Source organism: Nostoc sp. NZL (assembly GCF_015714705.1).
Lineage (GTDB): Bacteria > Cyanobacteriota > Cyanobacteriia > Cyanobacteriales > Nostocaceae > Nostoc > Nostoc foliaceum_A.
The window spans coordinates 1-57,033 of sequence record NZ_WBKL01000036.1 but is presented as its reverse complement, the minus strand read 5'-3'; the positions used below and the strand labels follow the sequence as shown (position 1 = coordinate 57,033).

The window sequence follows — 57,033 nt, the reverse complement described above, 5'->3', positions numbered from 1 at the left end:
AGGTGCGCCAGAACTCGTAATAGAGATAGCAGCTAGCAGCGTTGCTATTGATTTACATGACAAGAAAAAAGTCTATGGTCGTAATGGGGTAAAAGAATACATTATTTGGCAAGTATTTGAAAATAAATTAAATTGGTTTAGCCTGCAACAAGGAGAATATGTGTCCTTAGAAGTGGACGCAGATGGAATTATCAAAAGTCAAGTATTTCCTGGTTTGTGGTTATCAATGTCGGATTTACTTGCTGGCAATATGCAGCAAGTATTAGCTGTGTTGCAGTTGGGATTAAATTCGCCAGAACATCAAATATTCGTACAGCAGTTGTCTGATTAATTCGTAATTCGTAATTCGTAATTCGTAATTCGTAATTTACTAAGAGAAGATAGGTAGCTACTCTTAAATAAGGAATAATTTTTTATTATCTCCTTGAATGAATTTGGTTACTCTAGACTATTAATTACGAATTATTCGGTTACAGCAATTTTTTAGCATCAGTCTATTTTTTGGGGAATGAGACTGGCACTTTTGGTTGCACTATCCCAAACAATCCAGCTAATAGAATTATCTAAATCATCGGGGCTATTGGAAACTTTGAAATATAGCTTTTCTAAGCCTTTAGTTTCAATTGCAAAGTCGGCATTTTGAGCATAAACAACTATAAAACCTTTGTCTCGCAAACAATACATCGCCCAGGCTTTCAATGATTGCTTGTATGGTTCGTGTGGAATTGGCGGTTTTGTGATTGTGTCTTCAATTACTTTAAATATTTGCGTGATTTTTGTGGACATAGTAGATACTTTTGTTATTACCCCTAAGTTAACTGGCTTCTGGATCGCAACGAATTTCAATCATAAAGCCATCTGGATCGTAAAAATACACTCCTCTACCAGTAGGACGAGTGACTGGGCCATGTGCGATCGCTATTTTATTTTCTCTGATTACTGTCACCGCTTGCTCAAATAACTGCGGATCTATATCAAAAGCCAGATGGTATGCTCTGGTGAAAGTCTTCTCTGGATTGGGATCTGGTGGTGATAATTCTGGTTCCCCAAATAAATCCAGAATTGTACCATCCGGGGTGATGAAGTTTGCTACTTTTCCAGAAGCAACAAGTTCCACAAGGGTTGCGGGTACTTCGTCGCCTGTCAGTTCATGCAAACCCAGGATTGTGCCATAAAAGTAACGGGAAGCTTGCATATCCTGGACGTTGAGGGCAATGTGATGAACTTTACGCAGATTTCCTGGCGCAAGGACACTGTTCACAGATTGGGTGCTAGATAGCATAGTAGAACAAAATCTCTTTACTAGGATAGAAGTTGAACTTTTTCTTAAAGTTTACTATTCCTAAATAAAAATCTATCATGCCATTTGATTATTCTTTAGACTTTAAAAATATTGATTTTCGCCAACATCCTGAACTCTATCGTGTTGGCAAGGGTGAGCAGGGTGTACTTTTGGTTGAACCATACAAGTCAGAAATTCTTCCCTACTGGCGGTTCAAAACTCCTGATATTGCTAGAGAGTCAAGTGAAAAAATCTACGAGATGTTTCTTATTTATCTAGAACAAGATGATTTTGTCGGAGCGGATATGGCACGAAAGTTTATCCAAATGGGTTATACTCGCTCTCGTCGTTATGCTAATCATAAAAGCGGCAGAAAATACAAACAGGATTCGCAAAAAGAGATTTTACCCTATGAAGTAGACCCTGTTAAAGCTGAATCAGCAGCAATATTTAAAATCAAATGGATGCAAGCAAAAACAAACGAGAAATATCAAGAGCTTTTAGCCAGACATAAGCAGAGATATGAAATAGACTAGCTGTCTGTCAAGTTTAAAGTTATTTTTGCGATCATCTCCGTTGTGACTTGATTTTTTTTATTATGCTGAAAAGCGGGCAATTCTACAGGGCATTGTAATTCTAAATTACCTTGTCCCGCTACCCCCTCGCAAATTAATCATGATGCTGATTCCTCTGCTAACAATTTTGATGCTGCATCACCATCAACAGGTTGATCGAAACCACTAGGTTTAGAAAAACCATCTGCTACATCTTTGATAAAACCAGCTACAGGTACAGCTATTAGCAAACCCAAGACTCCACCAACATTGGTTCCTACAAGTAAAGCAACTAACACCCATATTGGTCTAAGTCCAGTAAATTTGCCTAAAAGTCGTGGTGCGATCGCCTGATCAATTAACTGGTCAATGACAACAGCTACCGCAAAAACCTTCACTGCTAGCCAAAAGTCATGTGTGGCTATTATTAAAGTTATTACAACAAGACTGACAACATCGCCAAAGGGAATTAAGCTCAAAAGCCCAACTCCCAAACCGAAGAGTAAAGCAAACTGGACTTGAAAAGCTAAAAACAATAATGTTAGTGAAACTCCCATCAGCAAAGCCAAACTTCCCTGACCAATCAAGTAATTTTGGAAGTTTTGCTGAATTGACTGGCTTACCCGTTGAGGTAAACTCCCAGGTAACTTTTTAAATATTGCCTCCCAAATTCTTGGCCCATCTAACAACAGATAAAAAGTTAGAACCACTATGATTAATGCCTCAGAAATACTATCAATCGTATCTCTGATAATGCTTAAAAGTTTATCTGAAACAAACTCTATCTCATTGGGTAATTGGTCAGTAATTTGTGTTAATAAATGACTCAAATTTACATTTATTTTGTGCCTTAAAAACCAATCGTTTAAAATTTTAAGTTTTTCTTCGCTAGAATCAATCCATTGGGGAAGAACTTTAGCCATTTCATTAAACTGCTCTAAAACAATAGGAACTAAAGTAATACCCAGAGCAATAATAATTACCAATGCTAATATAAATACTAATGATACTGCATAGCTGCGTTTAACTCCCCGTTGTTGGAGAATCGAAACAGGATAGTTTAAAACGAATGCAAGCAAAATAGCCAAGACAAGTATTGTTCCGACAGGTTGAAAAGTTTTAAAAAGTAAAAATGCTAGCCAACCATTGAGAAATACTAGAGGAAATAGCAGCGTAAAAATTAACCATTTAAGTAGTTGATTGAGTGAAAAATTCATAATTAATTTAAAAATCAAAATTATTCTAGTGACTAGATTGAACCTGGGGACTAAAGATGAATAAGAGGACGTAGATGATGAAAATCTTTCCCCATTCCCAATTTTCGTTTATTTGAGTACTAACTTTCATTAAAAGCTAAAAATTGCTCCTCATTTATTCGTCCAGCTTGATATAGAGTATTCGTAATTTCCGAAAGAGTTAAAACCGCATGACCGCGATAACCATTTTGCTGTAATTTATCTTTTACTCCTTGTTCATGGTCGATAAATACTACAATATCATTAACATTTAATCCTGCGGATTCTAACTTTTTTGCCCCTTCCATGACACTTTTACCGCTGATGAGAATATCGTCAACCACCACAATCGTTTCGCCGGGATGAAAGTTACCCTCAATTACTCTCCGAGTTCCGTGTGCCTTCACCTCTTTACGAGGGAAAATCATCGGACAATTAAGGCGCAAAGCTAAACCGGTAGCAGTAGGCAAAGAACCGTAGGGAATACCTGCTAACCTATCAAAATGGAGATTCTTCAAAATATCCTCATAGGCTGTGAGAACTTGATTAAAAACCTGAGGATTGGAAATAATTTTGCGTAAGTCAATGTAATAAGGAAATATAGCTCCTGATGCTTGGACAAAGCTGCCAAACATAATGCAATCAATATCATAAAGTTGTAAAATCAAATCCTGTTGTGGGTGCTGATTTAGCAAACAAACATCAGGAAACCACACAGAACATGTAGAATTTTCGTGAATAATTTCAGTTTTTATTTGATTAATTTCTGCGCGTAAAGACTGGACTTCTTCAGATAGCTGTGTGTTTCCCAACATATCTTGAGGAACAGGAATCAGCAAACCATCACCGTTAGCATTCAAACCTGCTTCTAAAATTGGTTTCAGGTTTCCACTCTTCGCCCAGATGCTACGCGCCATAATAATTCGTTCAGGCGCGATCGCTCGAATAAGTGCTAAAACTTCAGGATTTGTAGTTCCCACTTCCAAACCCAATTGTTCTGGAGTTCCCCAAGTTTTGGATTCTTTTACTACCTGTAAATAAAGGGGCGATTCGTTTGTAGGATATTGCTGTAAAGTTTCTGCACCTAGATTAGAAGTACAGCATAAAATAAACACCGCTTTATCAGGATAGACCAAAAAAGGTGCTACATGATCTTGTCCTGTATAGGGACTGAGAGTGATTGCATCCACCTGCCATTCTGTAAACACAGTTCGAGCAAAAATGGTACTAGTATTTAAGTCACTGTGTTTAGCATCTAAAATAACTGGGATGTGGGATGGGATTGCTGCTAAAGTTTTGTACAGCAGTTCTAAACCGGGAATACCTAATGCTTGGTAAAAGCCAAGTGTCGGTTTATATGCACAAACGAAATCAGAAGTTTCAGTAATAATGAATTGTAACCATTTCTCCAAACCAGTGATGAGTTCTTCAGATTCATAACGCACAGGCATCATCTCTGGATTTGGATCAAGTCCTACAAACAGTAAGCTTTGATTTTGCAAGATATTACGATTCAATTTATCAAAAAAGTTCATATTTTTGTGAAAAAAAGATTATTTATCAAAACATTGATTCTGTTAATTCAGTACCACCAGCTTTCCGCCCTAACCGAGAGTGAATCACTGCAAATAAGATAACCATCGGCACTGAGGCAAAGTGAACGATTCGCAATGCTTGCCAACTGCCAAACAGATCCACAATCCAGGGAAATTGGGCAGGTTTATACATTCCTATTCCTGTAAATAACGCCAGCAGCAAAATAGGAATAATTGCTGTATAGGCAATCCGATGCCAAGCATAAATTAGACGCTTGGAATTTTGACTTTTTTGTAATGCTTTCAAGTCATTGGCACCAACAAACCGATGTCGCCAACGCCGGGTAATTAAAACGTAAATTCCATACCACAGGAGATTCAGGGAAAATAGCCACATTGCTGCAAAATGCCAGTGTCTACCTCCAGCAAGCCAACCTCCTAAGGTAAATATCGGAGGAATGTGCAAACCTGCACGCCCACCAAAAACAGGGTTGGCGTTGTAAATTTGTAGTCCACTGGTGAGCATGATAAATAAACTAATGATGTTACAGGAGTGGAAAATTTTGGCTCCTATTGCTTGAGTGGGTAGCTTTCGAGTTTGGGAGGGGGTCAAATTCATAGATTTGGACTGATAAAATTTGCTGTTTATCTGTCTTGGGTGAATGGCCTAGCAAGTTTGGAGATGGGCATTAATCACCTTTATTTTCCCATCCTATGACTCAGTATTCTGACATTGATAATCTACCATCTGCTGTTTTAAATGCCAGTGTAGGTATGGTTAGAGGTGTTCTAAGCTAAATTGTCAAAATTGGGCAGTGTCTTACAGCGGTCTGCTCGTAATAAAATGATAAATTGCATTCCATCATTCTCTCGCTCAAAGGACTGCTGATACTCGAATTCCAATTTCTGCCATACCCGTATCGCACGCTTATTGAATGCTGCGATCGTCACCCGAAAAGCTTTTGGGTTAAATAAACTGTCTGCAAATTCCAATACGGCATTGGCATACTCAGTACCCTTTCCTCGTCCGGCCAAGTCAGGGCGAATTCCCATGCCAACATCTAGCGCCTGATTGCGGTAATCACCACCAGTGACCTGTCCATCTTGTCCAAAAGAACAGTAAGCTACCAACTCGCTATTTTTATCCACAATGCTATAGAAGTTATTCTGGGAGTGCAGAATATGTTGTAGTGAATTAGCTTCTTGCTCTGAGTAGTTGTATAGATCATAAGGTGGTTCATATCGCCAACTTAGGATAGCGCGTGCATTACTCTCATTGATTAGGTAAAACGTGAACATTACTTACTGTGCGTTTGTACTACCCTAATCCTAACTTTCAGATGCGCTCAGTATAACGCCGCCTTGTTAATGCATCGACTTATAAAAAATCATACTTTATACCCACGGCTAATTACTTAAAAGCTGGCGTGTTTTCTCATAGCGGTATAGTGCCTTGCTGTTGTATTCATCTCAATGACCAACTCTGTGCCTTGACCTAATTGAGAATTACACTTTAGTTTCCCTTGATGTTTTTCAACTATAATTTCCCGACTAATTGATAGTCCCAGTCCTTTCCCTTTACCTACTGGTTTGGTGGTAAAAAATGGTTCAAATATCTGTCTTTGGATATGGGGAAGTATGCCTTTCCCATTGTCAGAAATACGAATTATAACTTTGTATTTTTTTCCTGTCCGTTTGTCATTTATCCAAGGTTCATTACTATTGACTAATGACAAATGACTCCTAATAATTTCTGTCTGAATAAAAATTCTGGGAGTAAAAGAATAATCATGTTTCATCCTTTCTTCTAAAGCATCAATAGCATTAGTCAAGATGTTCATGAATACCTGATTTAGATCACCAGGGTAACACTCGATTAAGGGCAATTCCCCAAAGTCTTTAATTACTTCAATACCTGCTCTATCTGATTGTTCTTTCAAACGATGCTGCAAAATCCTCAGAACACTATCAAGCCCTTTATGCAGGTCAACTTTTTTCATTTGACCTTCGTCAGAGGTTGAAAAATTCCGCAAGGCGAAAACAATTTCTTTGACGCGCTCAGATCCGGCTCGCATTGACCACAGCAATTTTAAAAAGTCTGTCTTCACGAAACCAAGGTCGAGGCGTTGCAGATGTAAGGCAATGACTGGGGCCGGTTTGGGATAGTAATGTTGGTAAAGTTCAATGATTCTGATTAAGTCTTCAGCATATTGACTCGCAGGATGGAGATTGCCGTAAATGAAGCTAACGGGGTTGTTAATTTCGTTAGCCATATCTGCCACCAGCTGACCGAGGTTAGCCATTTTCTGGTTCTGCAATAACTGTCTTTGGGTATATTTAAGTTCTTCGAGGGTAATTTCTAGCTGCTGTGATTTTTCCTTAACTTGGTCTTCGGTAGATTGGCGTTGGGTAATTTCTGTTTGGAGTTGTTCAAATAGTTGGTATTGTTGAATAGCCATCGCTTTATCCTGACTAATATCTTTGTGCGTCCCCGCCATCCGCACTGGTTTACCGAATTCATCCCACTGAAATACTTTGCCACAAGCCAGAATCCACTTCCACTCACCGGATTTAGTCAGCATTCGCAATTCGACTTCAAACACAGGTGTGCATCCTTGGAGATAATCGTGCAATATCTGGCGAATTCTCGGTAAATCCTCTGGATGTACAAGTCGCTCAAAGGATGTATAATCATTATCAATTTCGTCTTCTTCGTATCCCAGGATACTCTTCCACCGGGAATCATAATAAGTTTTATCAGTTACCAGATTCCAATCCCACAACCCCAAGCCACTGGCTAATAATGCCATTTGTAAGGCGGCTTGTGAGCATTGGCAAGGATCTAAATCTTCTTGAGATAAGTCTTTTTGTCCTTTTTGCAGTGACTGTGATTCTGGGAAACTCTGAGAATCTTGTACTGAAAGTAGAGCTTCCGATTTATGAGTAGCGGGTTCTTCGATATGCATAGCTGCTGGTACGATGAGGAAGATGTCCTGTAGCTCTCTCTACGCTGTCTTAGCACCCTGACGATCCAGTTATGGACAGTACGGTTTTGTTAACAAATCGTCTACTTGGTTGATTAGGCTGTAACTTGGGTCAGACATATATCAGCCCATATCATTAATTTGGATGGAATTGAGAAAAAGGTAAACGGACGAATGTAACCTCTGTTGCGATCGCCGTGGCCATTTTTTAGAAAAAAATCGCTACATTGTGTGCATCTATATTCTAAGATATGTCTAAAAAAAGTAGTTCAAATCACATATAATCACCTAAAAAGTCAAAAAATTTTGTAAAAAAAATTCTATGATTAAGTCATGTCAAAGATTTTAGGATACAAATAAATTGTCAAGCCTTGTTTGTAGCTTTTTGGGAAAGGGCTGGCTGCTATCCATATAAGGCAGGCTACATTGAGTTCCAAAGAATAATGGTGTGAGAAAATTTCATGCTTTAGAGCCGATGAGTAATGACTATAGATGAAGTAGTATTGCTACTAAAAGCCAGTCAAGCAACCAGTTTAACGACACTCCAAGAGATCATATTACGTTCTTCGTGGGAAGGGAAAACCTACACGAATATAGCCTGTGAAGCTCACTACGACGAGGAACGTGTCAGAAAAATTGCTGGTCATTTATGGCAATTGCTGAGTGATTTTTGCAAAGAACCTATAAATAAATTAAACTTCCGCCAGACTGTAGAAAATCATCGTCTTAGTAAAGCACATCAGCAGTTAGTTAAGGAATTCAACAAAGCAGCCACGGCTATATCCTTAGAATTTCCTAGTGGCCCAGTATCCCTTAATTCCAGATTTTACATCCCTCGTCCGCCAATTGAGGAACTCGCCTACGCAAAAATGGCTGAACCTGGGAGTCTCATCTGCATCAAAGCACCCAAGAAGATGGGGAAAAACTCTCTGATTTTGCGGTTGCTTACACGCGCTAACAATCAAGGTTTTAGTACTGTAACGTTGGATTTTCAGCAAGTAGATAAAGCAGTATTTGCCAGTTTTGATAATTTTTTGCGCTGGTTCTGTATCAACGTCAGTCGAGAATTGCAGCTAGAACCAAAACTCAATGATTATTGGGATGAAGATATGGGTAGTAAGGTGAGTTGTTCTATCTATTTCCAACAGTATTTACTGTCTGCGCTGGAAACTCCCCTTGTTTTGGTAATGGATGGAGTGGATTGGCTGTATGAGTATCAGGAAATTGCTGGAGAATTGTTACTATTGGTGCGATCGTGGCATGAACGAGCCAAAGGGGTAGAAATTTGGCAAAAACTGCGCCTAGTTCTAGTTTCTTCAATGGAAATTCTTGTTCCTATAAAACTGACTCAATCACCATTTAATATTGGTTTGCCGATTAAGTTATCTCCCTTTACAAAAGAACAGGTACAGGATTTAGCAGTACGTCACGGCTTGGATTGGACAGATAGTAAAAACGTCGAGAGTTTGATGGCAATGGTAGGAGGATATCCTTATTTGGTGCGATTAGCTTTATATCATCTTGTGGGTAAAGGTGGATTAGAAGGGGATTTAGAACAGCTATTACAACAAGCACCCACAGAAGCAGGAATTTATCACGAGTATTTAAGGCAGTTTGTGTTAGTGCTAAGAGATGAGCGAGAATTACAAGATGCTTTTTATGAGGTAATTAATGCTACAAATTATGTGCAATTAGAGCCAGCATTGGCATGTAAATTGCAGAGTATGGGGCTAATTAATTTAGAATGCGATCGCAGTACTCCTGCGTGTGAATTATATAGTTTATATTTTCGAGAATATCTGACAAAAAGTGAGAGTTTAAATAATCGTGTTGAACAGTTGTTTTAACGTAAAATTAAACTGGTATCACAATGCGAGATTTCATGGTCATAAAGTTTATTCTGAGCGACTATGTTGACCGAGCGATGTCTGAAGACAAGCCGCTCTGCGTCTACGCCCAGGCAATTTATGACAAGTTAGAAGATGGTACATTTGTAGGTAGAATTCCTGTTTGCAAAGGAGTGATAGCTTTTGCATCGACTTTGCGCGAGTGTGAGGATGAATTACACTCAACACTGGAAGACTGGATTTTGCTTGGGTTAAAGCTGGGACATTCTCTACCAGTAATTGATAATATTGACCTCAACAAGGAGCCGACTCTTGAGCCTATGGATACCCTGTAAGCGCTTACAAACTGCCCAAAATTTCATTACTTCGATGGTTCTAAGTGGTAGTTAAAAATTAGGTGATAAACCTGCTTGTTTACATATTTCATTAGCAGTAATACGATCAATGGTACGATGCCGTTTTACAGGAATAGTTTTTATATCGTTAGTATAAATTGAGTGATTTCCTCCTTCTCTTAATAAATAAAAGCCATTTTGTTCTAAGTATTTAATTAGCTCTTTTCGTTTGACTGACACACTCAAACCTCTATAGGAATTTGTTCAAACAAAGAACCACCTGTGGGAATATCTTTATTTTGTTGGCGATAAGCAAGAATCATTTCTTTAGTTGCATCTTGTAACATAGCCCTGCATTCTTCTAGGGTTTCTCCTTCTGTAATGACTTCTTGCCATTCAATGAGTTGTCCCATATATCCGCTATTAGTTTTTGTATATTTTGCAGTGTATGTAATTAACATTTCTTTGTTCGTGAGGATAATTATATGATTGATCGTAGCTGATTTTTTGTTGCGGGAGCTGCATCTCTCCATCATTCACGCCTACGCCAGCTTTCGGCTCAATGATATACCAAAATGAATGCGTAAACTACTTTAATGAGTAAGCAAACTGGGTTTTAAGAAAGTAAAAGCTGCTTTTGCTTGCGTAAAACACTAAAATGAGAAAGTAAAAGCTGCTTCTGTTTGTGGAAAACACTAAAATGCGAAATTAAAAGCTGCTTTTGAAGAAGTAAAAGCAGCTTTCGCTTGTGGAAAACACCAAAATGCGAGATTAAAAGCTGCTTTTGAGAAAGTAAAAGCTGCTTTTGCATAAGTAATCAGGCATTTTTACTTAATTCAATATGAATTTCAGTCTAGGCGATCGCACTTTTCATTTTTATTACAGTATGCTTTGCATAAAACTAGCTTATTCTTGATTTGGGGGGAGGCGATCGCGAAGATATACTAAATCTTCACGACAAGTAACAGTACGGGGATGATTAACTCCTAGGCATCGCTCATAAATATCCAAAGCTTGCTTTAACAGGTCTTCAGCTTTGCTGTATTTACCTTGGGAGTTGTAAAATGCCGCCAGATTGTTAAGAATGAGTGCAACATTGGGATGTTCCTCACCCAGTCGGCATTGATGTATTTTTAAAGCTTTTTTATACCAGGATTCGGCTTCGCTGTATTTGTTCTGGGATTCGTAGAGTCCGGCCAAGTTATTGATGGTAGTAGCAACAGTATGATGTTCATCACCCAGCAGGCGTTGTTGTAGTCCCAAAGCTTTCTCATACAGAGGTTCAGCGTCACTGTATTTTCTTTGGGATTTGTAGCATAACGCCAAGTTATTGAGACTTTGAGCAACATCAAGATTTTCTTCTCCCAGCAGGCTTTGCCTTAGTGCTAAAGCTTGCTGGTATAAAGGTTCGGCTTTGTTATGTCGACCTTTAAAATAGTAAAATAACGCCAAGTTATTGAGACTTTGAGCAACATCAAGATTTTCTTCTCCCAGCAGACGTCGCCTTATTGCTAAAGCTTGGAGATATAAAGATTCCACTTCATTGCATCGACCTTGAAAAGAGTAAAATAGTCCTAGGTCGTTAAGACTTTGGGCAACAGTATGATGTTCATCACCCAGCAGATGTCGCCTTATTGCTAAAGCTTGGAGATATAAAGATTCCACTTCATTGCATCGACCTTGAGAAAAGTAGAGTCCCCCCAAGTTGTGGAGGCTGGTGGCAACATGAAGATGCTCTTCGCCTAGGCGCTTTTTAGTAACTTCTAGACACTGCTCACACCAAGTGACAGCCTGTTCATATAATCCTTGACCACTGTAAAACCAAGCGTTACCGATGAAAGGCAGAGTTAAATCATCATCGCTGATATATTCAATGAGATTGTTCGCTACTTCAGTCAAATGAGGTATTGCTGGGGTAATATCAGTAATTTGCTCAAGAGTGGGGTATTGAGGAATCTTTTTGGCGATCGCTACCATTAACCGACAAAGCGATCGCTTTAATTCCTCTGCTTGCTCTAAATCTGTAAGCTTATATTGAAAAAACTCTCTTAGCAGTGGATGTAGTTGATAAACTCCCTCATCTTTGCGCTGAAGTAAATGCAGATTCAACAACTTATCATCTCTAATTTCCTCTAACTCTTCCTCGTCTTCCTCTGGTAAACACTGTTCCACCAACTTCCAGGGTATGGGTGCGGCGGCGAATAAACTCAGCAAACAACCAAGCTGCTTATCGCCGTCCTCTAATTCTTGCCAACTCAACTCAAAGGCTGCTAACACACCCTGTTGTGCTGTCATATCGGCTTCTGCTTTAACAAGTGCGGGTTGTTCTAGTCGCTTTTTCTCTAACCGCCGCAACATCTCTATTAAAGAGAGGTCTTGTTTTCGCGCCAAATATCGCCCAACTAATTCCAAACCCAAAGGCAAATATCCCAACCACTCACACAACTCATTTGCAACAGCCAATTCTTGCTTAATTCGCTGTGGTGTTTCTTTAAAAAATGACTTTAATAACTCCAGCGCTGCTTTTGGTTGCAATACATCTAGAGATAATTCCTTTTATAGATGCTCCTAAGTGTTGGCGCGTGGTAATCAACACTTTAAATCGAGAAGATGACGAAGGTAAATAAGGCTTAACCTGCTGATATTCCCCAACATCGTCTAACACTAGCAGCACATCGCCACCCTCACGCCAATGCTGAAAGCAATATTGCACTTGCGCGAGTAATTTTTGCTTAGGATCTTCTGTTAAATCCTCTGGTGGGTTTAAGTCAAGGTGAGTTCTGGCAAACTGCACAACTTTAATGCCCACATCTCCAGCCTTTGCCAGCAACCAGCAAATTCCACCCTTGTAAATTTCACGGTGAGCTATTGCATATTGTAAGGCCAGTTCTGTTTTGCCCAGTCCACCCATGCCAGCGATCGCAGCAATTACCACCTGATTATTTTCCTGCAACATCTCATACAGGTTTTGCAATTCAGCTTCACGCCCAACAAACTCTACCACCCCACTCAGGGGTAAATTTTGCGGTGTTTCAGTAGAGGGATTTGACTTTACCTGTTCCTCAACAGGCGGCTGTAGTCAGAAATTAAACGTTTGATTGCGGTTGTCATTAGAAACGTTCCCAACATTCCCGCCATAATTTTTATCAACTGTGTTCGTAAAATTCTGGATGATAGAGGGTTGAGATTTAACAGTATCCGCCACATCCTTAACAGCTTGAGCAATTTCAGGGTCTTTCTTTACAGCTTCTTCTACCTGCTCAACCAGAGAAGCTTTACCGTAATCTAAAGGTTGTGCTTGAGCGAGTTCGATAGCTGTCGCTGTGGTAGGTGCTTTACGCTTGAGCAATGATAATAAGTTACCACCTTGCTCTAAAGCTTTTTCTCCCAGGATTTCGCCAGTTTTTTCAAAAGCTTTCGTAATCACTAAGGTTGCGATCCAGGCTGCTGTCAGGGTTACAGGCTCCATATTTTACCCATTAATTACGAGATTACGCTGTGAGGTATTGTACATTTAATGTATCTCCTCTAGGAATAAATAATATAAATTTATTAACATTAATCTTGGAAGGTGGGTTTTCTCGCGTTTTTCTCTTGAGTAAAATCTCACAAATACATTTACTAAAGCCATACTATATCTATTAACGCTAAAGTCATAGTATGACTACTAAAATCACAACCCTAATGCAAGCTGATAAATACCCTTTTGCTCAAGAACTGATTACTGATAAGGAAGGTAATATCCGCAAAGTAATCATAGATTTTGATGACTATCTACATTTGCTAGAAGCTATTGAGGATGAAGGACTTATCTTAGCAATGAAGGCAGTAGAACATGAAACACCTCTGAATATTGATGAAGCGTTAGCACAACTAGAACACGAGTGATTACCCAATATCTACCCATCTTTATCAAGGATCTCAAGGCTCTGAAAAGTACACCTTACTATGAGACTATTAAAACCCTTGCTTTTGAAGAAATACCAAAAATATTAACTTTTGAAGAAATTACTAACCTCAAAAAACTTCAGGGTTATGAAAATGCTTATCGCATCCGCGTCGGTGATTATCGTATTGGACTTATTTTTGAGGGAAAAACAGTCTTATTTCCGCGAGTACTACACCGGAAAGATATTTATCGTTATTTTCCAAAATGAAACCATTTTCAATGATTTGGCGAATAGAATTCTGCCCATAAAAACATAGATGCTTTGCAGCTTACCGCAGGGTAGTCTACCTACGCGGACTAATAAAAATTAAAGTTTTAAAACCTGCAAAAGCAAATTCTACCTGTATGCAAGACGAAATGCAATTTATAATCGCCACTTTTTTAATTACGAATTACAAACTACGAATTAATAATGCAATTTGATACCCAACTGCTACCACGCATTAATGCCACAGCCAAAAGAGAAAATGGTAAACAATATTATGTAGATGCCAAGGGAAATCGCTTCCCCAGCGTTACTACAATACTTAATGCCACCAAATCACAAGCTGACAGAGACAGATTATTAAACTGGAAAGCACGTGTTGGCACAGAAGAAGCTACCCGCATTACTACATCTGCTAGTCGTCGGGGAACCCAAACACACAAACAAATTGAGCGCTACCTTCTTGGACAAAACCCTATTTGTCCCGAAGCGAGTCGCCCTTATTGGGAGAGTATTCAGCCAGTTTTACAACAAATCGACACAGTTAGGCTTGTAGAAGGCTCTGTTTTCCATCATGATTTGGGTTATTCTGGCAAAGTTGATTGTATTGCCAGCTATCAAGGTATACCCTGTATTTGCGAGTGGAAAACAGCAGACAAACCCAAAGGTTCAATTGAGCATTTATATGAACATCCACTGCAACTTACGGCGTACATAGGAGCAGCTAACGAATATTATCAAGATTATGGTATTCAGCTAAAGCATGCTCTCTTGGTAGTAGCGATTCCAGAAATGCCAGCAGAGGTATTTTGGTTTGAATCAGCAGTTATTAAAGATTACTGGGAGCAGTGGGAAAAAAGAGTCGCCCAATATTGGGAACGCAGAAGCGTTTGGGGTTAATCAGTAGGATTGCATAATTACCGAAAGACTGCATTTCGTAACGTGAAGTAAATTTTCACGAGTAGTAACAATAAGCAATCTAACCTTGTAATGGCAAGACAGTAATTAACCTAGAAAATCTAGCAAAATCACTTGTGTTGTGAGTGAGTAACTGAGGAATGCCATAAACTAGCATTGTGGCAACAATATTTGCATCATGAACTTGCTTACCACCGCTAGGAATTTCCTCCATAAGCGTCAGTAACCTTTCTGTAACTTGAGAACTATCTTCAGCCACCCGAAAGCGGTTATAGAAATAGCGGAGATCCTGAATTACTATTGCAATGGGTAGTGGGTTGACGAACTGTTGCGGACGGGTAAGGGTAGCCAAATATTCCCGCAATATTTGTCGGCTAATCCACAACTCAACCCCTGCATCATAAAAACTTTGGATAGCCTCCATAGCAGCTTGGTGAAATGGAGACTGAATCTGACTAGCGTACACCAGGATATTTGTGTCTAGAAAAACAGGATTACCGCCCCCAATCACCATACATATCCTCACGTCTTAAAGAAAGATTTTCAGGCCAAGGGCCATAGTTATGTACAGGGAAGTTTAGAGGAGGACGCTTTTCTTTCTTCTCTGCTTCCTCAGCCAAAGGCTTCTCATCAATTACTATTACCACCTGATGTTCACCCTCTGGAATATCCAATGGTAATTGCGCTGTAATCTTACCATCTTTAGTAACTGTGGCAATTGTTTCTATACTTTTCATCTCATTCCTCCTTAATCAATCCATTACAGCTAACACAGCTTTTGGCAATAACTTATCTTTAAACCAAACAATTCTAGCGGGGACATCATTTAATTTTACTCCCGCCTTTTCTAAATTAAGTCGCTCGGAAATAGCCAAAATTAAGTCATCACGTCCAGCCCGTCGCACTTGAGAAAACTTCTTTTGTAAATATTCTGGTCGCCAATAACCAACAATTTCTAACAAAAAGGTACGTCCATCAGCATGAACTAAGCGAAAATCGGGAATCATCACACTACCAGGAATTGGTATCAAATCAACTTCTCGCTCTAACGCCCAGCCGCTTTTCAACGCATCCCACTTATCAGCAAAGGATGCTTCTAGCATACTATCGTAGGGTTTACCTGGTGGATAATGGGATACTAAACCACATTCAGAATTGAGAGTAAAACGTCCAGTTTTCCAAGTATTTGTATAAGCGTCGCGGGTTTGGAGAATAGATGAAAGACTCCATTTAGTAACGTGAAGTAAAGCCGGAATAAGTTTAGCGATCGCTAATCCATATCGCGTACTAGGATTAAACAAACTCGTCGGCCCATCTATCGTAATTGTAAACCCGTGATCAGCATCGCCCTCAATATAAGCCATCAATTGAAACAACTTAAGATAGCGAAATAACAGCTTATATTCACCCGGAACATTACGATGGGCATTTAACACCAGTTGACTGGCTTTATAAAATACACCCTGCACCTGAGATAAGTTATATCTATTTATCAAATCTGGCGCTGTTGGTGCATCAAAAACAGTCAAAATTTTATTTTCAGATAAATCAGCATAGAGTCCATTACGAACCTGTTCTAATAAAACTTCCCGCTCAAGTTCTTGAGTTAGCTCATCAGCAATTTTACTCAAAGTAACTTGTGTAGATTCTCGACTAGAAACAGACTTTGCAGCCAGAGAAAACACCCGTTCTCTTAACATTTGTGGTTCCAGAGGACTAACCACCTCAAAAGTGCAAAAACTGCTTTTGAGAATATAAGCTAATCCCCGCTTCACCCGATAATCTGTAGAATCTCCTTCAAAATCAGTCAATTGTCGCTCAAGCACACCTTGAGTCTTCCCCACTGCTGATTGAAAATAATTAATTAACTCAATCGCCAACTCCGAAGTTTTTTGATCAATCTTCAGTCTCTTCGGGATGATCTCCTCGCCGTTTTGGCGATGCATCAGTAAGTCTGTCGGTAACATCTGCTGAATTTTGGATTTTAGATTTTGGACTTCCGGTTGAATAATTAATCTCTAACTGTTCCGCAGCCTTCAAACTCCGTTCCTTCCCACTCCCATACACAACCTGTAACTTCCTTTTCCTCTCTTCTGCTCCCCCTGCTTTCCTCTCACCTCTTCGCCTAGCCGAAGTCCCCTCCTCACTCGTATCCTCAGCCACTACCTCATACAAAATCGCCTGTTTATTCTCAATATTCCCCTTCCGTAAAACCCTCCCCAAGCGCTGAGTATACTCCCTAGCCGAACCCGTCCCTGATAAAATAATCGCCACAGAAGCCGCCGGCACATCAACCCCTTCATTCAATACATGAGAAGCAACCAAAGTATTAAATTGACCCTCTCGAAACTTTGTTAATATCTCATGCCGTTCTTTCACAGGAGTTTGATGAGTAATTGCCGGAATTAGCAAGTCTTGAGAAATGCGATAAACCGTCGCATTATCAGCAGTAAAAATCAAAATTCTTGCCGGATAATGTTCTGCCAATAAATTAATCAGAATTCGCAATTTACCATCAGTACCTAAAGCGATATCTTTTGCTTCTCGATGCGCTAACATCGCTCTACGTCCAGATTGCGATCGCGCACTCATTTGCACGAACATTTGCCAACCTTGAAGGCTTCCCAAAGAAATCTTGGATTGTTTCAAAAAGTCGTTGCGAGTTTGAATTAGTTGATTGTATCTTTCCCGCTCAAGTTGCGATAACTTTACCTTAATTTGGACAATTTCATGTTCTGCTAACGCCTTCCCCGCCAAATCCTCGGCGCGTTTGCGATATACTTCTTGACCAATGAGGATATTTAAGTCAGCGTGTTTACCATCGGTGCGTTCCGGTGTAGCGGAAAGTCCCAGGCGATAAGGTGCGATCGCATATTCAGCAATCACCCGATTAAAATCTGTCGGTAAATGATGACATTCGTCAAAAACAATCAATGCATATTGATTCCCTAATGTCTCAGCGTGAATTGCTGCACTATCATAAGTTGCAACTAAAATTGCCGTTCTATCCCGCGAACCACCTCCCAGCAATCCCACCTCAGCATCGGGGAAAGCCGCTACCAAGTGTGCATACCATTGATGCATTAAATCCAAAGTTGGCACCACAATTAGCGTTGTGCGCGGCGTTGACTGCATCGCCATTTGCGCCAAATAAGTCTTTCCCGCCGCCGTGGGAAGCACAACAACCCCTTGTCTACCCGCCAGTTTCCAAGCTGCTAGCGCCTCAGTCTGGTGGGGATAGGGTTCCATTTCCAGAGTCGGAACCAAATCTACTGGATAAAATTCCTTCGCCTCATCGATAAAATTCACATCTTCCGCTTGTAGTGCTTCCACTAGCGATCGGTATCTAATTGCTGGAATGCGGAATTTTTCAACTCTATCATCCCACGTAGCATAATCCATCCAACCTTTGCCGCGTGGTGGTGGATGCAAAATTAGTGTGCCACGATCAAAATTTAATGTAGGAGTACGAGCCATGAGTATTGGGCATTGGGCAGGGTAGCAAGAGAGTGGAGGGGCGAATAATAACTCCTCAGTCAACAGTCAACAGTCAACACTCCCTTGATTACTAATAACGCAAAAAGTGCATGATTCATCCAAGTAACTCCGACAAAACCCAACTAGATACGCTCATTAGTCATGGAATGTCTGATCGACAAACCAACAATAACCTTGCCGAATCTTATAAAGAACAGCGACAGAACTTTCTGCTAAAACGGCTGCAATTACAGGCGCAGATTATGCTGGTAGCTGGCTTGACTTTAATCGCTTTTTTTCTTTGGGCAAATTCACATCTAGAAGGCAAGATATACGCTTTTAAAATTGGTATTGTAGTAGAATTATTCACTCTTATTTGTTGGGGTTTATGTAAAACTCCTATTGGCCGCCGTCATTCTGACTTAATTTTTTTGAGTTTATGCTGGTCTGTAACTTGTGCTGTCCAAATTGATATAGCTTTGCTGTTTAATGATCTGGAACCTAGAAGCAATATTTGGACTTTGATGTTTCTCACTCAGGCTACGATCATTCCAGTCCAATGGTGGATGCATTTAATATCTCAAATTGGAACAATAATTTGCTATTTAACTTTATATATTTTATCCAAACCCATCTTGAACAATCCATCAGCTTTTTATGCTGAACAAGGATTATACTTCTTTTGGACTTGCATAATTTGTGTATTTTCTGTCTATTTATACGAACGCTTGCGAAAAAAAGAATTTTACGCCCGTAAGGCAATGGAACTAGCCCAGCAAAAATCAGAAAGCCTGCTACTAAATATCCTGCCAGAGATGATTGCAGAACAATTAAAACAACAGCCTACAACTATTGCCGATAGTTTTCTGGAAGTTACGGTACTATTTGCCGATATTGTCGGTTTTACAGAGCTTTCAACTCGTACATCTCCTGCGGAATTAGTCGAGTTATTAAATACAATATTCTGTTTGTTTGACCAATTGGCAGAACTTCATGGGGTAGAGAAAATCAAGACCATTGGCGATGCATATATGGCTGTTGCTGGGTTGCCAAATCAGTCTACAAACCACGCTCCAGCTATAGCTAATATGGCATTGGATATGCAAAATGCTATAGCTATCTTCAATGCAGAAAACAACCAAGTATTTCGCATCCGTATTGGCATTAGTACTGGGCCAGTAGTGGCAGGGGTAATTGGGCTAAAAAAGTTTGCCTACGACCTTTGGGGAGATACAGTAAATACTGCAAGTAGAATGGAATCACACGGTATAGCAGGTAGTATCCAAGTTTGTGAAGCAAGTTATCAGCTTTTAAAGGATAAATACTTATTGGAGAAACGAGGTTTAATTCAGGTTAAAGGCAAAGGAGAAATGATGACTTATATACTAAAAGCAATTAATTTAAAAACTTAATAAATCTATGCTTTTTGATGGAGAATCAGAACTAAATGTATATAATTAGAGCGACAACTATCAGGTTATTGAACATTTGCTAAAGCTGAGTTTTACTACTTTAGATAGATTCGCAGCAACTAACTGCTTAGGGGTGTATTTTTCCGATGCATAATAGGTGTTGAGCGATGTCTACGACAGGCTACGCCAACGCATTGTCTAGCTGATTTTGGGAATAATCCTTTAGCTAGCTGCATAAAAGGAGAAGCCACATTGAAAGGAATACGTTCCCTTCTAACACCCTATGCTGTGGCACTATTGGCTGTTGGTAGCGCATTGCTACTAACACTATTGCTACAGCCACTACTGAAACCAACTATTTTCCTGCTGTTTTTTGCTGCCGTGGCGGTTAGTTCCTGGTATGCCGGCATGGAAGCAGGATTGCTGACTACCGCTTTGTCTACTTTAGCCGTCAGCTACTTTTTCTTAGAGCCAGTATTTTCGCCCTTTGTTGATAACCTAGACAGCATAGTGCAGTTAGGCAGGTTTATGCTGGTGACAGCACTCATGACTTTGCTGAACTCAGAGTTACGCACTGCCAAACAACATCTTCAAATGAGTTTGCAGAAGCTACAGGTGAGCGAAGCTAGGTTGAGAAGGTTGGTAGATTCCAACATCATTGGGGTAATTGTAGCCAATATGGATGGGGCGATCGCAGAGGCTAATGATGCTTTTTTACGAATGGTAGGTTATTCGCAGGAGGATTTGCTAGCAGGGCGAGTTCGATGGCGCGACATGATACCACCAGAATATATTGAAGCAAATAACAGCGCAATCGCAGAACTCACAACCAAAGGCGTGTGTCAGCCCTTTGAGAACGAATACATCCGCAAAGATGACAGCCGTGTTCCCATCTTATTAGGTTGCGCTTTATTAGAAAATAATCCAGAGGATGTTATCTGTTTTGTACTTGATATAAGTGAACGTAAACAAGTAGAGCTTGCCCTTGGCAAAAGCGAAGAACGCTACCGCGCTTTTTTAGAGCAGAGTTCAGAAGGTATTTGGTGCATTGAACTAGAGGTACCAATTTCGCTAGATTGTCCAGAAGATGAACAAATTCAACATTTTTACCAATATGTTTACTTAGCGGAATGCAACAATGTTATGGCGCAGATGTATGGCTTTTCTCGTGCCGAAGAAATCATCAGCACCAGACTAGGAGACTTGCTCATTCCCTCCGATCCAGATAATACTGCATACCTGCGTCGTTTTATCCGTTCTAACTACCGACTCATTGATGCAGAGTCTCATGAAATAGATAAGCAAGGTAATTCCAAATATTTTTTGAATAATCTGGTAGGAATTGTCGAAAATGGCTTTTTAGTCAGAGCGTGGGGAACTCAACGCGACATTACAGAACGCAAGCGAGCAGAAGCAGTACTGCGTCAACGAGAAGATCAACTCCGCCTGATTACAAATGCTGTGCCCGTTCAGATTTCCTATGTTGATGGGGAGCAGCGTTATCGCTTTAATAATAAAGGATATGAAGACTGGTTTGGAATTCCTACTTCAGAAATTAATGGTAAACACATTAGAGAAATTGTTGGAGAATCAGTTTATCAGTCAATTCTGCCTTATGTAGAAAAGGTACTTTCAGGAGAGCAAGTAACTTACGAAACCCAATTACCCGATAAAGATGGCACAAACCATTACGTGAATGTCACTTACGTTCCCCAGTTTAATCAGCAAGGAAAAGTTGAAGGATTTGTTGCCCTAATCACAGATATTACATTTCACAAGTTAGCAGAAGCAGCTCTCAAACAGAGCGAGAAACGGTTAAAGACACTCACCGAAAAAGTCCGCATGATTCCTTGGGAGGTAAATGCTACTACGGGGAATTTTACCTATGTAGGGCCGCAAACTGTTGAGATTCTTGGCTATCCATTGTCAGACTGGTACACCGTTAATTTTTGGGCAAAATGTATACATCCAGAAGATCGGGAGTGGGTTATCCAGTATTACCAAGAATCTTCGCTCTCACTAAATAATTACGAACTTGAATACAGGGTGTTGGCTGCTGATGGCAGAGTCGTGTGGTTATATGACATTGTTAATGTTGTGCGAGATGAGGATGGAGCGCAGTTACTACATGGGTTCATGATTGACATTACCGATCGCAAGCAAGCAGAGCAAGAACGCGAACAACTGCTTGAGCGCGAACAAGCAGCACGCGCCGATGCAGAAGCTGCAAACCGGATGAAAGATGAATTTCTCGCCACACTCTCCCACGAACTCCGCACACCCCTAAACGCCATATTGGGCTGGACACAGCTACTTAGGAATCGCAAGTTTGATGAAACTACTACTGCGCGGGCACTAGAGACAATTGAGCGTAACACCAGATCCCTAGCTCAACTGATTGAAGATGTCTTAGATGTCTCGCGGATTATTAGAGGCACACTCCATTTAAGTATTCATCGGGTAAAACTTGTACCACTTGTAGAGGCAGCAATCGATACTGTGTATCCAGCAGCCCAGGCCAAAGAGATTAGCATCAACTGTAAATTCGATCCGGAAGTAGGGGTAGTTGTGGGTGATGCCAACCGCTTGCAACAGATTGTGTGGAATTTGCTCTCTAACGCTGTTAAGTTTACACCCAAGGGAGGAAGAGTTGATGTGGAATTGGAGCGAATTGAATCATGTGTGCAAATTCGAGTGAGTGATACAGGAGTGGGAATTGCTGCCGAATTCCTAGCCCATGTATTTGAACGCTTCCGTCAAGAAGACAGTTCGATCACGCGATCGCATGGTGGATTAGGATTAGGGTTAGCGATCGTCCGCCACTTGGTAGAATTACACGGCGGCACAGTCTCTGCCGAAAGTCCAGGAATTGGACAGGGGGCAACATTCATTGTCAATCTGCCAATGAAAGCCGTTTATGTAGAGACTAATACGGCGGATCAGCTTTCATCTGTTGGAGATACCCAAGAGGCTAACTATTACTTGCCAAAGCTAGATGGCTTGCGGGTGCTGGTTGTTGATGATGAGGCAGACGCGCGTCATTTGCTGACTACGATTCTGGGACAGTATGGTGCCCAAGTCATGGCTGCTCCATCTGCAAGTGATGCACTGCTTGCCCTGCAACAATTTCACCCCCATATACTGGTGAGCGATATTGGTATGCCACAAGAAGACGGTTACACGCTAATTCGTCAAGTCAGGGCGCTACCAACAGACCAAGGTGGGCGGATTCCAGCAGTGGCGCTGACAGCCTATGCTAGAGCAGAAGATCGCACGCAAGCCCTGTTAGCAGGCTTTCAACTTCATGTCCCCAAGCCAGTCAATCCGGGCGAGTTAGCAGCCGTAATTGCCAACCTCACCGGACGGACTTGAATAATTCAAAATTTCCCCACCTCTGCTGCTAAGACTAGAATTAGAATTGACGTGATGTTTCCTAGTAGCTAAAGTGTCAGATTCTCTGCCATTGCGCGATCGTTATCTTGCCTTAATCGATGAAATTGTCGAAACCACCCTCAAGGGCAAAATTAGCTCTGTTGAGATGGTGTATCAAATGCTGCTTAAAGGGATCACTTCCGGTACAGGGGAAGTCTTTGAGCTAGCTTTGAGCGATCGCCTGAATGCTCTCCAAAGCCAAGTTGATAATGAAAAAGACGAACTCAAAAAAGCCAAGGCTACTCGGAGTTTGAGAGCGATTAAGACTATTCAAAGTCAATGGCAACGCTGGCAAGAGCAAAACAAAGCCACAGAAGCGATCGCCTCCGCAGTTACAGAAATTACCACAGCCTCTGCTGACGAGCGTTTGGCGGCATTTATACGGGTTACTGACCCCAATCAGAAGTATCCGCTAAATTTACAACAGCTACAGCAATTGTCAAAAGCATTGCTGCAATTTGCTCAGGCAGATGCTGATTTAGAACAATTTTCTGAAGGGATTACCCGTGGTTTAGCTTCTTGGCAGCGATTGCAAGACAACTTGCTCAGTTGGATGTACGAGCAAAAAGAATCTTTGGGATTTGGCGGCGTACCGGGAGAACGTGGCCCTTGGGCAAGTTGGGCTAAACAACTCAATAGTGAGTTACCCAAAACGCTGCTTCGCACCTTGGCTATGGAAGAATCGGCAATTGACTTTGCCGAGCGACAACGAGGAATCACCCTCAGAGATTGGGTGGAAATGGCATTGATTTTACAATTCTTGCAACGGGGACTAATTAACTGGTTTGACCAACAAGCTTACGATGTTAAAGCGGGGCCAAAGTTGTCCATTTCCACTTTTTTGACCTTTGCAGTGATTTGGAGTCAGTTAGCAAGTGGTTTTGGCAGCATTGGGAAAATATACGGCGATGCCTGTTCTCAAATCATGCTCCAGATTTTGCGAACCTTTGCCCAGCGTCCGTATTTTCCCTTTTACGGCGGGATTTTTGCCTCTTTTACTGGCACTTATTTGCGAGATGCCCTTGATTATTTGGATGAGCCATTTCGTCGAGGCGAGGGAACCCAGGAAAAGGCACGAATTTTGACACTTTTAGGCTATTCACAACGTGCTTTGGGACAATACCAGCGCTCTATTGATTTTCATCAGCAGGCGCTAGAGATAGCCAGAAATGCAGGCGATCGCGCCTGTGAAATTGCCAATCTCAACCACCTCAGCCGCACCTATGTGCAAGAGCAAAATTATGCTGAGGCAATTAACTATAGTCAACGGGCATTAATACTAAGTCGCCAAGCAGGCGATAGAACAGGAGAAGCAAACGCGCTGGTAAATTTAGGTTACAGCGAAGTTATGCAGGCTCAGGAATTGGAAAACCTAGAACCCGAAACCTATGAAGCAGCAATTAACTATTTGGAACAAGGTTTAAAATTATCAGAAAAATTAGGCGATATTCAAAGTAAAGCCTTATGTGTCAGCAGCTTAGGAATTGCTTATCTAGTAATTGGAGAACACCAAACTGCAATTAAATATCTTGAGGATGGCTTTAAAACAGCGCAAGTTTCCGGCGATTTGTATCTCCAAGGGCGGAACTTAGCTTATTTGGCAGAAGCTTATTACCATCTACAAAATTCAGACAAAACTATTTACACAGGCTGCTTGGGAATGTATCTTTTGGAGCAAATTGCTTCTCGTGAGTGGCGACAACCGGCAGGATTACTCACAATTTTACAAGGACAGATAGGTGCAGAAGCTTTCCAAAAGTTTTTACAGCAACATCGCCCTAAAATCATTGCGGTTATCGGTGTAGATGGGTATGATCACATTCCGCAATTGTTAGAAGAATATAAGCAAGATATGTAATATCATGTCCAGATCATGTCCAGTTGAACGCTTGTCATTGCGAACGGAGTGAAGCAATCGCAGAGACCTTGTGATTGCAACTCTTAGAGACGCTGCGCGAACGTTCCACTACGTTGCGCTCGCAATGACATATCACAAGTAATTTACCGGACATGATATAAGAAAGTATTGACCAAGAGTTAAGCCTTAACCCAAGCACGTTGTGCTATAAACGTTACACAGACACCTGAATTTTGCTGTAGATTCAGGAAGTTTTCTTATTTTCTATTTGGTAAGCCTGCAATAGATATTCACCATTGAAATGAATCAAGTGAGTTGCATCTTCAGCAACCCAAACATCTGTTTCCCAAGCAATCTCTGCCAGATATCCCACCATTGCCTTGCGGCTGAGAAATGTTGTTACCATCACCAGAGGTATTTGGGCACTTCTGAATAAGGCTTCAAGTTCCTTCTTCCGTTTAGGATTAATTGGGCCGTGTGAGGTTACAGCTTCAATCAGCACTAACCAGTTATTTGTTGTAAAGTGAATGATCACATCTGGCATTTTGCCGTGGGAATCAATGTTAACCCCCAAATCTCCCAATGCTACTTGATCGAAGTGGGTGAACTTTTCATCTGTATCGCCAACATAAATAAGCTTTCCACTAGGAGTAAAACGGGGAGCAAAATCATTAATAATTTTTTCAATTAAAATATTCTGGCCACCTGGCGATAAAGTTTTAATTTCCCCTGCAATCACTATCGGAATACGGGACATTTCGCGCTCTTGAGCATACTGCTTTTTTAGAGTATCAACCGAAGCAAGATAGGTGCGGATACTCTTTTCCCATTCGTTAGTGGCGTAAGTTCTTAATAGTTCTAGCGCACTGTTTTCAATTTGATATACAGTTTTTGGACTGTTGATAGGGCGGCTTAAATCATCTGGATTAGCAATTATCAAAGCTGCATCCAGAAATTGATGCACTGTCTGGCGGCGAACTGTTTCGCGTGTGTTGGGCTTATAGGTTTTGCCATAATGTTGAGCCATAAAGTCCATCATCGGCGTAATTCCCATCAAAGGGGAAGTTGCTAATTGCCAAGAGTCTGTCGGTTTTAAGTCAAGCAACGCCAGGAGAGTTAAAGCTGACCGTTCGTTAAGCTGTGCTCGTGGAAAGCCCAATTGTGTCAATATTTGTAGCGCTTCATCAATTCTAGACTTAGTTGCAATTGGATTATTCTCTGACAGATTCGACATACTCAGTAGCTTATTTTCTATAAGTTCATCAATTTCCCGCAAAGAAGGAAACTGCTCTTTAATCGCCGTCCCTAATGATAATAGCTGTTCCAAATTAGGGTACTTTAATTTTCGCAAATCTGTTGCATTAACCTGAGTATGCCCATTGAATAACCGAAAAAAAGCATCAACTAGGGTTGAATTGAGATAAACAGCAAGGCCACGAGCCAAGGTAAGGTTAAGTCCACGCCCATCTTTGTGAAAGTAATTCAAGTGATTTTCAAAGCCGACATAGGCATAATTAAATTGGTTGGCATCATAAACCACCGCAACAACACGCCTTTTCTCTTCTTTCGATGAAAATCTTTTGGATAGGACGTAATGCTCATTTGGTATGAGAAGGTTCGCTGTTTCTTTTATATGAACTATTGCTTGAGGCTTTTTAGTGATTTTTGGGTGCTCTACATATCCATTCGATAAATTCACCGGATAAATTAAAGGAACAGTATTGTTTTCTGGATTTGTCCTTAAGTACTCTTTTGCTCGGAAATCTACTACCCGTCCGGTTGAAACTGTTAGCCCTAAGTCTTTCAATGTACAGGTGAAAAGTGCTATTCGCTGAACTATTTGCTGGCTAATCTTATCTGGAATAATATGAATAAACTGCTCTAAATCATCGGGCTGAACTAAGGCTGTATATGGTACAGAGTGTGACAATATCAAGTCATCATTAGCACCAGAACTGGTATTAATGATGACGTTGCTAGACTTTTGCCTTTTTTTTATAGCTTTGATGATGATAGTTTCCTGCAAAACATCATCGTCACTAAATGCTTCTTGCCGCGACTCAAAAAGATGTATTTGTTGTAAAGCCATCATTTCTAAGAACATCTTGCGGAAGTCACGAAAATAGGGCCCATTGCAAAAACTGCGCGGGGTAATCGCTACAAACTCACCACTTGGTTTTAAAAGTTGCGCTGTAGCTGCCATAAAACCAGCATAAAGATTGCTAGTTTCCAAACCGATCGAACGCAGCAATTCGCGCACCTTGGAATGAGCATTGATTTTCAAATAAGGCGGGTTGAGAATAGCATGGGTAAATTCTGTTGCGTTTGCACTATTCAATAAACCCATCTGAAGCAGCCTGACTGCATCTTCGATAAAATCAGTCTCACGAATTTCGTAATTGAAGGAAATACCCACACGTTGACATTCTCTCTCACATAGCTCTAGAGTCTGATGCAAATATCTAATTAAAAAAGGGTCAATTTCATAAGCTACAACGCGCAAACTTGAGGTTTGTTGTCGATGCTGGCATACTTTTTCCACAAAAGCGGCTAGTAATGAACCGATTCCTGCTCCAGCATCAAGCAAGGATATTTCAGGCAAATCCAGCTTATTAAACATCCCAACCATCAATTGGGCTACTGAAGCGGGAGTCAAAAATTGACCCATTGATGCTTTTTTATCTTGCCTTAGCTTTAAACTTGCTACAGCCCGGTGAAGATCCACTTCTGCAAGCAAGTTTCCACTTGATAGTTTTGCAAGGCTGGTAAACTCTAAACTACTGTTATGAATTGCTACGAACGTTCTACTGCTTGATGGGACGATCACGGTCTGTTTTTTTAATTGCTATCAAGTCTACAATAACTTTACGGCATCCTCATGCCTGAAGCAGAACACGTTTGCGATCGCGTTCCGCCCACCGTAGGTGATCGCGTTGTGCAAAACCTCATAAAATTTCGCTATGAGGATGCATTTAATATTTATTAAAGGAACCACCAAGTACGCCAAGGAAGAGAAGGATCAAGTAATTAGTGCAAGTTTATTTACTCAACGCTTAAAGAAATCCTGCTGATTCATATAATCGTTTGAGCATTGCTGAAATTCTTGCACCATAATCTAAATCTGCTGACCAGCGCCCTGATAGCTGATCAATTAATGGCGCAATCCCCCGTGTGACAAAGCGAAACCTTGGATCTACTACTTCCTGTACCAAAGGTTCTAAACTGGCGTAAGCTTTCAAATGTTGGACGTGCGCCCTCACTCCAATTCTGGCACTTTGAAAAGATGCAGCCTCCGAACCTCCACCGATCGCACCTAAGCCTGCAAAGTTATTTTGCTCTGGTCTAATATCACCACCGAACCGTAAAAATCCCGTTTCTACACACATTTGGCAAAAGGCAATATCATAGTTAACTCCCTCTATACCTGCTTCTTCTCGATAAAGTTTTGGGATATCAGGAAACTTTACTAAAGCATTTTCATTATTGTTTCTCAGAAATAATTGTAACTGTACTTCTGAAGTATTACCGTTCGACATTAACCGCTCAAATTGACCAGAGCAAACCATCAAATTTGATCGCAAGCTGACAGTACGAGTTGCAGCATCCCAATTGACTGCAACATTAAAATCTCGCAGTTCGATCGCTTTGACATAAACTACTTTGCGATAGGTAATTCGATTAACATTAGCGGCTTTTGCAAGGTCAATCCGTAGACGGTCTACTAAATCAATGGGGATGTAAGCATTCCCATTAACCAACACTCCTTGCTCTGAGTAATTTTGCCCATTAATATTGATATTAATTGGCGGATAATTTGGTTCCGCCGGAGTTCCAGGATTGGGGTCAATCACACGGCTCCAAGTTACTAGTCCATCGGCAATCCCCAAGGCAAAATCGCGGCGACGAGTTTGCAGCAAAGCCCGCTCCTCTGGATTACTGAGAAACCCCACTTGCATCACCAAAGCTGGAAGCGTTGTCTGGCGACAGAATGCTAAACTACCCAAGCCACTATTTGTATCCGGCTTGACTCCGCGATTCGGTAATTGGGGTACGCGGCGCAATAACGCCACCAACAATTGTTCAGCATTGCTTCTGCGATCGCTATTATTAACAATGTAGAAGACGCTAGCCCCACGCACAGAAGGGCTGCTAGCTGCATCAGATTCAATTTCTAGGGCGACATCACCCCGACGGGCACGGGAATTGATCCAGGTAATAGTTTGGGCGGCACTCAAGTCATCAGGGACTGCTAAAATTTCCACATTCCGCGCCCTCAGTTCTGTGACAATCAAATCCCGCAGCAGAATCATTTCTTTTGCTTCAGTTGTACCACCTGCGATCGCACCTGGATCTATCCCTCTGGCTTCTTTGCCTCCGTGAGCCGCTGAAATAAAAATACGCCCCATTTTAAGTATTTCCTCTGATGAAATTAAATGTAAGCAATTCTATATATCATTCTTGGTCTAGCAACAAGAATATAATAGCTATCAGTTGGGAAATACACCGCAGTGTTAACTACCAACCGATGAATTAATAAATAGATTAGAATGCAAATCCCCCGCTTGCACCCAGACACAATTGAGGAAGTTAAACTACGGGCTGATATTGTAGATGTCGTCTCGGAATACGTAGTTTTACGCAAACGTGGGAAAGATTTCGTCGGTTTGTGCCCCTTCCACGATGAAAAATCTCCCAGTTTCACCGTCAGCCAGACCAAGCAAATGTACTATTGCTTCGGCTGTCAAGCTGGAGGAAATGCCATTAAGTTTGTCATGGAGTTAGGGAAGCGTTCTTTTGCGGATGTGGTGCTGGATTTAGCACGGCGTTACCAAGTACCTGTGCAAACCCTAGAACCCGAACAACGCCAAGAATTACAGCGTCAGCTATCTTTGCGTGAGCAGTTATATGAAGTTCTGGCTTCCTCAGCACAGTTTTATCAACATGCCCTGAGACAATCACAAGGGCAAAAAGCACTTCAATATTTACAATCTAACCGCCAACTCAAAGAACAAACTATACAGCAATTTGGTTTAGGTTATGCCCCCGCAGGTTGGGAAACTCTCTACCGTTATCTAGTGGAAGATAAACATTACCCAGCGCAAATACTGGAGAAAGCGGGATTGATTAAGCCACGTAGGGAAGGGGGCGGTTATTATGATGTATTTCGCGATCGCTTGATGATTCCCATCCGTGATGTCCAAGGGCGTGTCATTGCCTTTGGTGGGAGAACCCTGACTGATGAACAACCTAAATATCTGAATTCACCAGAAACCGAACTTTTTAGTAAAGGTAAAACATTATTTGCCCTCGATCAAGCCAAAGGTGGGATTTCCCAACTCGATCAAGCGGTGGTAGTAGAGGGATATTTTGATGCGATCGCACTCCATGCCGCTGGTATTAATAACGCCGTCGCCTCACTCGGTACAGCTTTAAGCTTAGAACAAGTTCGGTTAATATTACGCTACACTGAATCGAAACAATTAGTACTCAACTTTGATGCTGATAAAGCTGGAACCAATGCAGCCGAACGCGCGATCGGTGAAATTGCCGAACTAGCATACAAAGGCGAAGTTCAGCTAAAAATTCTCAATTTACCCGATGGTAAAGATGCTGATGAATATTTGCATAGCCACACTCCAGAAGATTATGGAGAACTGCTAAAAAATGCGCCACTTTGGTTAGACTGGCAGATTCAGCAAATTATTCAAGATCGTGACTTGAGACAAGCTACTGATTTTCAGCAAGTAACTCAGCAATTAGTCAAATTACTTAAAAATATAGCTAACAGCGATACACGCAACTATTACGTTTCCTATTGTGCAGAAATACTCAGCTTGGGAGATACCAGACTTATACCCCTACGAGTCGAAAATCTGCTAACTCAAATTGCTCCGGTTGCGACTGCATACACTAAGCCTGTGTCAGCGAAGAAAGCATGGGGAGGGAGCAAAGTTTCTCAATCCCCACTTATCACAGAACGCAGCCTTTTAGAACATGCAGAGGCGTTATTGCTAAGGATTTACTTGCATTGTCCTGAACAGCGTCAAGCAATTATTGACGAACTAGAGGAGCGAGATTTGCAATTTAGCCTTTCCCACCACCGATTTTTATGGCAACGAATTTTAGAAATTTCATCCAGTGATGGAGAGACGAGAAATTTTGCGTCCCCACCAGATTTAATTTCCCGCCTGCAAGATCAGTTCTTAGAATTTGGCAGCGAGATGGAGTTAATTTCCCATTTATTTCATGTGGATGAAAAAAACCAGAAAGAAATACTTCGGACTCCGCAAGTGGTTCAAGCTGCGATCGCTTGCATGGATTTGGTGATGCTTGAAAAACGTTATCGTCACTTTTTGGAACTATGGCAACAAACCGATCCCGAAGCTGAACCAGAGCGTTATCAATCTTATTATCAGGCTTTCTACGCTGAAAAAATCAAGCTGCAACAAATAGACCGACAACGGTTATTTTCCATCACAGAGTTATTGTAGTTTCGGTTTACGCAGCCAAAAGTTCTTGTTTTAAGGATACTGAGTAAGAACCTACAGCTAGATTTTAAACACTAAGTAGACAAAGTAAAAATAAGTTTCTCGGCTCAAAAACTCCATCTGACTGTGAAAACTGCGATAGCGGGTAGTCGGTGTGGGAGACGAATGTGCATCCATTCCTAAGCCTCGTGCCATCAATACGGCTCGCTTCATATGCAATGGATCGCTAACAATAAGAAACTTCCTTAATTGGTGAGCATTCGCTACCTCTAAAGCATTTTTGAGGTTCTGGTGAGTTGTGCGAGATTGAGTTTCAGTGAGAATATCAGCAGCTTTTACCTGTTGCGCGAGTGCATAATTTTTTCCAACTATAGCTTCAGCTGGTTCATTACTTTCACCAACTCCGCCAGTAAAAATGATCGTCTTAACAGATCCATTTTTATATAAGTTAATGGCGTGGTTGATTCGCTCTCTGAAAACAGGAGATGGTTCTTGTCCCCAAACTGCCGCTCCTAAAACAATTGCTGCATCTGCCTTGGTATTATTAGTACTGCTGCCATATAAGTAAATACTTGAGGCAGAAGAAGCGATCGTCAGCAACAAGGCAGATATCAAAGCCATTGCAACCCAAATTAACCATTTTTTGGGAATTTTGTAATTGAGCATGGGGCGTTGTTCAAAGAGTAATCTTTAAGAACGAAGATTAGCGATCGCGTTTAGCAGAACGGCGCGATGCAGACGAACGAGCACTAGGCTTATCTCCATTCGTAGCAGGTGGCGCTGCCTTACGTTTAGCTGATGTCGGTGGTGACGGTTTAGAAGTACGAGCCGGACGTTTATCACGTTCGGGTTTGGCTCTGTGTTGCCGTCCATTTGGTGTTGGTTCAGGGTTGATATCGGGGTTGAGCGCAAAACCAGCGACTACTTCCCTTGGCAAGCGCTGCTCGATCAGTTTTTCAATATCTTTCAATAGAGGGTATTCATCAACGGACACCAGCGATACAGCTTCACCTGACGCGCCAGCGCGACCAGTTCGCCCAATGCGATGAACATAATCCTCCGGTACATTGGGTAGATCGAAGTTGACTACATGGGGCAGTTCGCTGATGTCAAGACCTCTAGCAGCAATATCTGTCGCCACCAGTACTTGTAAGCTGCCATTTTTGAACTTTGCCAGAGCATTAGTACGCACCGGCTGGCTCTTATTACCGTGGATTGCCAGTGCTTGAATGCGGTCTTCGCCCAACTGCTTAACCAAACGGTCAGCACCATACTTAGTGCGAGTGAACACTAGCACTTGATACCAATTATCTCGACGAATCAGGTGAGCAAGTAATTGGCGTTTCTTGTCACGGTCTACGTGGTAAATTTTTTGTGCGATCGTCTCGGCGGTAACGTTGCGGCGTGCCACCTCAATCATCGTCGGGTTATTAAGCAACCCGGCGGCAAGTGCCTTAATTTTGTCCGAAAAAGTAGCGAAGAATAGCAAATTTTGTCGCTTTTTGGGCAGGAGTGAGAGGATGCGGCGGATATCATGAATAAAGCCCATGTCCAGCATCCGATCTGCTTCATCTAGCACCAAAACCTCAATATACGACAGATTCAGCGTACCCTGCTGTACATGGTCTAGCAGTCGCCCTGGAGTCGCGACCAAAATATCCACTCGATTCCGCAAACGCTGTTTTTGCAGATTAATACCGACTCCACCAAACATCACCATCGAGTTTAGATTTAAGTACTTACCGTACTCACGCACGCTTTCTTCCACTTGTGCAGCGAGTTCACGAGTCGGGGTGAGAATCAACGCCCGGATTGGTGGATATCCATTAGGCGTACCTTTGCTCTTGTTAGACGACAACCGATGCAGAAGCGGCAGAGTAAAACTAGCGGTCTTTCCAGTACCAGTTTGCGCCCCAGCTAGCAAATCGCTACCCGACAAGACGGCAGGAATCGCCTGCATCTGAATCGGCGTGGGTTCGGTGTACCCTCGCTCTGTAACCGCACGGATAATTTCATTGGACAAGCCGAGAGTAGAAAAAGACATAAGACTCCAAAGATAACATCGGCCTGTCGCCAATGGCGGCGTCAGTCTGAGGCGGACGGATAAAAATTATTGAAAGGCTGGATGGGCAGTAGCGCTAAGACTGAGAGCGAATGCCGCAGTTCTGCATTCTAACAGATTGCTGTCCATTGTGTCGTTAAAGTTGCTCTGATTCAGTGTTGTGTTAAATTAGCATTACTTGGAAAGTAAAATGTTGAACAATTAGGAGAAATTCGTTATCGCAATCCAAAAGCAACTGATTAATTCCCAAATCAAGTCACCTAGCGTCTTCTTAATTGACCATGAGAATAACAATCGTGGTCTGATCGACACCAATGAGGCGCTACAGCTAGCCGAAAGCTTAGAGCTTGACTTAGTTGTAGTCTCTCAAGGCAAAGACGCTCCAATCGCCAAGATTCTCAACTATGGCAAGCTTCAGTATCAAAAGAAAAAACGTCAGAGCCAGAGTGCTAGACCCACGGTAAAGGAAGTGCGATTTGGTCTAAACGTGGGCGTGGCTGATTACAATTTACGCATCCAACAAGCAGGTGAGTGGTTGAGTAAAGGCGATTCAGTCAAGTTTGCTATACGTTTACGAGGCCGAGAACATCAATATCGTGACAAAGCAGGAGAACTGCTAGACCGAATTGCAAATGATCTCAGTCAAGTAGGTAAAATCCAGTCATTGGATAAACGCGCACTAGTTGTTCAAGTAATTCCTGCCTAGTTATCTTGCGATCGCTAGAGCATATATTTGTAACAGCTTGTAAAGAACCAAAAATGCCGGAGGCAACGCTGTAGCTTCTATGGAAAAAAATTAACATTCTCCCCATTGAAGACAGCAAGGGGATTTTTCCGCTGTGCATCGAGTTGCACTTGCACAGAGTTACACTGGAGATGAGGATGGAACCTTAAACCAGTGGGGGATGCCATAACCCCAAGTACTGGGACATACAAACATCCCAGATACTTTTTACGAATATTGTATAGAGCCAACCCCATTTCTGTGGAACTCAAAGCCGCACTGACACTTATAAGTGCGGTTTTTGGTTTTATGTCCTGCTTTATCTGTTATTTCTCTAGCTTAAACTTTAGCAGGCGATCGTATTCTTGTTTGATTACCCCATAACACTCACAGGAAGCCTCTTCTAGTCCCTGCCGATCAATGGTTTGGATTTTCTTTCGGCCGCATTGGATGAGACCTTTCTTTTCCAGATGGTGGGCGGTTTCGGTAATGCCAGAACGGCGCACGCCCAGCATGTGGGAGAGGAACTCATGGGACAGGAACAGTTCATCCGTGTAGAGACGGTCACTGGACTCAAGCAACCAACGGGCCATGCGTTTTTCTAGAGTATGAACGCGGTTGCAGGCAACATTCTGCGAGATTTGCGCGATATAAGCCTGTGTGTATTTGAGCATCACATCCCGCAGCGGCTTATTGGTGTCAAACTCGTAAAGCAGGAGATGTGCCTTCATTTTCACCGCATTGCCAGGAACTTGAATGATGTACTGGGTCTGGGTCGTCTCCCGACCGCCCATGAAGGCGTTGATCCCCACCATCTCGCGGCTTCCGACCACTCCGGCTTCAACCGTGCTGCCGTCCATCATCGTGATGGTGACTGAGATTAGGCAGGTGAGAGGGAAGTAAACTTCTTCGATGGTTTCGCCGGGCCGGTTGAGTATCTTGCCCGATGAAAGGTCTACCTGCTCCATTTTGTTTTCTATCCGCTTGTACACCTCGCGGGGCAAGGCGGCAAGCAGAAGGTTTTCGGTAGCCATATTTTTCTTACAGCTTTTTTCTTAACTATTGTTAAGCATCAATCGGCGCATTTAGTGATTAGGTGTGTCAAGGCATCAATTAGGCGATCGCTTTCCATTGGTACAATGTCTTGTCCATGCATCACATTTTGAGTAATATGAAAATGCACCAATGCTCCTAAGAGAATTCTAGCTGTTGCCTCTGGGTCAGGTATCTTTAATTCTGGAGCCGCCAAATAGTGAGTGAGAGTTTCCGCTACTGGCTTAATCATCACCCGAACACAAATTTGAGCTAACTCAGGAAAACGCCCAGATTCCCCGATTAGGACTCGCATAAATGCACTATGTTCTTTGTCGTTAATCATGTGCTCTAATGCTTTGGCTGCTATTTGGTGCAGTATAGCGACTGGTTCTCCTTCAATAGGTTCTGTGCCAAAAATCGAGATGTTCTTTTTGCTTGTCAGTTGCTCTAACAGTACTTTAAAAAGTCCTTCTTTATCTTGAAAGTGGCTGTAGACTGTCGCTTTAGAAACACCTGCTGCTACCGCTACCCGATCCATGCTGGTACCAGCATAGCCATTTTGCAGGAACTCTTGCATTGCCCCTTGCAGAATTTGCTCCACTTTATCAACGGAATTATCTCGATCAACTTCGTCAGCTTTGATGCGTACCATTTATTAATCATCCTTTCTTATAAACAATATTAATAGATGCTGCAAAACGCCCCAGTACAAAATGGCGAAAATAAATATACCCTGCGATAAAGCCCAAAAGTCTCTATTATCAGCTTTCCTCCCTTCTACTTTTTTGTAGTAGAGAATAATCCCAATAGGGAATAGCAATTTGCTGCATAATTCAGAGCAAATTGATTGACAAGTTTAGTTGTATGATCTTGACTAAACTAATCCGTTTAGTTTAGCATGAATTAAACTGTACAGTTTAGTACAAGTTGCTACTGGTGGTAAGGGGAAAATAGTATGGAGCAAAACAGGAATTCAGAGGGTCTAAGGTCTTCTCGGAATCTTGTGCGATCGCCTGTTCTACTTGCAATAATTACATCTCTAGCAATAGGCGGAATCAGCGTTTATGCTGTGATGAGGCTTCAGGCTACAGCTAATGAGAAACAAAAAACACCAGTAGCAGTTCAGCCTGTGGTAAAAACAGTAACAGCATTAGGGCGGTTGGAACCAGAGGGAGAGGTAATAAAACTGTCAGCGCCTTCTTCTGGTGAAGGAAATCGGGTAGAGCAATTATTGGTGAAAGAAGGCGATCGCATCAAAGCTGGGCAGGTAATTGCGATTATGGACAACCGCGATCGCCTACAAGCTAATTTGGGTGAAGCACAAAAACAAGTTCAAGTTGCCAAATCCCGCCTTAATCAGGTAAAAGCTGGAGCCAAGCAGGGAGAACTTGGAGCACGCCAAGCTAACGTGAATCGTCTACAAGTAGAACTACAAGGAAACATTAAAACTCAGCAAGCGACAATTGATCGTATAGAAGCAGAACTGCAAGGGCAACAACAGAGCTTGCAAGCAACAGTGGCTCGCGTCGCAGCCGAGAGACGTAATGCCCAAGCTGAGGTGCAGCGCTACGAGACTTTATATAAAGCAGGAGCGATTTCTAGCCAGGAAGTTGATAGCAGACGTTTAAGCGCAGAAACATCTACTCAAGCCTTAATTGAAAGCCAAGCCACTCAGACAAGAACTGTGGCTACCCTACAACAGCAACTTAACGAAGCAAAAGCTAACCAAGATCAAACCCTCGCCAGCTTGCAACAGCAGATTAATGAAGCAAAAGCTAACCTGAATCAAACTGCTGAAGTCCGTCCAACAGATATAGCAAATGCACAAGCAGAGATCGAGAGTGCTCAAGCTACCGTGGAGAAAATTAAAGCAGAGCTGGCGCAGGCATACGTTTTGGCTCCTAAACCCGGTCGGATTTTGGAGATTAATACACGAGCCGGAGAAACTGTTGGCGATGAAGGAATTGTGGCTTTAGGTCAAACCGACCAGATGTATGCAGTAGTAGAAGTCTATCAAAGTGATATCAAGAAAGTACGTCCGGGACAGGAGGTGCGGGTAAGCAGTGATTCCCTACGCAATGAATTAGAGGGAAGAGTGGATAGGATTGGTATGCAAGTAAAGCGGCAAAATCTGATCAACACTGATCCCTCTAGCAATATTGATGCCAGAGTAGTGGAAGTCCATGTGCAACTGGACAAACTATCTAGCCAAAATGCTTCTAGCTTAACTAATTTGCAAGTCAAGGCGGTAATTGAACTGTGATTGGATTTATACAGCAACTGCGGCGACGAACACCTTTAGGATGGTTGCAACTGAGTCATGAAAAGGGTCGTCTTTTGGTGGCATTGTCAGGCATTGCTTTTGCCGATGTTCTGATGTTCATGCAGCTAGGATTTCAAACTGCTTTGTTTGAAAGTAACACAATTCTGCATCGCAGTATGCAGGCTGATATGTTTGTCATAAGCCCCCAAGCACGTAACCTAGCAAATATGTCTAATTTTACGCGGCGGCGGCTGTATCAAGCAATGGATATACCAGGTGTAAAGTCGGCAGAAGGAATGTATATCAACATTGTTGATTGGAAAAATCCCCAAACACAGCAGAAGACGACAATATTAGTTATGGGGTTTAATCCCGATCAGCAAGTGTTTAACTTAGCAGATGTGAATCGCCAGATAGATGCTGTTAAGCTACCAGATACCGTTCTCTTCGATCGCGCCTCTAGAGGAGATTACAACGAAGCGATCGCCAAAATTGAACAAGGTAAAACTGTCACAACCGAAATCGACCGCCGGACAATTACCATTAGCGGCTTATTTTCAGTCGGGGCTTCCTTTATAGCAGATGGTACTTTGATCACCAGCGACCAAAACTTTCTGAGACTATTTCCCAGACAAGAAGCCAGCGGTGTCAGTCTCGGTTTGGTGCAGCTGCAACCAGGCTATGACCCAAAAGAGATGAAAGCAGCTTTAGAATCTCATTTAGATGATGATGTCAAAGTTTTAACTCAAGCAGAATTTATCGAATTTGAAATAAATTACTGGAAAACAAATACTGCTATCGGATTTATCTTCAGCCTGGGTGTAGCAATGGGGTTTATGGTAGGCGTGATTATCGTCTATCAAGTTCTTTCTACAGATGTAAATTCCCACATGAAAGAATACGCCACTTTTAAAGCAATGGGATATAACAATCTCTACTTATTAGGTGTGGTGTTTGAAGAGGCGATAATTTTGGCAATTTTGGGCTTTATCCCAGGAGCGATCGCACCTTTAGGACTTTATCATTTAACTCGTAATGCTACCAATTTACCGCTTTATATGACCGTAGGACGAGCCTTGACAGTATTAACACTGACTATGATTATGTGCGTAATTTCTGGTGCGATCGCCACCCGTAAATTACAGTCTGCTGACCCCGCAGATATGTTTTAGTAAATGGGTATTGGGCATGGGGATAATTACCCAATCCAAAATCTGAAATTTAAAATCTAAAATTGCTATGCCTCCTGTCATCTCTGTTAAAAATCTCGACCACTACTTCGGTCATGGTCAACTTCGCAAACAAGTTCTCTTTGATATCAACCTCGATATTAACGCCGGCGAAATTATTATTATGACTGGGCCTTCTGGTTCTGGTAAAACTACACTTCTCACCTTAGTAGGCGGCTTGCGTTCTGCCCAATCCGGCAGTTTGCAGGTTTTAGAACAAGAACTTTGTGGCGCTAACGCAGCCCGACTCACCCAGGCGCGACGCAGTAATGGTTATATTTTCCAGGCACACAATCTGCATGGTAGCCTGAGTGCGCTGCAAAACGTCAGAATGGGCTTGGAATTGCACAAAAATATTTCGCAACCAGAAATGAAAACCCGGTCAGCCCAAATGTTAGAGGAGGTAGGATTAGGAGAGCGCCTGAATTATTATCCTGATGATTTATCTGGGGGACAAAAACAAAGAGTTGCGATCGCTCGTGCGTTGGTTGGTCATCCTAAAATTGTCTTAGCGGATGAACCCACCGCCGCCCTTGACAGTAAATCGGGACGAGATGTGGTCAACCTGATGCAAAAACTAGCTAAAGAACAGGATTGTACTATTCTCTTAGTGACTCATGACAACCGCATTCTAGATATTGCCGATCGCATCGTCTACATGGAAGATGGCAAGTTAGTAAATGACCGTGCTGTTGTTGCAGCCGGTTAGGCTGGTTCTCCTAAAGATTTTTGATTAACAATAAAACAGCCAGAAAGTGCTATTTAATTATTTTGCTGAAAAAATCGTCTCTGTAATTTTACTAATGCCAATCTAGCAACTCATCTGCTAGAGATTTGAAAGGTTTACTGTTATATAAGAAATGCTTGCCAGAGTCTGGAGTGCATCAATTGTGGGCATCGATGCCGTCAAAGTCGGCGTGGAAGTCGATGTTTCAGGGGGATTACCGGGAATTGTTGTCTTGGGACTGCCAGATTCAGCGATTCAAGAATCAAGAGAAAGAGTTAAAGCAACGCTGAAAAATGCAGGTTTTGCCTTTCCGATGCGGAAAATAGTGATCAATTTAACTCCGGCAGATTTACGGAAAGAAGGTCCCTGTTTCGATTTGCCTATTAGTGTGGGAATTTTGGCGGCTTCTGAGCAAGTTAGCGCTGATTTGTTGGGGGATTATCTATTTTTGGGCGAAGTCTCTCTAGATGGCAGTTTGCGTCCGGTGGCTGGTGTTTTGCCGATCGCAGCAGCAGCCCAAAAGATGGGAATTGCAGGTTTAGTTCTCCCTGCTGATAATGCTCAAGAAGCAGCAGTGGTTCAAGACTTGGCTGTTTACGGCTGCAAACATCTATCTGAGGTAGTAGATTTTTTAAATAATCCAGGGCGTTACAAACCTGTGCAAATAGATCGCACAACGGAAATAGCAACAGTATCTTACCCTGGCGCAGATTTACATGAGGTGAAAGGACAAGCTCATGCGCGTCGTGCCTTAGAAATTGCTGCTGCTGGTGGGCATAATTTGATTTTTGTTGGGCCACCGGGTAGTGGAAAAACCATGTTGGCACGGCGCTTACCAGGAATTTTACCGCCCCTGAGTTTTGCCGAATCTTTAGAAGTGACTCGCATCCATTCGGTGGCTGGTTTATTGAAAAATCGCGGTTCATTAGTACGCGATCGCCCTTTTCGCAGTCCCCACCACTCAGCATCCGGGCCTTCTCTTGTGGGCGGTGGTAGCTTCCCTCGTCCTGGGGAAATCTCATTATCTCACAGGGGCGTACTGTTTCTAAACGATATCACAATACCAAGTTTAATCACGAACAAAAAAACTGTTGTTGCAGCTGCTATGTCGGCTGCATTATTTTTGGTGTCAATGCCAGTGCTGGCTCAATCTGGGCCAATCACCGCGAAAATCATTAGTGTTGGTGATGGCGACACGGTAACAGCCCAATTTGGTAGTAAAAAAGCAACTATTCGCCTAGCTTGTATTGATGCTGCTGAGATGAAACAAACTCCTTGGGGTGAGCGATCGCGGGATAGGCTCAAGCAGCTACTACCAGTTGGAAAACTAGCTAAATTCTCGATCAAGGAAAAAGATAGGTATGGCAGGTTTGTTGCTGAGATATTTGTAGGGAATAGCAACATCAATCTTGTTATGGTTCAGGAAGGACAGGCCGTTGTGTATCGGCAATACTTGAAAAATTGTCCTACTAGCCAAAACAGTTTGTTGTCTGCGGAGGCAGATGCCAAAAGCAAAAAACTCGGATTCTGGAACCAGACTAAGCCTGTGATGCCTTGGGATTTTCGCAGCCAGAACAGCAAACCAAAACCAAATTCATCGCCTAAGCCAGTATCGCAATCCTCCAATTGTGACCCGTCATATCCTGATTTATGTATTCCAGTGGGTGCGCCTGACATAGACTGTGGAGAAATACAATATCGTAATTTCCGGGTTGTCGGTAATGACCCACATGGGTTTGATGGTGATGGCGATGGAATAGGTTGTGAGAAATAGTAATTTTGATAGGATAAAATGAATTTTTATCTTTTTAGAATTATGAATAATTTTGAGTTAGATTTAATGCCGGGATTCATCTCAATTATTGATTTGGATCTTAAATATTTTGCTGTAAATCAAAAACTAGCTGATTTATTTAACTTGAACAAAGAATCTGTTCCAGGTATGCCAGCTGGGAGTAAATGCGACAGTCAAATACAAATTATAAAGAATCTTGTAGATTCACCTTTGGGAACAGAGCTAAATTGGGAATGTTACTATAACGAAGTTTGTTTATTTGTGTGTTCTAAGAGGCAAGAGAGCTTGATTTTTAGCCAAGCCATTGATATCACTGAGCGCAAACTTCTAGAGGAAAACTTAAAAGCTTCTAGCGAACGAAATAAAATTTTATTAAAGGCGATTCCTGATGCAGTGAAATTTGTTGAAGAACGACGTAGCACTGAACAACTGGAATGGTTAGTCAAAGCTTTGGTAGAAAACCCTATAGTTGACCAGCGTAAGTCTATTGAAACACTAATTACACTAGAAGTAGAGTTAAGAGAAGCGTCTGTAAAATTAAGACAAATGGAAAAAATAATCTACACAGATCATAATTCGTTTTTAAACAGATTAAAAGCTATAGAGATTTACCAAGAGGGTGATAATGAAAAGTGGAAGGATATAGAAAAAATAGAAAGTTTATCTAGAGTATCTGCAATTATTAACAATATTCCTGGTGGTTTGAAAAGTTGGTTAATTATCTTCATTGTCTTGCAAATGCTAGGTATATTGTGTATTGATTTGGGAGTTAGGGTATTTAACCTTGAAGAAGTTATACCTATCGAAAGAATTAATAAGTGAAATTAATTCATTATGAAGAATTGTTAAAAATAAGTCAGTTTTATTGAGAGAGAGATGAAAAAACTTGCTATTGTTGCGTGTCTACTTGGTTTAGGGTTCTTAGGGTTAATAATATTGTTCCTGTTGTCGAGAGATGAACTATCTAACAGCAAATTGTGTGAAGCAACGCAAGTAAAAAGTGGGGATTCTCTACTTCTCGTCTGTGACAATCAAACTCGGCAGGTAAAATTGTGTGGTGTGACCGTAGCGACAACAAGCCAAGCAGAAGCTAAAAAGCTAATTTCTTCCCTAACAGCAAATAAATCTGTATCGGCTGTCTTTTCTGGCAATGCCGCAGAAATCTTTGTCCCTACTGCTTCCGAGGAAGAAAAAATGCTTTCAGAAGAATTATTGCTCAGGGGGCTTGCTAAGTTTAATGCCCAAGACAATTGTCCCAACAGTGATTCTATAAAACTTGCTGAACAAATTGCTAAAGAAAAACGTCTTGGGGTTTGGAAATAAAAAAGACTCACTCCAATGGAGAGAGCCATAAACCTAGCTATTTAATAAAACTATTGACTAAAACAGGTTGAATCCAAATGCGTTTTGAATTCTTATAGGGCATCGGGAAATTGTCTGATTTGCAATTCTGCGGGGAACTCTTCTAGGATTCCACCCTTGCGATCGCTAATCTTGTGCATGGTGAGAACTTGATTTTCTTCATCCCAATGAGCCACAGGTTTAGCGCCAAGTTGTTTGACAAATACCGGGACTTCAGCGAAGTTAGCTTGTTTGATGAGCGATCGTAAATGCTCAAGATAAGTTGGTCTAGCTTTTGCGCCTGACTCTCCGCCAACAATAACCCAATCAGGACGCGGCGCACATTCAGTACAGATTGCCGCCCCAGCTACGGGCGCAACGTTAATAGCATAGAGTTTGCCTTGTTCACCACAAGCATCACACATACCTTCACCAATAAACTCGCCCAACCATTGCGACAAATCAACCTCCTCCAGTAAAGGTTCACAGCTAAAAAAGTGTACTGCTGCGGGAGTTTTTAGCAAATAATCAATATCTTGGGCATCCTCCTGCGTGCAAACAGAATGACCCAGCCAAATATGCTCTAGCGGTAGCTTGAGATTTTTGGCTTGTTTCAACAACCAGTCACTATCCAGTGAACCTTCAAGCATTGTCTTTACTTTTCTGCTGGGATTGTCCATAACTGTGTCCCAAGCCAGAATTAGAGCATTTTGGATTTTCTCTGTACGATCAGGAGCGGTGAAGTATTCCATCATTCGTTGTGGGCGTTTGGTCAGGATTTGGTATTTGTTCCAAGCACCCAAAATCATGTAGGCGATCGCTCGGTCTACAAACTCAAACGGAACATCCTTATGAAACAAGTCTGCCATGTTGCAGACAAAGACTAAATGAGAATCTTGCCAACTTCCCCAGTTCAGAATCCAGCCCAATCTATCAGGATGGCATTTTACCAATCCTGACCATTGCAGCTTGCCGTTAGCCGTTTTTACAACTGTATCTTTGTACGGTTCTGAAACCTTGGGATTAGGATTGTGCGCGAGTCGCCAACTATCCTTTAAGGCATAGCAATTTATGCAACCTTCACTTGCAAACTCACAGCCAGTTACAATTGGCCATGTGCCTTTAGTCCACTGAATTGCAGAATCTTTACTCATTTATTGCGCTCTGTAATAACTAAATTCATCAAGCGATAGCATTTAATAATTAGGCTGGGAAAACTCCCAACCCATTAATTATTACTTCTTCCAATTTCTAGGGTTTTCTGGTGAGGCTATAGCTTCATCATGTTCACAATTGATAAAGGCTAAATTAAACTGTTCTTCAGCCAGTTCCAAACCCAGAGTTTCAAACTTGAGGTAGGCTTTTTCATCCCAGAACAGTGATAGTGCGATCGCTTCAAGTAACCGCGCGTTATAATCTGTCAGTTCCCCATGAGCATCTAATAACTCAATGACCTCTAACAAGCGTTGCTTTGGTGGCTTATGACGATAAGACTTGTTTGCAGTCAACAATGCTTTTGGTATAAATCCTGTTAGTAATTTCATATTTTAACTTCATATTTTGAACAATGATTAGCAAGATATTCGGCTACGTGTAAATGGTTGGTTTCATCAGGAAAACATTCACAAAAGAAAGAACCTTCACTTCCGGCATAAGTTATTCCACGTCCGTAACATTCTTTGCAGTTTGGATCTGGTGCAAGATCCTCTGGTGAGATTGGTATCCCTGAGTTTTCCTGTCCACATTCAGGATGTTCACACCGCCATTCAAACTCTGAATCATCAAAGTCTGATTTTTCTAATAATTCAGGTGGAAGATTAGCAAACATCCATTTACATTGAAAACATGATTTAGTTGGTTTATGAGTATCATCTAATTCAGCCTTTAATAGCTCAGTAGGTTCAAAGAAAGAACAATCTTGAGCAATTTTAAAAAGTTCAGATTCCTCATCAACCTCAAATTGTGATACCTTTGGATGATTACAGTAAAATTCCAATTCTGGTTCGCCTTCTCCCATACTCTGAGCGTTATAATAATGCTCGTGATATTTGCAATCTAGACAACTAAAATCTATTTCCATTGCAGTAATTTATAAATAATCATCACTGATAGGCGACAGCATTAAAAAAAGACTGCGATCGCATCAGTATCTCTACGAAATGCGATAACGGTTAATTAACCGATGTTTATAACCATATTTCCTAATTTAAAAATTGTTTTTCACAAGTACCAGCATTAAAAAATGAGCCGGGATTGCTCCCAGCCCTGCACTATAAGTAGCTAATACTAACCTTTAGTACCTTTCAATTGCTTTTTACTAGGCGTAGATGGCAACTGTTCTAGTTCTTCAACTCCGCCCACAATTGCTGCTACTTCTGTCGTAGAAAGTCCATCTAAACATTGCATAGTGCGAGTACCTTCAAGGTCAATTAATGTTGGATTACTTTGCAGAAAACCAGCAATTTGCTGCAACTGCTTATTTTCTTCTTCACCTTCCCGCTTGCGCCAGCCAAAGTTAATAGTGTAGTAAGTTGAATTATCTTTACCAGCTTGTTTTTCAAAGCCAATAGTAAAGATTCCTGTACCTGGGTCTTCCTCACCAATCACTTCTTGAACTTTGGCGAATAAATTTGAAATGTTTTGCTTTTTGATATAAGCAACGCAAACAGTGTTAGTCGGTAAAACTTTTGGACTTACATTCGGAGCCGGGATAAAGAATATCTGCATCCATTGGCCAACGTATTCCAAACCTAAACTACCAAAATACTTGCTGACTTTTATAATTGCAATGTCAACCGTTTCATTTGAGCTAGTTCTACGATGAATGTCCTCTTGACCCCCGACAAAAATACCGCCAAGCTTACAGTTTAAACGTGCTGAGTAGGGAATTTCAGGCAAGCAAATCGAATCACTTGGTTTCGTTCCAAATACTGAGAATGTCATCTAATTTCCTCAAAAATTACATCACTTCAAAATTCACAAAATCAAAAAATCAGTTTTTAATCACTGGTAATATTCCAGCGATCGCTTCTCTATCTGAATCCCAGCCAAAGCCAGGATTATTAGCATTAGCTATTTCACAGACTTTGATTATTTCGTTAAGCACTTCGGCAATGCTGTAATGGTTAATCAATGTTGCAATAACATCATTGAGTTGCGTTGTGTCCATGTTCAATAATTAAAACACCAAAACCACAAAGCGACAGCATTGATGCAATAGTAGAGGAATTAACCTCTACACTATGCTTACATTTTAATTCAAATAAACCGACAAATTAGGAGACAAATAAGTAGATAATTGCCGATGCTTTTCGTAGTTATTTCTAAGTCGAGAAATATAACGACTGGATAACAGCTTTTGCTTTTTGCTCTCCAACTGGGCGATCGCTTCTTGCAATTGCTGAATTTCAGAATCGATTTGTTGAATCTCAGCCGAATACTTTTCGTTTAGCTTGGCGATCGCCCCAGTAAGATCAGATTCCAATCGACTTAATTTCAAGTCATCCTTGGCAGTGGGAAACTGTTTTTTGAATACCAAAACAATCTTCCCGTTATTCTCTTCTCGATACACTGTCTGATTTTTGTTATTGTTAGCAACTTGCAAAGCTTCGACAATTGCATCGGGCATTAATGCGTCAATTTCATGTTGAATTGCATTAATTTTTGAACGCAGGGTCAATAAATGTTGTAGAATTTGCATGGTAGAATGGTATCGAAAAAAACAATTATTTACACGGAGGCTGCCTCGGCAGTCTTTTTTGTTTCAGTATTAATCAAAGACTCCAAAGTTTGTACGTCAAATTGAATCAAACCTTTAGCACTTTGTTGAAATAGCTTGAATTTCTCAAGCGAGTATTGACTATTAACAAATCCAGTCATCTCTAGGAATTTGTAATAATCAATTTCCCAGTATGCAGAAGATAGAGCGGTTAGAAAATCTTGAGTTGTCATAATTAATCTTGTTGAAGTAGAAGAACTGCTTTGATACTTTTGGAATTCTGCGGGATTAATGAAACTCTTGTACTTTTTGCAAATCTGAGTAAAAGTACAGAGACTTTCTAGATAAACTATGCAAATCAATCCAAAAAATCAACATCAAAAAGCGACAGCATCAATAACAAGTAACTTGCTCTGATACTGTGAAATAACATTAGAGTAGCGTTACGGTATCTTCAATAAATGCAGTAAAACCACGCCAGTAGTGATTAATGGATATTCACTATTTTTTTACTCATTGAATGTTGCTTAGATAATTCATTAAAAACCCTACGGATATCTGTAATTCTCAGGTTTTTGTAGTTAGTTGTGCCAATACCGTATTGTTGCCAAAAACCAATTGTCTGGAAATAAACGCAGAGATAATATCCATAATCAGGTAATATCAGTACCGGACACTTTAGCCCTGTATAATATGGTTTAAATTCATTGATGGGTTTTCCTAAATCTTTTAAACTACCCTTATTAACTAACCAAAAGTCAGCATCTACAAAATTATTTCTGACAATCCAATTAAAACAAGAAGTATTTTCCAACTTGCTTCCCAAAACACAACGGAATCGGGAAGCGATAGCATCAGAATAAACTTAGTTGTCTGGGTTCAATTAGCGTAATTTCCAAGGTTTTGGGATTCAACTTAATGATTGGGAGGTTGTGAGCGATCGCCATACTGACACTTAATGCAGTACCCCCAGTCAGCCGTCCATCATACACGGCTAGACAAATGTCAGAACAATTAGCCATGTATTTATTCCTTACCTGCATACAACCTGGATAGTACACATCAGTAAGTATGATTTTCTTAGGGGTGTAGAGTAGCAATTCCTCGTATCTCGCCTTTTGCTCAAGACTCCAGAACCTACCTTGATTCGCGCACGGTATTACAGCTGTCCAATCTAATCTACGTTCAATCAGGATATCTGCAATATTTTGGTCTGTTCCTATTGCCATCCCGTTGAAAAACTCGGTCACACCTCGTTGAATTGCGAAGTCAATCAAGTTATCTAGTTGAGCGATTGCAGATTCTGATATGACCCGATGCCCTGTAATAAATGCTTTCATTTGCTTAATGCCTTAATCGCACTATCAACAAATCTCTTAGTTAGCTCTATGCGCTGTTCTGGGGAGAAGGAACTGTTTTTATTCAGGTTCTCTAACTGATATTTTGCTGAATACAGACAGTTTAAAGCTATAGCTTTCTCTGTGTCGTCTGGACAGCTAAAACTATCGTCATAGAGTTCAGGATATTCCGGTTCATATCTAACTTCTGCGGTTGGCGCTCCGTGAGCGTCAATTATTTGGCGGGTGTAGTCTGGCATTTTTAATCAAAGTTACACATCAATCCCTGAAAGCGACAGCATTAATTAATATTCGTTTTGTAGAATACAGCGATCGCCTCAACTAAGAAGCGACCGGCTACAATCAAATCAGTAAACTTGTCGAATAGTCAAATTCAATCTACCGCCACTTTTTAACAAGTTATAAGTGCCAGGAATTATCTTCTTAACTCCGTGAAAAAGCAATCGAGATTCACTATTCATGATGATTATGTCACCACTTTTTAGCAGAATTTCTTTGGTAGCATCAGACCGTTTAGTACCGCCTACGAGGAAAACTGCATCATCGCCAAGACTAATCGAAATAATAGCTGGCTTTAGATTTTGCTCGGAATTATCTTGATGTAAACCAAGTCTACCACTGCTTTTGTAATAGTTGATTAAGCAGGTCTGTGGAATATAATCAAGTTCACCAATCTGTGTGGCTAAAGACTTACTGAGATTATAAATTATTTCTGGTATTGGAGCGAATTGCTTACCAGTATTTGGATGAATTTCAGAATATCGATAACCACTTCTATCAGAAATCCAACCATAACTACCACAACTGGTCTGTTGACAGTTGAATGGTTTACCAGATGGCATTTTAGGAGTGTAAAGAGGTGATATTCTGGCAACTTCACGGCAAGCTTGTATAACTTGACTTTGCTGCTCTAGAGATAAATATTGCTGTAAGTGAATCATAAAGTAAACTTCAAAAACTAAATTAAATTCCATCTGCGACAGCAGTCTAATGCAATTAAGTCGAATAAAAAAAAGCCCTAATTCCCACAAGGGGAACTAGGACTTTCAAATCAAACTAATAAATCAGATATTAGTACGGAGGATAATTATCACTATTATCCATTTCAATATCTTGAGGAGTCGCAGGAACACTAGCTGTACCATTGATTTGGTTACGCTTGTTGTAATACCTACTTCTTTCTGCAACTAAATCAGCCTCGGTATAACCTAAATTTGCAATGAACTTATCAAACTCAATTTGACTCATATCATGAATCTCGTGAGCTTGCCATTCTTCAGCAAATAATTGATAACCTTCTAAGCCTTTAACTTCTTTATTCTCAATCTTGTACTGTTCCCAAGCAAGGATACGAATAGCATCTTTGAGTTGAGAAAGTCTTTTAACTGATTTAGAAAGAATGTTGATAGCCATAATGAAAATCTCCAAAAAGAGAAAAACGTCACTTCCCTTGCGCGACAGCGCCCTCGCCGAAAAACTTTAGGTATATGTATTATCTGGGCGATCGTTAACTATCTAAGCTCTATAAATTAAATTAGGATTATCACAAAATCATTTACTAGTGTAGTATGGCAAACAAATCTCAATTACAAGTTTACATTGTTCTTCGTCAAACATTCCAATATGTGTAATTTTTCTATCGATTCTCATTTGTTGGGCTAACCATTTATAACCAGACTTTCTAGCTTTAGTTTTACTACAGCGATCACGCTTCATTTTCGCTTTCCACATCGGATCAAAAAGAGCGTGAGCTTGATTTCTTAGCATTCTTAATTCACTATTTGCAAGACTTCCTAAAGCTATGTTTGTACCTTTGTGACATCCGACATAAGCATCACAATCACGACAAAGGTAAATCATTCCGTAAGACTTGCCGTAGATTACAGAGCTATCAACAAATTCAGTGTGTTTGTTACAGTAAGGACAAATTTTACCTTGATTTATTTCCTTCATTATTTCACCTAAGTCTAAAATAAAACCATACTCCTTAAGCGATAGCAACCTAATTGACTTAAGCATTGCGATCGCTGAAAATAAAAAGCCCCAACCTCTACATAGGAAGTTGAAGCTATCAAATCAGACAATTACAGCAATTACCTTAGTGCGCTTGACTTTAGCAATATTGTCACGAGTACCTTTACTACGTCCGTCCCATATTGCTAAACCATAATTAGCGATCGCACAAAGTTGAGTATCTCTATCGACGTAATTACCAGCAATGCCAACTGTCGGGTAATCGTTACTGTTTCTGGGACATCCCAAGCCGTTGAACATTGCATAGTAAACTGTCACTTTCTCATAACCTTTGAGTCTGAGATATTGCTGAATTAAAGCATCAACACCTGGGGCATCACCGATAATTATCTCAAAGCTAAGTTCGATGATTTTGTCGATAGAGGCGATGGCTTCTTTGGGCAACTGTCTAATAGACCGACTGCCTGAAATCATGACTATAGTCATTAGGCTATACCAAACTAAATCAACTTCTTGTAGCGACAGCTAATTACACCAAACTTTGCTGCAAAATCCAATTCACACATCTGATAATTCCGTCGCCGTGACACTGCCAAGGATGACAATAACAAGTTAGTTCAATATCCTTAACATCTTCGCCGTTGTTTTTCTTGGCACGACGTTCTTTAACCTGACAAGCAATATCTTTAATTTCCATCACAGTATCGTCACATTCACCAGTTTCAGACCAGAGCTTAACTTTCTTCCAAAGGTACAAATCAAACTTCTGGCAGACCTCCCGGCGATCGCCATCTTTACCGATTATGTACGGATTGTGTAACGGACTTTGAGGTAGTGAATAAGGTTGGCTTTTTCTACCAATGTAGATTTTACTTTCACCGATAAAGCCGTGAGTTTTACCATTTACAACTTGAATGATATCCATAATTCACCTAGTTTAATAATTTCCAGAACAGCGCCCCAACATAGGGGCAACTGTAACTATTTGTTCACACATTCATCAGCCAATATCAAGCACTAAACCTGAGTCAATAACCACTCAACACAGCGCTTAATCATTTCTGCGTGGGGGCGATCGCTAGCATAAATTAGCTTGACATAACCATGCTCTTTAGCAGCTTCAACTAAGAACATAATTGGTTTGAACCACTTGCCTCGATACCACCTTGATTCTTCGCCATAGAGCTTCAATTCTCCAGCTTTGTAACGTGGTAGATATTGCTTGATTTCTTGCCAAAGTTGTTGACGAACTTGTTCAGTAGTCCATTGACCTCTGTAGAGACGGGAATACCGTAAATCATCGTCATCGCCCCATCCACCGCAGACATTAAAGCATTTGTCTGAAAGTCTAAAACCAACTTTCTCTAATCTGAATTTATTGGGGTCGAATTGCTCAAGAATAACTGTGATAGTTTCAGTAGCAGTCATATCAATTAATCTCCAAATGAAATCGACACCTCTACGCGACAGCGCCTCAGCACCAAGTAATCACTGATTACAAATCAATAATATATAAAGCATTTGTCAAAATCAAAACAGTTAGCGTTATTGATTCACTAATAACGCTATATGCTTGTTTGTTATTTATCGAGGCAGTTCATAACCTCAAAGTTCAGTGCATCAGCAGCTAAATTAATCTGTTCCCAAGTCTCTTGATTGTTTACAAATAAGTCTTTGACATATAGGCTAGGATTGCTGTTAGGTAAAGTCATCATTTTAATTCCCATCTTTTCGCTATCCGCCAAAACAGTTTTTATAGCATTCAGCAGATCATCACCGTATTTGTTCTGTAAGGTTCCTTGTACACCATGCAAGTTAGCATGGCTTTCATCTTCATATCTAATAACTGCAATCCATTTGTTTTCATCACCAGGGTACTGCTGTTTGATGCTAACTCCAGTAGTAAATAATTCTCCAATCATTGTCTTGACCTCTTAAATTTAATCAAAACCTAAAAACGACGGCAATAGCATTACTGCTTGTTCAATAACGCTATTGCCATTTGTTATCCTAATTTAACTAACTCAACAACTGATTCTGGTAGCAATCCACGTATCTTAATTTCAAGTGAAAACCCTAGTACTCGTTTTGCTTTTCTGGGTTTGCCATCATCTTTGTCAAAGTAGCCATTGTGAGCGATCGCCAAGTCTCTAAATCTTGGAAACTCTAGCTCATTCCTTAATCCAATATAAGTGATAAAGCTAGTAAACCCAGAATCTAAATCTGGTGACTCCTCCCAGTTAAATTGATTGCTATAAGTTCCACATATTACAATGCGGTTGCTCAATTTAGCCACCAAATAATTACCATGTGGTGAAGATTGTAAAACCTGACATTTAATGCCTGAAAATTTAATTTTGTTCATGTTAAAATTAACCTAATACCTGTATTTTAGAACTGTGGGGAGTTCTGCTTCTCTCCCCACTTAATTAGTTGGCGCTAATTAGTTAATGTTCTGTTTTGATTTGAGGAACAAGTAGTCTTGGATTGACAGACTAGCACCGGACAAGATTAAAGAAAGATTTTCATCTTTTTCTAAATTTGCAAGTAAGTTAATCTTTGCTACTAGTTCCAACAAATCAGACTTACTCAATGTTTGCTGAGTTTGCATGATAGTAAACCTCACTAAATGATAGAAATCACTCCCTCAAAGCGACAGCGTTTATTATCATTTCCTTTGACTTGCATTGACTTTTTTGCAGGTATTGGGGCATGGGAGCTAGCGGCGGAAATTGTCAGTGAGATTTATGGTTTTAATTGCTTTCATACGTTTGAGTTTGTAGAAATTAGAGGTACTGCACAAAAAGTATTGCGATCGCACTACCCGAATATTCCCATTCACTCAGACATCAAAACCTATCAACCAACTCCAGAACAAGCTGATGTCTACTTCATCTCATTTCCCTGTACCGGGACAAGCAATGCCGGGAAACGAACAGGACTTGAACACCCAGAATCAAGCCTGTGGTATGAATCTTTGCGGTGTATCTGCTTCGGGCGGCCAAAGTTCGTGGTTGTGGAGCAGCCTGAAGGATTTATCTACAGAGGACTTCGAGCGGCTATTGCCGGACTCAGAATGGCAGGCTATCAAACAGAAGTTGAGCTTATCTCGGCGGCGGAGCTTGGCGCACCGCACGAGCGAAACCGAGTATTTGTTGTTGGACACCGTAACAACTTATCCTTGCAGCAACGGCAAGGGTGGCGATGCTGGAACCAACAAATTGGAAGTCACATTGCGATCGCAAGGTCGTTTATCCACTACCCAAAAACTCAACCCCTTAGTATGCCTATGGATGATGGGATTTCCGGCTGGTTATCTGGAGTTACTTTTTCCGGCTGGTGGAAACATAACCCACGACCAATTAGTTCTGGAGTTCAACCAAGAACCCCTGGTAGAAGAGAAATAATAAATTTAGTCGGGCGGTCAATAGTTCCACTTCAAGCAGCGATCGCATTGATGAGATTGAAGTTTCTCGTAGAGTTATTAGATTAATTGCTGTCGCTTGCAGGGGGTGTTGTTGTGTCTCAAGGAAATGAAAATCACTATTTACTGTGATGGAGCTTGTGCGGGTAATCCTGGCGTTGGTGGTTATGCTGCTATTCTGACTTCAGAGAAATATCTACCTAAAACTGTTAGTGGTCGTGTTGAGGAAACTACTAACAACCGCATGGAAATAATGGCGGCTTTGGCTGGACTACGCGCTCTCAAATGCGCTTGTGATGTCGAGATAATTTCTGATTCCCAGTACCTGGTCAACACCATGTCTAAAGGCTGGAAACGGAAAGTCAATCTCGACCTATGGCAAGAAATTGATGTAGCCGCCGATATTCACAACATAACCTGGACTTGGGTTAAGCGAAACTCGTTACCTCAACTTGAGGAGTGTGACGCGATCGCCAAATCTCACACGAACTAGTCAAGGTTAGTTACAACCACCCTAGTGGGTGGTTTTTTAATTCTGCTTAGGCATTTCGGCGAAGTGGTCTTGCAGCAGTTTGTGGATGAAACGGTAGCGACCACCAACACGCTGGAGTAACATACGCTCTGTGCAGTAGTCGAGGAAACGGGCGTAGTTCCAGGGGATGTAGCCGTTGCGGTAGAGAATACGGCGGAGGAAGAGATGTTGAACATTAAATTTATTTTTTATATTTTCGTTAGTATCAAAACCAAAGAAAAAGATTAATCCCCAATATAAGCTAAATAAAAAACTCAAAAGCAATGCTATATAATAATTGTTAAAAACTGCCCAAAAAATAGATGTAAATATTATAAATAGGAAAATCACATAAATTAACATAGTCCATATTTTATAAATAAAAATATCAATTTCACTTTTTAACCAAGAACCATTAATATTTTCAATCAAAAATTCTGTTTGTGAGTTTTTATTTAGCATTTTAGCTAGGATTACAAGATAGTTTAAAGTTTTTTCCCTTGAGAATGTGTACTCATTAATATTATCTTTTTCACTAGAAATTTCTCTTTTTAGCATCCTTTCTCTATACGATTTCAGCAAATAATCAGCTTTTTGTTGGATAGAAATTGATTCTTGCCACTTGCTAATAGAAAAATTTTCGCTATCGCTATATGTCAGAACGGTAATATTTAAAAACAAAGGTATTTTTACTAAATCTAAAATTTCTGGATTGTCTTTAATGCTATTCCAAATTTCAATAAGGTTAATAGTACTAAGATAGTCCTTAATTTGTTTTTCAGTTAAAGAGCGTAAATATATGGCTCCCTGAAGTTGAAGTTGTATTTCAAGACTTTCATATTCTTTAATACGACTAGCAACAACAAGCTTTGAAAATTGCCACTCTCCTTGAAGTAATTCATTAATAGCTTCAACACATATTTTTTGCCTTGTAGGCTCACCTTCATCCAGACCATCTAAGAAAAGTAATAGCTGCCCCTCTTTGATCCAGTCCATAATCACTTCATTTGAAAATCCGTGTTTTGACTGAATTTCTGATATTAGCCATTTTAAAAGTAACGGCTTTGGCTTGTTATTTTGATTATTTTTGTTATTTTTTTTTGATTCTTTCCACTTCTCTATAGCTTGGTCATTTTCTTTCCAAGAAGAAAGATTAAGTAATACAGGAATGGGATAATCTTCTTTTTCTTTAGTGCGTTGAATAATAACTTTTGCTAATTCTAGCAAAGTAGTTGTCTTCCCTGCTCCTGGCTCACCTAAGATTAACAGTTGACCATTAACAGAATCAAAGACTTCCAAAATAGTAGTATTCTCTGGGATGGGTTCAGGAGGTTTCAACCCAATTTTTACGAGAGCATTCAAAGGGTTATTCACCTGTTGAGGATGTGATTCTATCCCTAAGTTTATCAATGAAGCATTATGTAAAGACTTCTTTAGCCGGTATTCAACTTCGTCTTTAACTTTTACAAGCAATCTCTTCTTATAGTTTATTGATGTTGTTGTCTGCTTATCAACTAAAAAAGTCAAGGTTTTAACTATAAAGTTATTATCACCCTGAATTTGGATATTATCTTCACCTATTGTAGCCTGCTGTCCACTAACGAATCTTGAATTATTAGCCTGCTGTTTTATCCCTTGCTCAGGCGAAGATGGTTGATTGTCATCAGAATTCTCAGACTGGTTCATGCGAAACTTTTAGTAGTATTAAAACTTTGGTTAACACCAAACACAGCAAGGACTTTTCTAAACTCGTTTGGTGTTTTCTATTGAGGCTAATATTTACTTGGAGTTCTTTTTAAAATCCTCGAAGACTCCAATCACAAAACTCGCTGCGGGATGACTAAGAAGTTGTTCTAGAGCAGCCGTACCACCTGCCTCTAAGGCACTAATTATTTTCTGCATTAAAGTTGGGTTATTTTCGACGTGTTTCTTGGCTTCTATTGCAAGTACCATTTTTTCAGAGTTGGTATTGGTAGGATAAGACTGGCTTAATTGCTCTAGTAATTGCTGAATTTCTGCTGCGGCTTCTGCAAGATTTTGTTTTTTTTCTGGTGCAGAATTAGGATGGTTATTAACTATCTGTTGGCTACCAGATTCAGCCTTATCAACAACGTTAAATTCACGAGAATTAGGAAAATTATATTTAGTGTTATAATTTTCGTCGTTATTCTTATTCATAGATAGCTGATTCTCGCCTCCTTGTGCTGCTTGTTGCCCTTGGCCAAATTGACTATTATTTGCACTTTGATTAATTCCCCCTTGATTTTGATTCACAGTACCTACCTCTTCTACTTGGATATTTGAATAAAAGCTAGGGCGCTCTAACGCCGTCGTCACCATATTCTCTAATCTGCGGATTTGATTATCTTTTTCTACTAGTAATAATTTAATTTCTCTGGCCGGAAGATTTTTGAGTTGATTATAGTTGGCGAAATATTCTGCATTCAGTTCAGACTTATCAGCTTTTGGTGCGGTTTTAGCACGAAGTAAAAACTTATCTTCGCCCCGCACTTCCATCCCGACAATCCGTAAATCCGCCTCTGGGTGATTCTCTGCTAACTGCTTAAAGGAAATTGCGATCGCTCTTGGGTCAACACCTTGGTTATGGTACAAATCCAGTGTGTCAAAAATTGGTTTGATAAAATCACCAAACTCCCCATCTGCAAACACTTCTTTATTGTTATCTGGTTTGCGGAGGGGGTCAGGGTTTTCTTTGGTGGGTAAACGCATGAAGACATATTCACAACTGACCCCATGCAATTTAGTTGTATTTGTAATACCCCAATCTTCAATGAATGCACCTGTGAGGGTTGCACCTGTGAAATCGGTTGCATCTAGTTGGGTTTGTTTGAGTTTGGCTCTGGATAAATCAGCATCTTGCAAATTAGCTTTACTGAGGTCAGTGCCGATAAAGCTGGCATCTGCTAGGTTTGCTGTTTGTAAGTTGATACCCCGCAGATTTTCACGGTCGAAGTTTTTGTCTTGTCCCTGTCCGGTAACTAGTAGTTGACGTACTTGTGAATTGTGCAGATAGGTTTTACCAGGGCGAACACGGTCAAGCATCGTGGCTTGATGCCAACGAGTAAGGGTGAGGATGGCGTTGCGGAAATCTGTACTTTTGAGTGTGGCTTGGGTGAAGTTGGCATTGGTCAAGTTGGCGTTACGAAAGCTTGTACCGCCTGTAGCTGCAAAGGCAACGGCAATATTACGAATTAGGGAATATTTCTCATTTCCTTTCATGGCTTGCCAAGCGATGTAAATGCTTACTAACGTTCCGGCGACGGCGAAGGCTCCGGCGACGGCTCCGGCGAAAGCTCCGGCTCTGGCTCCAGCGAGAAATCCAGCGAAGGCTCCGGCGACG

At 40.9% G+C, this 57,033-nt stretch carries 62 protein-coding genes and 1 pseudogene (1 of these 63 only partly in view); 20 read left to right on the top strand and 43 right to left on the bottom strand.

What is annotated here, in order from left to right:
• Positions 1–331 carry the end of a Uma2 family endonuclease gene (locus F8R90_RS05100; RefSeq protein ID WP_196509844.1) on the top strand. The gene continues 350 nt to the left of window position 1, outside the view, so the window shows 331 of its 681 coding nt (coding positions 351–681); the start codon falls outside the window, past its left edge; it ends in the stop codon at positions 329–331.
• A 158-nt stretch (positions 332–489) separates the two neighbouring features.
• Here F8R90_RS05100 and F8R90_RS05095 read toward each other — a convergent pair whose 3' ends face one another.
• Entirely contained in the window at positions 490–786 is a 297-nt protein-coding gene (locus F8R90_RS05095) for a hypothetical protein (protein ID WP_196509843.1), read from the bottom strand.
• 28 nt (positions 787–814) lie between these two features.
• Positions 815–1,282, bottom strand: coding sequence for a VOC family protein (locus F8R90_RS05090; RefSeq protein ID WP_196509842.1), 468 nt, complete (start codon positions 1,280–1,282; stop codon positions 815–817).
• Positions 1,283–1,359: 77 nt separating this feature from the next.
• Between F8R90_RS05090 and F8R90_RS05085 the strand changes: the two genes are divergently transcribed.
• Positions 1,360–1,818, top strand: a complete 459-nt coding sequence (locus F8R90_RS05085; protein WP_196509841.1) for a DUF4385 domain-containing protein — start codon at positions 1,360–1,362, stop codon at positions 1,816–1,818.
• Positions 1,819–1,955: 137 nt separating this feature from the next.
• Here F8R90_RS05085 and F8R90_RS05080 read toward each other — a convergent pair whose 3' ends face one another.
• The 5 genes from F8R90_RS05080 to F8R90_RS05060 form a co-directional block, all read right to left on the bottom strand.
• Positions 1,956–3,053 (bottom strand): AI-2E family transporter, encoded by a 1,098-nt coding sequence (locus F8R90_RS05080; protein WP_196509840.1) that lies wholly within the window; start codon positions 3,051–3,053, stop codon positions 1,956–1,958.
• Between the two features lie 119 nt (positions 3,054–3,172).
• Positions 3,173–4,606, bottom strand: a complete 1,434-nt coding sequence (locus tag F8R90_RS05075) for a bifunctional orotidine-5'-phosphate decarboxylase/orotate phosphoribosyltransferase (protein WP_196509839.1) — start codon at positions 4,604–4,606, stop codon at positions 3,173–3,175.
• 25 nt (positions 4,607–4,631) lie between these two features.
• The gene (locus F8R90_RS05070) at positions 4,632–5,225 is read right to left on the bottom strand and encodes a cytochrome b/b6 domain-containing protein (protein ID WP_196509838.1); all 594 of its coding nucleotides are present in this window, start codon (positions 5,223–5,225) and stop codon (positions 4,632–4,634) included.
• 170 nt (positions 5,226–5,395) lie between these two features.
• Positions 5,396–5,905 carry a GNAT family N-acetyltransferase gene (locus F8R90_RS05065; RefSeq protein ID WP_196509837.1) on the bottom strand — a complete coding sequence of 170 codons (510 nt, stop codon included), beginning with the start codon at positions 5,903–5,905 and terminating at the stop codon, positions 5,396–5,398.
• 116 nt (positions 5,906–6,021) lie between these two features.
• Positions 6,022–7,572 (bottom strand): sensor histidine kinase, encoded by a 1,551-nt coding sequence (locus tag F8R90_RS05060; protein ID WP_196509836.1) that lies wholly within the window; start codon positions 7,570–7,572, stop codon positions 6,022–6,024.
• 500 nt (positions 7,573–8,072) lie between these two features.
• On the opposite strand from F8R90_RS05060, the gene F8R90_RS05055 reads away from it, so the two are divergent.
• The gene (locus tag F8R90_RS05055; RefSeq protein ID WP_196509835.1) at positions 8,073–9,437 is read left to right on the top strand and encodes an AAA-like domain-containing protein; all 1,365 of its coding nucleotides are present in this window, start codon (positions 8,073–8,075) and stop codon (positions 9,435–9,437) included.
• A 35-nt stretch (positions 9,438–9,472) separates the two neighbouring features.
• Positions 9,473–9,772, top strand: a complete 300-nt coding sequence (locus F8R90_RS05050) for a type II toxin-antitoxin system HicB family antitoxin (protein WP_230966114.1) — start codon at positions 9,473–9,475, stop codon at positions 9,770–9,772.
• 51 nt (positions 9,773–9,823) lie between these two features.
• On the opposite strand, the gene F8R90_RS05045 is transcribed toward F8R90_RS05050, so the two are convergent.
• The 5 genes from F8R90_RS05045 to F8R90_RS05030 all read right to left on the bottom strand — a co-directional run bounded on the left by F8R90_RS05045 (position 9,824) and on the right by F8R90_RS05030 (position 13,241).
• Positions 9,824–10,012: a type II toxin-antitoxin system HicA family toxin gene (locus F8R90_RS05045; RefSeq protein WP_196509834.1), complete on the bottom strand. Its 189-nt coding sequence runs from the start codon at positions 10,010–10,012 to the stop codon at positions 9,824–9,826.
• A 2-nt stretch (positions 10,013–10,014) separates the two neighbouring features.
• Positions 10,015–10,233, bottom strand: coding sequence for a type II toxin-antitoxin system HicB family antitoxin (locus F8R90_RS05040; RefSeq protein ID WP_196509833.1), 219 nt, complete (start codon positions 10,231–10,233; stop codon positions 10,015–10,017).
• Positions 10,234–10,678: 445 nt separating this feature from the next.
• On the bottom strand, positions 10,679–12,307 hold the full coding sequence (locus F8R90_RS05035; protein WP_230966111.1) for a tetratricopeptide repeat protein: 1,629 nt from the start codon (positions 12,305–12,307) through the stop codon (positions 10,679–10,681).
• On the bottom strand, positions 12,264–12,776 hold the full coding sequence (locus F8R90_RS32650) for an NB-ARC domain-containing protein (protein WP_331000605.1): 513 nt from the start codon (positions 12,774–12,776) through the stop codon (positions 12,264–12,266). The genes F8R90_RS05035 and F8R90_RS32650 overlap by 44 nt, the downstream gene beginning before the upstream one ends.
• A gap of 75 nt (positions 12,777–12,851) precedes the next feature.
• Positions 12,852–13,241: a hypothetical protein gene (locus tag F8R90_RS05030; RefSeq protein ID WP_196509832.1), complete on the bottom strand. Its 390-nt coding sequence runs from the start codon at positions 13,239–13,241 to the stop codon at positions 12,852–12,854.
• A 191-nt stretch (positions 13,242–13,432) separates the two neighbouring features.
• Here F8R90_RS05030 and F8R90_RS05025 point away from each other — a divergent pair, with 191 nt between their 5' ends.
• The 3 genes from F8R90_RS05025 to F8R90_RS05015 all read left to right on the top strand — a co-directional run bounded on the left by F8R90_RS05025 (position 13,433) and on the right by F8R90_RS05015 (position 14,826).
• A complete protein-coding gene (locus F8R90_RS05025) occupies positions 13,433–13,660 on the top strand; it encodes a hypothetical protein (RefSeq protein ID WP_230966110.1) in 228 nt (75 codons plus the stop codon).
• A complete protein-coding gene (locus F8R90_RS05020) occupies positions 13,657–13,929 on the top strand; it encodes a type II toxin-antitoxin system RelE family toxin (RefSeq protein ID WP_196509831.1) in 273 nt (90 codons plus the stop codon). Before F8R90_RS05025 ends, F8R90_RS05020 begins: the two co-directional genes overlap by 4 nt.
• Before the next feature lie 204 nt (positions 13,930–14,133).
• Positions 14,134–14,826 (top strand): PD-(D/E)XK nuclease family protein, encoded by a 693-nt coding sequence (locus tag F8R90_RS05015; RefSeq protein ID WP_196509830.1) that lies wholly within the window; start codon positions 14,134–14,136, stop codon positions 14,824–14,826.
• A 79-nt stretch (positions 14,827–14,905) separates the two neighbouring features.
• Here F8R90_RS05015 and F8R90_RS05010 read toward each other — a convergent pair whose 3' ends face one another.
• The 4 genes from F8R90_RS05010 to F8R90_RS04995 are packed head-to-tail and all read right to left on the bottom strand — an operon-like array spanning position 14,906 to position 18,321.
• Entirely contained in the window at positions 14,906–15,358 is a 453-nt protein-coding gene (locus F8R90_RS05010; protein ID WP_196509829.1) for a type II toxin-antitoxin system VapC family toxin, read from the bottom strand.
• Positions 15,339–15,581 carry a hypothetical protein gene (locus tag F8R90_RS05005; RefSeq protein WP_196509828.1) on the bottom strand — a complete coding sequence of 81 codons (243 nt, stop codon included), beginning with the start codon at positions 15,579–15,581 and terminating at the stop codon, positions 15,339–15,341. Before F8R90_RS05005 ends, F8R90_RS05010 begins: the two co-directional genes overlap by 20 nt.
• Before the next feature lie 15 nt (positions 15,582–15,596).
• On the bottom strand, positions 15,597–16,811 hold the full coding sequence (locus F8R90_RS05000; RefSeq protein ID WP_196509827.1) for a DUF790 family protein: 1,215 nt from the start codon (positions 16,809–16,811) through the stop codon (positions 15,597–15,599).
• Positions 16,741–18,321, bottom strand: a complete 1,581-nt coding sequence (locus F8R90_RS04995; RefSeq protein ID WP_196509826.1) for a DEAD/DEAH box helicase — start codon at positions 18,319–18,321, stop codon at positions 16,741–16,743. Before F8R90_RS04995 ends, F8R90_RS05000 begins: the two co-directional genes overlap by 71 nt.
• A gap of 110 nt (positions 18,322–18,431) precedes the next feature.
• On the opposite strand from F8R90_RS04995, the gene F8R90_RS04990 reads away from it, so the two are divergent.
• The 3 genes from F8R90_RS04990 to F8R90_RS04980 all read left to right on the top strand — a co-directional run bounded on the left by F8R90_RS04990 (position 18,432) and on the right by F8R90_RS04980 (position 25,023).
• Positions 18,432–19,733: an adenylate cyclase gene (locus F8R90_RS04990; protein ID WP_196509825.1), complete on the top strand. Its 1,302-nt coding sequence runs from the start codon at positions 18,432–18,434 to the stop codon at positions 19,731–19,733.
• Positions 19,734–19,985: 252 nt separating this feature from the next.
• Positions 19,986–23,105: a hybrid sensor histidine kinase/response regulator gene (locus F8R90_RS04985; RefSeq protein ID WP_196509824.1), complete on the top strand. Its 3,120-nt coding sequence runs from the start codon at positions 19,986–19,988 to the stop codon at positions 23,103–23,105.
• A 73-nt stretch (positions 23,106–23,178) separates the two neighbouring features.
• Entirely contained in the window at positions 23,179–25,023 is a 1,845-nt protein-coding gene (locus F8R90_RS04980) for a tetratricopeptide repeat protein (protein ID WP_196509823.1), read from the top strand.
• Between the two features lie 244 nt (positions 25,024–25,267).
• Here the strand turns inward: F8R90_RS04980 and F8R90_RS04975 are convergent, their stop codons facing one another.
• Together F8R90_RS04975 and tftA are read right to left on the bottom strand one after the other, a co-directional pair.
• Complete coding sequence (locus F8R90_RS04975) at positions 25,268–27,850, bottom strand: BsuBI/PstI family type II restriction endonuclease (RefSeq protein WP_331000604.1); 2,583 nt, start codon at positions 27,848–27,850, stop codon at positions 25,268–25,270.
• 226 nt (positions 27,851–28,076) lie between these two features.
• On the bottom strand, positions 28,077–29,429 hold the full coding sequence (tftA, locus tag F8R90_RS04970; protein ID WP_196509822.1) for a hormogonium tapered terminus morphoprotein TftA: 1,353 nt from the start codon (positions 29,427–29,429) through the stop codon (positions 28,077–28,079).
• 141 nt (positions 29,430–29,570) lie between these two features.
• On the opposite strand from tftA, the gene dnaG reads away from it, so the two are divergent.
• Entirely contained in the window at positions 29,571–31,514 is a 1,944-nt protein-coding gene (gene dnaG / locus F8R90_RS04965) for a DNA primase (protein WP_196509821.1), read from the top strand.
• Between the two features lie 57 nt (positions 31,515–31,571).
• On the opposite strand, the gene F8R90_RS04960 is transcribed toward dnaG, so the two are convergent.
• Positions 31,572–32,177, bottom strand: a complete 606-nt coding sequence (locus F8R90_RS04960; protein ID WP_196509820.1) for a YdcF family protein — start codon at positions 32,175–32,177, stop codon at positions 31,572–31,574.
• A gap of 37 nt (positions 32,178–32,214) precedes the next feature.
• Positions 32,215–33,555 carry a DEAD/DEAH box helicase gene (locus F8R90_RS04955; protein WP_196509819.1) on the bottom strand — a complete coding sequence of 447 codons (1,341 nt, stop codon included), beginning with the start codon at positions 33,553–33,555 and terminating at the stop codon, positions 32,215–32,217.
• Between the two features lie 235 nt (positions 33,556–33,790).
• Between F8R90_RS04955 and infC the strand changes: the two genes are divergently transcribed.
• Entirely contained in the window at positions 33,791–34,279 is a 489-nt protein-coding gene (gene infC / locus F8R90_RS04950) for a translation initiation factor IF-3 (RefSeq protein WP_190890766.1), read from the top strand.
• A gap of 344 nt (positions 34,280–34,623) precedes the next feature.
• Here the strand turns inward: infC and F8R90_RS04945 are convergent, their stop codons facing one another.
• Positions 34,624–35,331: a Crp/Fnr family transcriptional regulator gene (locus F8R90_RS04945; RefSeq protein WP_196509818.1), complete on the bottom strand. Its 708-nt coding sequence runs from the start codon at positions 35,329–35,331 to the stop codon at positions 34,624–34,626.
• Positions 35,332–35,369: 38 nt separating this feature from the next.
• Complete coding sequence (locus F8R90_RS04940; protein ID WP_196509817.1) at positions 35,370–35,984, bottom strand: TetR/AcrR family transcriptional regulator; 615 nt, start codon at positions 35,982–35,984, stop codon at positions 35,370–35,372.
• A gap of 303 nt (positions 35,985–36,287) precedes the next feature.
• Between F8R90_RS04940 and F8R90_RS04935 the strand changes: the two genes are divergently transcribed.
• The 6 genes and pseudogenes from F8R90_RS04935 (at position 36,288) to F8R90_RS04905 (ending at position 42,669) form a co-directional block, all read left to right on the top strand.
• Positions 36,288–37,595 carry an ABC exporter membrane fusion protein gene (locus F8R90_RS04935; RefSeq protein ID WP_196509816.1) on the top strand — a complete coding sequence of 436 codons (1,308 nt, stop codon included), beginning with the start codon at positions 36,288–36,290 and terminating at the stop codon, positions 37,593–37,595.
• Positions 37,592–38,767 carry an ABC transporter permease DevC gene (gene devC, locus F8R90_RS04930; RefSeq protein ID WP_196509815.1) on the top strand — a complete coding sequence of 392 codons (1,176 nt, stop codon included), beginning with the start codon at positions 37,592–37,594 and terminating at the stop codon, positions 38,765–38,767. The genes F8R90_RS04935 and devC overlap by 4 nt, the downstream gene beginning before the upstream one ends.
• Positions 38,768–38,834: 67 nt before the next feature.
• The gene (locus F8R90_RS04925) at positions 38,835–39,533 is read left to right on the top strand and encodes a DevA family ABC transporter ATP-binding protein (protein ID WP_196509814.1); all 699 of its coding nucleotides are present in this window, start codon (positions 38,835–38,837) and stop codon (positions 39,531–39,533) included.
• A gap of 151 nt (positions 39,534–39,684) precedes the next feature.
• Positions 39,685–41,076 (top strand): annotated as a pseudogene (locus F8R90_RS04920) (YifB family Mg chelatase-like AAA ATPase); the annotation flags it as partial.
• Between the two features lie 291 nt (positions 41,077–41,367).
• Complete coding sequence (locus tag F8R90_RS04910) at positions 41,368–42,168, top strand: hypothetical protein (RefSeq protein ID WP_196509813.1); 801 nt, start codon at positions 41,368–41,370, stop codon at positions 42,166–42,168.
• Positions 42,169–42,222: 54 nt separating this feature from the next.
• Positions 42,223–42,669: a thermonuclease family protein gene (locus F8R90_RS04905; RefSeq protein WP_196509812.1), complete on the top strand. Its 447-nt coding sequence runs from the start codon at positions 42,223–42,225 to the stop codon at positions 42,667–42,669.
• A gap of 92 nt (positions 42,670–42,761) precedes the next feature.
• Here F8R90_RS04905 and F8R90_RS04900 read toward each other — a convergent pair whose 3' ends face one another.
• The 19 genes from F8R90_RS04900 to F8R90_RS04810 form a co-directional block, all read right to left on the bottom strand.
• Entirely contained in the window at positions 42,762–43,841 is a 1,080-nt protein-coding gene (locus tag F8R90_RS04900) for a DUF5131 family protein (RefSeq protein WP_196509811.1), read from the bottom strand.
• Positions 43,842–43,922: 81 nt separating this feature from the next.
• Entirely contained in the window at positions 43,923–44,231 is a 309-nt protein-coding gene (locus F8R90_RS04895) for a hypothetical protein (RefSeq protein WP_196509810.1), read from the bottom strand.
• On the bottom strand, positions 44,228–44,767 hold the full coding sequence (locus F8R90_RS04890; RefSeq protein ID WP_196509809.1) for a hypothetical protein: 540 nt from the start codon (positions 44,765–44,767) through the stop codon (positions 44,228–44,230). Before F8R90_RS04890 ends, F8R90_RS04895 begins: the two co-directional genes overlap by 4 nt.
• A gap of 206 nt (positions 44,768–44,973) precedes the next feature.
• Positions 44,974–45,630 (bottom strand): hypothetical protein, encoded by a 657-nt coding sequence (locus tag F8R90_RS04885; protein ID WP_196509808.1) that lies wholly within the window; start codon positions 45,628–45,630, stop codon positions 44,974–44,976.
• A gap of 49 nt (positions 45,631–45,679) precedes the next feature.
• Positions 45,680–45,856, bottom strand: a complete 177-nt coding sequence (locus F8R90_RS04880) for a hypothetical protein (RefSeq protein WP_196509807.1) — start codon at positions 45,854–45,856, stop codon at positions 45,680–45,682.
• A gap of 84 nt (positions 45,857–45,940) precedes the next feature.
• The gene (locus F8R90_RS04875) at positions 45,941–46,387 is read right to left on the bottom strand and encodes a hypothetical protein (RefSeq protein WP_196509806.1); all 447 of its coding nucleotides are present in this window, start codon (positions 46,385–46,387) and stop codon (positions 45,941–45,943) included.
• Positions 46,388–46,416: 29 nt separating this feature from the next.
• A complete protein-coding gene (locus F8R90_RS04870) occupies positions 46,417–46,638 on the bottom strand; it encodes a hypothetical protein (protein ID WP_196509805.1) in 222 nt (73 codons plus the stop codon).
• 254 nt (positions 46,639–46,892) lie between these two features.
• Positions 46,893–47,219, bottom strand: a complete 327-nt coding sequence (locus F8R90_RS04865) for a hypothetical protein (RefSeq protein WP_196509804.1) — start codon at positions 47,217–47,219, stop codon at positions 46,893–46,895.
• A 40-nt stretch (positions 47,220–47,259) separates the two neighbouring features.
• The gene (locus F8R90_RS04860; RefSeq protein ID WP_196509803.1) at positions 47,260–47,745 is read right to left on the bottom strand and encodes an SLOG family protein; all 486 of its coding nucleotides are present in this window, start codon (positions 47,743–47,745) and stop codon (positions 47,260–47,262) included.
• On the bottom strand, positions 47,742–48,002 hold the full coding sequence (locus F8R90_RS04855) for a hypothetical protein (RefSeq protein WP_196509802.1): 261 nt from the start codon (positions 48,000–48,002) through the stop codon (positions 47,742–47,744). Before F8R90_RS04855 ends, F8R90_RS04860 begins: the two co-directional genes overlap by 4 nt.
• Positions 48,003–48,110: 108 nt before the next feature.
• Positions 48,111–48,737 (bottom strand): alpha-ketoglutarate-dependent dioxygenase AlkB, encoded by a 627-nt coding sequence (locus tag F8R90_RS04850; protein ID WP_230966108.1) that lies wholly within the window; start codon positions 48,735–48,737, stop codon positions 48,111–48,113.
• Between the two features lie 97 nt (positions 48,738–48,834).
• Complete coding sequence (locus F8R90_RS04845; protein WP_196509801.1) at positions 48,835–49,176, bottom strand: hypothetical protein; 342 nt, start codon at positions 49,174–49,176, stop codon at positions 48,835–48,837.
• A gap of 138 nt (positions 49,177–49,314) precedes the next feature.
• Positions 49,315–49,782: a zinc-finger-containing protein gene (locus F8R90_RS04840; RefSeq protein WP_230966107.1), complete on the bottom strand. Its 468-nt coding sequence runs from the start codon at positions 49,780–49,782 to the stop codon at positions 49,315–49,317.
• Between the two features lie 57 nt (positions 49,783–49,839).
• The gene (locus F8R90_RS04835; RefSeq protein ID WP_196509800.1) at positions 49,840–50,223 is read right to left on the bottom strand and encodes a hypothetical protein; all 384 of its coding nucleotides are present in this window, start codon (positions 50,221–50,223) and stop codon (positions 49,840–49,842) included.
• A 43-nt stretch (positions 50,224–50,266) separates the two neighbouring features.
• Entirely contained in the window at positions 50,267–50,662 is a 396-nt protein-coding gene (locus tag F8R90_RS04830; RefSeq protein WP_230966106.1) for a DUF4326 domain-containing protein, read from the bottom strand.
• Positions 50,663–50,754: 92 nt separating this feature from the next.
• Positions 50,755–51,165, bottom strand: a complete 411-nt coding sequence (locus F8R90_RS04825; protein WP_196509799.1) for a hypothetical protein — start codon at positions 51,163–51,165, stop codon at positions 50,755–50,757.
• A 152-nt stretch (positions 51,166–51,317) separates the two neighbouring features.
• Positions 51,318–51,659, bottom strand: coding sequence for a hypothetical protein (locus F8R90_RS04820; protein ID WP_196509798.1), 342 nt, complete (start codon positions 51,657–51,659; stop codon positions 51,318–51,320).
• A gap of 83 nt (positions 51,660–51,742) precedes the next feature.
• Positions 51,743–52,102: a hypothetical protein gene (locus F8R90_RS04815; RefSeq protein WP_196509797.1), complete on the bottom strand. Its 360-nt coding sequence runs from the start codon at positions 52,100–52,102 to the stop codon at positions 51,743–51,745.
• A 78-nt stretch (positions 52,103–52,180) separates the two neighbouring features.
• Positions 52,181–52,348: a hypothetical protein gene (locus F8R90_RS04810; RefSeq protein WP_196509796.1), complete on the bottom strand. Its 168-nt coding sequence runs from the start codon at positions 52,346–52,348 to the stop codon at positions 52,181–52,183.
• Positions 52,349–52,366: 18 nt separating this feature from the next.
• On the opposite strand from F8R90_RS04810, the gene F8R90_RS04805 reads away from it, so the two are divergent.
• The gene (locus tag F8R90_RS04805; RefSeq protein WP_196509795.1) at positions 52,367–53,230 is read left to right on the top strand and encodes a DNA cytosine methyltransferase; all 864 of its coding nucleotides are present in this window, start codon (positions 52,367–52,369) and stop codon (positions 53,228–53,230) included.
• Positions 53,231–53,270: 40 nt separating this feature from the next.
• Complete coding sequence (locus tag F8R90_RS04800) at positions 53,271–53,654, top strand: ribonuclease HI (RefSeq protein ID WP_196509794.1); 384 nt, start codon at positions 53,271–53,273, stop codon at positions 53,652–53,654.
• Between the two features lie 36 nt (positions 53,655–53,690).
• Here the strand turns inward: F8R90_RS04800 and F8R90_RS04795 are convergent, their stop codons facing one another.
• Positions 53,691–55,358, bottom strand: coding sequence for an NACHT domain-containing protein (locus F8R90_RS04795; RefSeq protein WP_196509793.1), 1,668 nt, complete (start codon positions 55,356–55,358; stop codon positions 53,691–53,693).
• 93 nt (positions 55,359–55,451) lie between these two features.
• A partial coding sequence (locus F8R90_RS04790) for a pentapeptide repeat-containing protein (protein ID WP_196509792.1) occupies positions 55,452–57,033 on the bottom strand: 1,582 nt, incomplete at its 5' end.

Bases quoted from the DNA above. Each gene is read 5' to 3' on its own strand.
- F8R90_RS05095 (WP_196509843.1), bottom strand. From the start codon at position 786: ATGTCCACAAAAATCACGCAAATATTTAAAGTAATTGAAGACACAATC.
- F8R90_RS05090 (WP_196509842.1), bottom strand. From the start codon at position 1,282: ATGCTATCTAGCACCCAATCTGTGAACAGTGTCCTTGCGCCAGGAAAT.
- F8R90_RS05085 (WP_196509841.1), top strand. From the start codon at position 1,360: ATGCCATTTGATTATTCTTTAGACTTTAAAAATATTGATTTTCGCCAA.
- F8R90_RS05080 (WP_196509840.1), bottom strand. From the start codon at position 3,053: ATGAATTTTTCACTCAATCAACTACTTAAATGGTTAATTTTTACGCTG.
- F8R90_RS05075 (WP_196509839.1), bottom strand. From the start codon at position 4,606: ATGAACTTTTTTGATAAATTGAATCGTAATATCTTGCAAAATCAAAGC.
- F8R90_RS05070 (WP_196509838.1), bottom strand. From the start codon at position 5,225: ATGAATTTGACCCCCTCCCAAACTCGAAAGCTACCCACTCAAGCAATA.
- F8R90_RS05065 (WP_196509837.1), bottom strand. From the start codon at position 5,905: ATGTTCACGTTTTACCTAATCAATGAGAGTAATGCACGCGCTATCCTA.
- F8R90_RS05060 (WP_196509836.1), bottom strand. From the start codon at position 7,572: ATGCATATCGAAGAACCCGCTACTCATAAATCGGAAGCTCTACTTTCA.
- F8R90_RS05055 (WP_196509835.1), top strand. From the start codon at position 8,073: ATGACTATAGATGAAGTAGTATTGCTACTAAAAGCCAGTCAAGCAACC.
- F8R90_RS05050 (WP_230966114.1), top strand. From the start codon at position 9,473: ATGGTCATAAAGTTTATTCTGAGCGACTATGTTGACCGAGCGATGTCT.
- F8R90_RS05040 (WP_196509833.1), bottom strand. From the start codon at position 10,233: ATGTTAATTACATACACTGCAAAATATACAAAAACTAATAGCGGATAT.
- F8R90_RS05030 (WP_196509832.1), bottom strand. From the start codon at position 13,241: ATGGAGCCTGTAACCCTGACAGCAGCCTGGATCGCAACCTTAGTGATT.
- F8R90_RS05025 (WP_230966110.1), top strand. From the start codon at position 13,433: ATGACTACTAAAATCACAACCCTAATGCAAGCTGATAAATACCCTTTT.
- F8R90_RS05015 (WP_196509830.1), top strand. From the start codon at position 14,134: ATGCAATTTGATACCCAACTGCTACCACGCATTAATGCCACAGCCAAA.
- F8R90_RS05010 (WP_196509829.1), bottom strand. From the start codon at position 15,358: ATGGTGATTGGGGGCGGTAATCCTGTTTTTCTAGACACAAATATCCTG.
- F8R90_RS05005 (WP_196509828.1), bottom strand. From the start codon at position 15,581: ATGAAAAGTATAGAAACAATTGCCACAGTTACTAAAGATGGTAAGATT.
- F8R90_RS05000 (WP_196509827.1), bottom strand. From the start codon at position 16,811: ATGTTACCGACAGACTTACTGATGCATCGCCAAAACGGCGAGGAGATC.
- F8R90_RS04995 (WP_196509826.1), bottom strand. From the start codon at position 18,321: ATGGCTCGTACTCCTACATTAAATTTTGATCGTGGCACACTAATTTTG.
- F8R90_RS04990 (WP_196509825.1), top strand. From the start codon at position 18,432: ATGATTCATCCAAGTAACTCCGACAAAACCCAACTAGATACGCTCATT.
- tftA (WP_196509822.1), bottom strand. From the start codon at position 29,429: ATGGGGCGTATTTTTATTTCAGCGGCTCACGGAGGCAAAGAAGCCAGA.
- dnaG (WP_196509821.1), top strand. From the start codon at position 29,571: ATGCAAATCCCCCGCTTGCACCCAGACACAATTGAGGAAGTTAAACTA.
- F8R90_RS04960 (WP_196509820.1), bottom strand. From the start codon at position 32,177: ATGCTCAATTACAAAATTCCCAAAAAATGGTTAATTTGGGTTGCAATG.
- F8R90_RS04955 (WP_196509819.1), bottom strand. From the start codon at position 33,555: ATGTCTTTTTCTACTCTCGGCTTGTCCAATGAAATTATCCGTGCGGTT.
- F8R90_RS04945 (WP_196509818.1), bottom strand. From the start codon at position 35,331: ATGGCTACCGAAAACCTTCTGCTTGCCGCCTTGCCCCGCGAGGTGTAC.
- F8R90_RS04940 (WP_196509817.1), bottom strand. From the start codon at position 35,984: ATGGTACGCATCAAAGCTGACGAAGTTGATCGAGATAATTCCGTTGAT.
- F8R90_RS04935 (WP_196509816.1), top strand. From the start codon at position 36,288: ATGGAGCAAAACAGGAATTCAGAGGGTCTAAGGTCTTCTCGGAATCTT.
- F8R90_RS04925 (WP_196509814.1), top strand. From the start codon at position 38,835: ATGCCTCCTGTCATCTCTGTTAAAAATCTCGACCACTACTTCGGTCAT.
- F8R90_RS04910 (WP_196509813.1), top strand. From the start codon at position 41,368: ATGAATAATTTTGAGTTAGATTTAATGCCGGGATTCATCTCAATTATT.
- F8R90_RS04905 (WP_196509812.1), top strand. From the start codon at position 42,223: ATGAAAAAACTTGCTATTGTTGCGTGTCTACTTGGTTTAGGGTTCTTA.
- F8R90_RS04900 (WP_196509811.1), bottom strand. From the start codon at position 43,841: ATGAGTAAAGATTCTGCAATTCAGTGGACTAAAGGCACATGGCCAATT.
- F8R90_RS04895 (WP_196509810.1), bottom strand. From the start codon at position 44,231: ATGAAATTACTAACAGGATTTATACCAAAAGCATTGTTGACTGCAAAC.
- F8R90_RS04890 (WP_196509809.1), bottom strand. From the start codon at position 44,767: ATGGAAATAGATTTTAGTTGTCTAGATTGCAAATATCACGAGCATTAT.
- F8R90_RS04885 (WP_196509808.1), bottom strand. From the start codon at position 45,630: ATGACATTCTCAGTATTTGGAACGAAACCAAGTGATTCGATTTGCTTG.
- F8R90_RS04880 (WP_196509807.1), bottom strand. From the start codon at position 45,856: ATGGACACAACGCAACTCAATGATGTTATTGCAACATTGATTAACCAT.
- F8R90_RS04875 (WP_196509806.1), bottom strand. From the start codon at position 46,387: ATGCAAATTCTACAACATTTATTGACCCTGCGTTCAAAAATTAATGCA.
- F8R90_RS04870 (WP_196509805.1), bottom strand. From the start codon at position 46,638: ATGACAACTCAAGATTTTCTAACCGCTCTATCTTCTGCATACTGGGAA.
- F8R90_RS04860 (WP_196509803.1), bottom strand. From the start codon at position 47,745: ATGAAAGCATTTATTACAGGGCATCGGGTCATATCAGAATCTGCAATC.
- F8R90_RS04855 (WP_196509802.1), bottom strand. From the start codon at position 48,002: ATGCCAGACTACACCCGCCAAATAATTGACGCTCACGGAGCGCCAACC.
- F8R90_RS04850 (WP_230966108.1), bottom strand. From the start codon at position 48,737: ATGGAATTTAATTTAGTTTTTGAAGTTTACTTTATGATTCACTTACAG.
- F8R90_RS04845 (WP_196509801.1), bottom strand. From the start codon at position 49,176: ATGGCTATCAACATTCTTTCTAAATCAGTTAAAAGACTTTCTCAACTC.
- F8R90_RS04840 (WP_230966107.1), bottom strand. From the start codon at position 49,782: ATGCTTAAGTCAATTAGGTTGCTATCGCTTAAGGAGTATGGTTTTATT.
- F8R90_RS04835 (WP_196509800.1), bottom strand. From the start codon at position 50,223: ATGACTATAGTCATGATTTCAGGCAGTCGGTCTATTAGACAGTTGCCC.
- F8R90_RS04830 (WP_230966106.1), bottom strand. From the start codon at position 50,662: ATGGATATCATTCAAGTTGTAAATGGTAAAACTCACGGCTTTATCGGT.
- F8R90_RS04825 (WP_196509799.1), bottom strand. From the start codon at position 51,165: ATGACTGCTACTGAAACTATCACAGTTATTCTTGAGCAATTCGACCCC.
- F8R90_RS04820 (WP_196509798.1), bottom strand. From the start codon at position 51,659: ATGATTGGAGAATTATTTACTACTGGAGTTAGCATCAAACAGCAGTAC.
- F8R90_RS04815 (WP_196509797.1), bottom strand. From the start codon at position 52,102: ATGAACAAAATTAAATTTTCAGGCATTAAATGTCAGGTTTTACAATCT.
- F8R90_RS04810 (WP_196509796.1), bottom strand. From the start codon at position 52,348: ATGCAAACTCAGCAAACATTGAGTAAGTCTGATTTGTTGGAACTAGTA.
- F8R90_RS04805 (WP_196509795.1), top strand. From the start codon at position 52,367: ATGATAGAAATCACTCCCTCAAAGCGACAGCGTTTATTATCATTTCCT.
- F8R90_RS04800 (WP_196509794.1), top strand. From the start codon at position 53,271: ATGAAAATCACTATTTACTGTGATGGAGCTTGTGCGGGTAATCCTGGC.
- F8R90_RS04795 (WP_196509793.1), bottom strand. From the start codon at position 55,358: ATGAACCAGTCTGAGAATTCTGATGACAATCAACCATCTTCGCCTGAG.